Genomic DNA, 57,671 nt, shown 5'->3' with positions numbered 1-57,671 from the left:
CGATGTATTAACTGTTAATATTTTTAAAGATAAAGAAGTATTAAAACCTAAGTTCCTTCAAGAAAAGAAAGGTTTATCAGCATCAGAAAGAGGTACTGCTGTTCATTTTATAATGCAAAAATTAGATTTAGAGAGAATAGCAAATAATGAAGAAATAAGAGATCAAATACAAGAAATGAAAAATAATAACTTACTTTCAGAAGAAGAAGTTAAAGCTGTTGATAAAATTAATTTCTTAAGATTTTTTAAAAGCAATTTAGGAAAAAGAATGTTATCTGCATATAGTGAAGGTAGATTGCTAAGGCGAGAACTTCCTTTTTACACTGAAATTAGTAGCTTAAATGTTGACAGTACATTACCAGAGAAGATTTACGAAAAAGAAAAGGTAAGGCTTCAAGGGATAATAGATTGTATATTTGAAGAAGAAGATGGAATAGTATTATTAGATTATAAAACTGATTATGTAGTAGAGGGAATGGAAGAAGAAATACTAGATAAATATAGAATACAATTGAAGTATTATAAAGAAGCAGTTGAAAAGATAACTGGTAAAAATGTAAAAGAAAGTTATCTATATCTATTTGGATTAGGTAAAGAGGTCTTAATATAGAAATAGATTAAAATAAGAGCATTTTTATTAGGTAAAATGAAGAATTAATAATGAAAAATTAAGGGAAAAATTCTCTAGAATTTTTAAATAAAAATTATCTTCTACTAATGAATTTTAAGTTCTATGGAGGAAAACATCCTCAATTTTTCATTCTTCATTCTACCTTCTTTTTTAAGATTTTGCTTCGCAAAATCTGGTTTTAGCTAATTCCAATAATATATCTTTTGAGTTTAAATTAGGATTTTTTAAAACTCTATCTAAAATATAATTTAAAATATCACCAATTATTTTTCCAGGTTTTAATTCTAAATTAGATATTAAGTCTTCTCCAGTAATATCTAAATCTTTTATAGTTAGAGGTTCATTGTTTTCTAAAATCTGATTAGCTAATTTTTCAGTATAACTTACTTTTTCTAAAAAAATCTTGGGATTATCTAGAGAATTTATATCTGCTCTTTGGAGCTTAAATAATAATGATATATTATTCTTACTAACATCATTCAATAGCTTTTTAACTTCATATTTAGTAGGCATTGTATTTGGGTTTAAAACCAAATGGTGTTCTATTAATTTAGAAACTATTTTTATAGTATTGTTATCAAACCTTAATTTAGAAAGTATTTTTTTACTCATTCTAGCTCCTTCTATACTATGTCCAGGGAAGCCATAAAAACTTCCATCATTGAAAGGAGTTAGTGTATTTAGTTTTCCAACATCATGGAAAAGTGCAGATAACCTCAATAATAAGTTATTTTCAGTATTATTAATAACTCTTAGTGTATGAGTAAATACATTTCTATTATGATTAGTACATTTAGGTGAAAAATCAACTAGAGAATTTATCTCAGGAAGTATTAATTCCAATAATTTAGTATCTTTTAATAGTTCTAAGCCTCTTGAAGGATTAGGAGAAATCAGTATTTTACAAAGTTCATCTCTAATTCTTTCGAAGCTTATATTTTCAATTAGCTTATAATTATCCTTAATTGCATTATAAGTATTTTTCTCAATATCAAATGTTAATTGGCAACTAAATCTTATAGCACGAAGCATTCTTAGTGCATCTTCTTTAAATCTTTTATCAGGATCACCAACACATCTAATTGTCTTATTATTTATGTCATTAATTCCATTAAAGTAATCAATTAAGCCTTTATTCTCATTGTAAGCCAATGCATTTATAGTGAAATCCCTTCTTGATAAATCTTCTTTTATATCAGTAACAAAATCTACTGAAGAGGGGCGCCTATTATCTAAATAAGTTCCTTCAGTTCTAAAAGTAGTAACTTCATAAGGATTACTATTTATAAGAACAGTAATAGTTCCATGCTTTAAACCTGTAGGAATAGTTTTTTCAAATAGGGATATGGTTTCTTCTGGTTTTGCAGAAGTAGTTATATCATAATCCTTAGGTAATGTTCCTAAAATACTATCTCTAACGCAACCTCCTACCATATATGCTTCATAGTTATTTCTATAAAAAGTACTAATAATATAATTAACGTCTTTTGGAATATTTATTTTCATTGTCATCCTACCTTTAAAATTTTATATATAAATAATACCATAAAATGAAATAATTAATAATAAATATAAAGGTTTTAATATGTTATACTTTTAATGCAAGCTGATTTACAGAGGAGGTAGTTATGAAAAATAAAAAATATATGGTATCAATAGTTTCTATCTTAGTAATTATAGTTATTCTCACTTTTAGTTTTTTCATGTATAAGGCTAAAAAAGAAACAAAAGTAATTAATAAAATAGAAACTTTAATATTGAATGGAGATTATGAGGAATCAATAAAATCTATTGATGAAAATAAAGATAGCGAAGTATTAATTTTATATAAAAATATACTTGAAGAATTTTTGAATATAAAGGATGAAAGTAATATTGAGAAATCTAAAGAAAAGGTAAATGGTTTTAAAGATAAATATAATAGTAATCTAAATAATCAAGTTTTTAGTAAATTAAATGAAGAGTTATTGGATATTGAGAAAAAAGTAAAATCTTATTATGATGAAATTGAGAAAGAAAAAGAGTCTGATTCTATAGATAGAGATAGAAGTACTTATAGAACCGATAATATTGCTAAATTAGGAATTGAAGATACTTTAGTTTCTAAATATTCCAGTCAGATAGTAACTGTAGTAAGTAAAGGTAGTTCCTATGGTGAATTAGTATTTTGGGAAAAAGATGCTTCTGGTAATTGGATTTCAGTGGACAAGGTATCGGCTAGATTAGGTCAGAATGGAATGAAGGTTGCTAGTAAAGTTTATGAAATGGACAAATGTACTCCTACTGGGATATATTCTTTAACAGAGGGTTTTGGTATAAATGATAATCCAGGGAGTGGAATTAGATATAGGCAGTTGGATGGTACAGAATATTGGGTAGATGATGAAGGCTCTGAGTTTTATAATACTATGCAGTTTGGAGAGCCTAATGGGAGATGGCTATCAGCAGAAAGACTTATAGATTTTCAAGGATATTATAATTATGCAATAGTTATAGATTATAATAGATGGCCAGTAGTTCCAGGAAAAAGTTCTGCTATATTTTTACATTGTGATACGGGATCATATACATATGGATGTGTTGCTATACCTCAACAAAATTTAATTAATCTTCTTACAAAATTAGATCCAGAGAAGGATCCGGTTATAATAATGGATTTCTCATATGAAGATATTTATAATAATTATTAATATTAATATAAAAGGTGATGTCATACGATGAAAAATTAAGAAAGAGTAATAAAAAAATTAATGAAAAAACTCCCGAAGGAGTTTTGAAAAGAAATTAATTTTATTAATTCTTCATTTTTAATTTTGACTATTTGTGTGACAGCCTTTTTTTTATTTATTAAATAAGTTAATTTATGATAATTTTAGTATCATTAGCAACATTATCGTATAGCCATTTAGCATCTTCAACTGCTAGTCTTATACATCCATGGGATGATGGTTCACCTATAGTATAATCTACAATATTATTTTGACTTTGATCAAAAGGTAATGAATGAAATAAATAATCTCCCATAAACTGAACCCAATATTTAGCTCCTTGCTGGAATTCTTCAGAGTAAAACCATTCCCCCCTATTAGTAACTGAAAAAACACCTTTAGGAGTTTCTTCTCCATCTATTCCAGTGGAACTAGGAAATTCTTTAATAAGACTCCAATTGTTATTAGAACCTTGGTATACATAAGTAATTTGCTTATCTAGATTTAAATAAACGAGATAAGTTGTTTTACTAGCAATTGATAAACTATTTATATTATTAGGAGTTATTTCTTGAAGTATAGCATTTGATGTATACTCAGAATCCTCACCACTATATTCTTCTCTAAACATTGTTATAGAATTTATTTTATTTTCTATTTCGGTGATTTCTTCTTTAGTTAAAAGACTTTCATCATAATTAGATAAAATATTAATTGCTTTAGTGTAATATTTATTAGCAACTAAATCATCTATACTTTCAAGTAAGTATTCTTTATAGTTTGATTTATAGTCTTTAATATAACTTTGTGCTATTTCATAATCTTTAGGAGTAGATTTAGTAATTTTATTAAAATATTCTATGGCTGTATCATAATCCTTAGAATTAAACGCTGATATTCCAAGATTTAAAAAGCTATCTTCGTTATAATTATCAAGAGAGGATTCTGAATTATTAGTTGTACTATCTTGATTATTAGTTGCAATATTTTTATGGCTTTCATCTAATGAAGTTATTAACTTATCTAGTGAAGAATTAAGAACATCATAATCTTTAATTTCGTTTAAAATTTCTAAAGCTTTATTAGAACTAATCTGACTATTAGATAATGCTATACAAACCTTGTTAACTACATCAGTAAAGTAAGAATTTAAATCATTATTAAGTTTATTTTTCTTAATAGTTAAAACTTTATTATTTAATATAGGTTTTGCATCAGAAAAATTATAATTATTAAACTCATTATAAAAATTAGAAGTTAATAATTCATATTGTGAGTTTAAATAAACATTTGCAGTAAATCCTAATAATATTAATAAAACAAAAATAGAAAATAATTTAAAAAAAGAAAATCTATTATGTTTTTTGGATTTATTACTATACATTTTTTGACCTCCTTAAAACTTATACTATAATGATTAACAAAAAAGAGGAAATTTAATCTTAAAAAATTAACTTTTATATAAATTACCGTTTATTTATAAAAATATTTTTATATGTTAGAATATTAATTAAATAGAAAATTCTAAGGAGTTTAGATAATTATGAATGAAAAAATAAACTTTATTAATAAAGTAAGGTTAAGTACGACTAGTATAAGAAAATATAAAGATTTAATTAAGGAAAATATTTCTCAAACTATAATTTATTCCATATTATTATCTCTAGTAGTAGGGGTTATATTGGGGGCTGTAAGTTTTACAGCAATAGGAACTGTACAAAAAACTATGGAAAATGTCATATCATCAGATGAATTTAAATTTACATTAGATAATGGCATACTAAATTTTGAAAATTCTCCTATTACAAGAGAAGAAGGAAGGGCTATGGTCTATATAGATACTAATATATCTTTAGATGATGTAGAAAGTATAAGAAAGATTGTAGTTCATAAAGATTTATCATTTGCAATATTAAGTGATGGAATTTCTTATAGAATAAATGGAGAAGAATATAACTATAAATTTAGTGATTTCCCACTTATGAGTAAGATGAATAATGAAACCTTATTAAAGTCTTTAAATTTAATTGGTATTGCTAAATACATAGCATTTTTAGTAGCTATAATAACAACATATATTAAATTTATATTAAATACACTTATATTATCAATAGTTGGAGTTATATTAAATAAAGTAAATTATTTAAGACTTAGTTATGGTGAGATATTTAAAATTTGTGTTTATGCTACAACTCTACCTACAATTCTAAATTTAATATTGCCAATGGGTTCATTTAGTATATTAATATCAGGAACTTACCTAATATTTGTTATAAAGTATATGAAAAAAGATATAATAGCGTAAAGAAAGTATTGAAAATTCCTAGAAAGTATTTGCTAGGAATTTTTTTTTGTAATTTATTTAAAATTAGTTAGTAGGTAAATAATATTTAGGGAAGAATATACATATATAAATGCAATTAATCTATAAAATAAATAAATAGTAAAGTGATAATATAATAAAAAATAAAAAAATTGGAAAAAACTACAAAAGATGTTGTTGTAAAAAAGTGTATATGATAAACTAATGTTATGGGGTATAGAAATAAAAGCTGAAGCTGTTACGAAAGGAATTTTTATGATGATTATTAACGAATTTATGGAGAGGGAATTATTATCAAACAAAGATAAATTAAATGAATTTTTTTTTAAAAGTGGTAGGAATCTCACGAAAGATGACTTAGTAGGCATCATAACAGAGTTAATTAATAAGAATGCAGAGCAAGAAAATTTTTTGCTTAATATTTCTCATGATTTAAGGAGTCATTTAAATGTTATTCTAAGCGTTATGCAAGTTATGGAATATGGATCTATGTTAATAAGTGATAAGAAAGCTAATGAATACATGAAAATAGTTAAAAGAAATAGTTTAAAGATGCTTAGACTAGTAAATAACTTAATAGATACTACAAAACTAGAAAACCATTACTATGTATTAAACAAAAAAAATATTGATATTATTTCAATGGTAGAAAGTACAATAAACTGTATAGATAAATATGCAAAACAAAAAAATATTCAGCTTATTTTTGATACAAATGAGGAAGAATGTATAATGGGAGTAGACCCAGAAGTTTTAGATAGAATAATTATGAATTTATTATCAAATGCAATAAAATTTTCGTATAGTAATACAAATGTTTATATTGATATGTTTGTTTTTAATGATGAAATAAGGATTTCTGTTAAAGATGAGGGACCAGGAATATCGAAAGAGTATCAAGAAAAAATATTTAATAGATTTTATCAAATGTCAAAGAACAGAGAAAGTGATGCTGCGGGAAGTGGAATAGGGTTAGATTTAGTAAATTACTTAGTACAATCTATGGATGGAGAAATATCATTGAAAAGCAATGAAGGATATGGATGTGAATTTATAATAAATTTTCCTATAACAACCGTTGAGGAAAAAGAGGATTATTGTTTAAATGATGAAGGAAGTAATAAGATTCAAATGTTAGAAGTAGAATTTGCCGACATATATAGCAATTAAAAACATTTTCTATTAATTATAAGTTGCTTGATTTATTTAAGTAGTTATGATAATATAAATATTGTTAAAAATATAATATGCGGTGGTAGCTCAGTTGGATAGAGTAGCTGGCTACGAACCAGTTGGTCGGGGGTTCGAATCCTCTCCGCCGTACCATAGAAAGCCTTGTAAATACTAAGTTTACAGGGTTTTTATTTTGCTTAAAATCAATTAAATTATGAGTTTTGCCTCCTTTTTTACCCCGTATAGCTTTTTAAAATTAAAAAATAAGTAGTTCCTAATATTTTCACTATTTCTTTAAACTTAAAAATCTTTCAACAAAAATATTAATTTTATTTAATATAAATTTTATTCGGAAAAAATTAATTTGAAACTAGAATATAAAACTAAAATATCTAAAAAATATTGATATTATCTTAAAAAGTCGTATAATATTCTGTGGACTATAAAAAATGTTCGTTGGAGGGTTACTTAATGAATAATAATTATGATGTCATTATAGTTGGGGCTGGACCAAGTGGTATTTTTACTGCATATGAGATTTCTAAAACAAGTCCCGAAAAGAAAGTTTTAATTATTGAAAAGGGAAAATCTGTTTATAAGAGATATTGCCCAATACCTAAATTAAATAAGTGTGTAAAGTGTAAACCGTATTGTAATATAACTACTGGATTTGCAGGAGCAGGTGCTTTTTCTGATGCTAAATTATCATTATATGATAAGGATTCAGAAGAAGTATTGGTTGGAGGTAATTTACCAGAGGTAATAGGACATAAAAATACTAAGGATCTGATTGATTATTGTGATCAAATATATTTAGATTTTGGTGGAGAAAAGAACATAGCAGGAATTGAACATAAAGATGAAATAAAGAAAATTAAGGATAAAGCTAAATCAGAAAATATAAATTTAGTAGATATTCCAATTAGGCATTTAGGTACTGAAAAGTCTAGAGAGTTATATGGAAGAATTGAAGATTATTTGATATCAAATGGTGTAGAAATAATATTTGGAACTATTGTTAAAGACTTAATAATTGATAATGGAGAAGCAAAGGGTGTATCTACAGAAAAAGGAGACTATTTTGCAGAAAAGGTAGTAGTTTCAGTAGGAAGAAATGGAGCTGATTTCTTATCGGATTTATGTGATAAATATAATATTGAAAAGGAAGTTGGAGTTGTAGATATCGGAGTAAGATTTGAGATGAAATCGGAAGGGGATATTCAGAAGGTAAATGAACTTATGTATGAGGGAAAATTCATTTCTAATGTAGCGCCTTTTAATGATAAGGTTAGAACCTTCTGTCAAAATCCAGATGGATTCGTTGCTGCAGAGGTTTATGATAATGGAGTTTCATTAGCTAATGGTCATGCTTATAAGGAAAAGAAAAGCATAAACACTAATTTTGCAATTTTATCATCTCATAGATTTACAGAACCATTTAATAAACCAATTGAATATGCAAATAAGATAGCAGAACTTACAAATTTATTATCTAATGGAGATGTAGTAGTTCAAAGATTTGGGGATATACTAAATGGAAAAAGAACTTGGCAAGAAGAACTTGATAATAACTCTGTTGAAGCAACATTAAAAACAGCTATGCCAGGAGATATAACACTAGGAATTCCATATAGAACTATGACTAATATAATTAATTTTATATTAGAGATGGACAAGGTTGTTAAGGGATTTGCCAATCCAGATAACTTACTTTATGGACCAGAAATTAAGTTTTATTCAAACTCAGTAAAGCTTAATGAAAACTTAGAAACTAATATTAAAAATCTTTATGCAATTGGAGATGGAGCAGGGCTTACAAGAGGATTAATGATGGCTTCATGTTCAGGGGTATATCTAGCAAGAAATTTATATAAATAGAAGTATTAGGAGAGATTTATCAAGGTAGATCTCTCCTTTTTGTTAATAAAAAATTATAGTGTAATAGATAATTGTAATAAAGGTGTATTTATAGTTATTAGGATAAATTGATAATTATTTGGATAAATTAAAGATATATTATTTTTAAAGAGGAAAGAATTTATGAAAATAGATATTTTAGTTAACCAATTAGATAGTCATAATGAGGCCAATATACTTGCAACAAAAAGGTTTAATCCTAAGGAAGTAATATTTATATACAATGAAAATGATGAAGTTTTAATGAATTCATTAAAAAAATACTATGAGACATATTTACGTGAAAATATTTTAAAAATGATAGCTATTAATGAAGGAGATTTAAAATCCTTAAGTAAGAGTATTAATGAAAATAAAAATAAAAATATAATAGTAAATTTAACAGGGGGAAGTAGAATAAATTCTCTAGAGTTATTAAATATATGTAAGGATAATTCTATAAAAGCAGTATATATAGATATAAAAAATAAAAAACTATATGAATTTGATAGTAAAATAGAAGTAATTAATGAGGAATATGAAGATTTAGAGTTAGATAAATTATTAAGAGCTAGTGGGGGAGAAGTTATAAATGATTCTACAGAACTCTCAAATAAAAAGGATTTAGTTTTATTAACTAAGAAGATATATAAAAATCTAGCGACTTGGCATAAATACAAACAAAAATTATATGAATCTAATATTTTTATTCATGATGCAGGGAAGCCTAAAGAAATTAAAATAAATTTGAGTTTATTAGAAAATGAAGAAAAAGTATTATTAAATAAAATACTAAAAAATCTAAAAGAAATAAAGGGAATAGAATATTTTAATGAGTCAAGTGAAGAAGTTAAAGTTTATTTTAAAAATGAATATTTGAAGTCTTTTATTTTTAAAAGTGGGACTTGGCTTGAAATTGCAACAAGTAATATTATTAATGAAATTAGGGAAATTGATGAAGTTAAAAGTGGAGTTATGTTTTTATGGAATGATAAAAGTAAGATAGTTAGAAATGAAGTAGATGTAATTGCAATGAAAGACTCTATTCCTATTTGTATTTCATGCAAGGATAGTGATAAATATAATGAGGATGCTTTAAATGAGTTAGATGTTTATAGTAAACAAATTGGAGGGAAAAATACATATAAGATTTTAGTTGCTACCAAAGAGCCTATTAAAGCAGCAGTTAAAGATAGGGCTAAAGAAATGGGGATAAATATTATAATTTTTGATGGAAATGAGGAAAAGTTCAAAAATCAAATAAAATCAATCATTATTAAGAAGTAAATAAGGATTTTCAAAATATGAAAATGTTTACTGAGAATACCAGGTATAATTGAATTGTCAGAAAAATCAAAATAAATATCTGGGGGTTGAGCATATGGGAAAGAAACCTTTAAAAATTGTTACAATAGGTGGAGGATCAAGCTATACACCTGAATTAGTGGAAGGATTAATTAAAAGATACGATGAGATGCCAGTAAGTGATTATTGGTTAGTAGACATTGAGGATGGAAAAGAAAAATTAGAAATAGTTGTAGCATTAGCTAAGAGAATGGTTGAAAAAGCTGGAGTTCCAATGAATATTCATTGGACTTTAGATAGAAGAGAGGCATTAAAAGATGCCGATTTTGTTACTACTCAATTAAGAGTTGGACTATTAAAAGCAAGATGTAAAGACGAAAGAATTCCGTTAAGTCATGGATTTTTAGGACAAGAAACTAATGGAGCTGGAGGATTATTGAAAGCTTTAAGAACAGTTCCAGTAATCTTAGATATAGCTAAAGATATGAAAGAATTATGTCCAGACGCTTGGTTAATTAATTTTACAAATCCAGCAGGTATAGTAACTGAAGCATTATTAAGATATGGTGTTCACAAAAAAGTAGTCGGAGTATGTAATGTTCCAATAGGATTACAATATTCATTTGCAGATATATTAGAAGCAGATAAAGATAAAGTTACTGTGGACTTTGCAGGATTAAATCACATGGTTTATGCAGAAAAAGTTTATTTAGATGGAAATGATGTTACGCAAGAACTTATTAAAAGATTAACAGCACCTGATACTAAGAGTCAAACAATGGCTAATATTAAAGATTTAGATTGGGATATTGCTACAATTAGAGCTTTCGGGATAATACCTTGCCCTTATCACAGGTATTATTATAAGACTAGGGATATGCTTAATGATGAATTAGAAGAATTCAAGAAGGGCGGAACTAGAGCAGAAGTAGTAATGGAACTTGAAAAGAAATTGTTTGAAATGTATAAAGACGTTGATTTAAAAGAAAAACCAGAAGAGCTATCGAAGCGAGGTGGATCTTACTATTCAGACGTTGCGTGTAATGTAATTAATGGAATATATAATGATAAGAATACTATAATTGCTGTAAACACAAGAAATAATGGAACACTAAAGCAATTTGAAAATGATTCAGCAATTGAGGTAAGTTGTTATGTAGGCAAAAATGGTCCAATACCGGTGGAGACTGTTACTGACTTACCTGTATTTGCTCAAGGATTAGTTGGTCAAATTAAGTCTTTTGAAAGATTAGCAGCAGAAGCGGCTTATACTGGAGATTATAACACTGCACTTTTAGCAATGGTTACAAATCCATTAATAGCAGATGATATAAGGGGAAGAAAATTATTAAATGAGATGCTAGTAGCTCATAAAGAATATTTACCACAATTTAAAGATGTTATAGAGAAAATTGAAAAAGTAGAAAGAGGAGAGTTTTAGGTAGATTAATAATTTATAATGAATATAATAACTTATTTATATAAGTTATTTAATAGAAAGAAAAAGAGGATTATTTTAAAACTAATCCTCTTTTTTAGTGTTTTTCATTATTATTTACATAAGTAATAATTAAAGAAAGTACATTATAAATAAATTAATTTAAAAATAAATATATTTAATAAAATTAAATGATTAAATTAATAATTTTAATTTTAATATAATAAATTTTAATTTTATGATTGACAAATATTATAAAAAGGAATAATATGTAATTAACAGGAGGGGATAATGGTATGTATAAAGTAATAACTTCTTGTCCAGTATGTAATAAAAAAATGAAAGTAACTAGGTTAAAATGTTCTTCATGCAAAACTATTATAGAAAACGAATTTGAATTTTCTAAGTTTGATTATTTAACTAAAGAGCAATTAAAATTCATTGAAGTATTTATTATGTGTAGAGGAAGTATTAAAGATGTGGAGAAAGAATTAGGAATTTCATATCCAACAGTAAGAGCAAAGTTAGATGAGGTTATTAATGCTTTAGGATATAAAAGTAATTCAAAGCAATTAAAAACATCAACAAGTGATGTTATTGATGCATTAGAAAAAGGAGAGATATCTCCTCAAGAAGCAATTGAGAGAATGAGAGAATAATAATTAAATTTTGGAGGGAAAGAAAATGAGAGAGGATTTATTAAAGGTATTAACTATGTTATCAGAGGGAAAATTAAATATTGGGAAAAGCGCAGACTTAATTGAGGCAATGTATGTAAAAGAAGAAAAGAGTTTAGAGGTAGTTAAGAATTATGATAAGAGAATGCTTAGGGTACTTGTAGATTCAGCAGATGGTGATAATGTAAAAATTAATTTACCAGTAGTTGTTATAACATCAATATTAAAAGCAACAGGAAAGCTACCTATTAAAAGTGCAGATATGGAAGGGATTGATTTTGAAATGTTAACTGAGTCAATTATTGCTGCATTAGATAATGAAATGATAGGAGATATTATAACTGTTGATTCAAGTAACGGTGACGTTGTTAGAATTATTATTGAATAGGTGAAAAAATGAAGATAGTTATTAAATCAGAAGGGAAAAACCTTAGATTTTATGTTCCTATGTTTGTTATAACTAGTGGTATAAGACTTTCAAAATATATTAGTAAGTATGTTGATTCAGATAAAGGTATGAATGAGGCAATAAAATATGTTGATTATATAGATACAAAGATTTTGTTGACTGCAGTAAAAGAATTAAAGAAGTTCAAAGGGCTTACATTAGTAGAAGTAAAAGAAAGTAATGGGGATTATGTATTAATAAAAATTTAAATATAAAAGGGTAATAATTTTCTAAATTAAACTTTGAAGTAAAATTATTAATTTTGCGATGACTTCGGAGGAATATAGTGTAATAATAATTCATAATTCCGAGGAATTATGAATTATTACATTTATTTCTTTTTTATGAATTATTTTTATATAAATTTCCGTATCGTGCATATATATATTCAATAAGATATGCTAAATCATATCTATGATTTTGAACATATTCATTTGAATCATTTCTAGGTGGTAGATAAATTAAATAGTCACTTCTCTTTAGGTATTCTGGATTCTGCATTTCAGTAATAACAATCACTTTAGCAGGACTTTTTTTGATTTTAGTCCAAAGTCTTTCATGGTAAAGGGGAAATTTACCTGTTGGGGAAATTAATATTGCTAAAGAATTTTTATCTAGCTCACTAGCTATTCTTTCCTGCTCTTGAACATCGTTAGCGTTATATATTATTTTCGATAAATTTACCAACTTTCTTTGAAGGTCCTGAGCCATTAATTGAGAATATTGAGTTCCAAATATACAAACATTATTGCTATTATGAATAAGCTCTACAACACTGTCAATTATTTTTAAATCAACAAAAGATTTAAAGTTTTCAATTTCATTTACAATTTCTAAAGACATATTATTTAAAATATCTTCCCGGGATAATTTATAAGTTATTGATTTTGGTTTCATAAGACCTTCGTTATAGTTATCTATATTAAGTTTCATATTTCTTTTAAATTCTATAAAGCTGGAATATCCAAGCTTATGACAGAATCTTGTTATAGCTGCTGGAGAAGTATAACAAAGGTCAGACAATTTATTAATAGACATATTAGGTATAATTTCAACATTTCTAAGCATAGTAATTGCGATATTATAGTTAATATCATTTTCCTTACTGCTATTTAAAAATATTAAAAGCCTATAGATTAAGTCCCCCATAAATATTCACCTCTATTTAGATATTTTTACTCCTATACTTTCACCCATTAAAACCATAGTTTCAAATCCTAGGTTTGTTTGATTTATTATATCCTCATCAATTTTAACAGTATCTTTCTTTAATAATAATATAGTTGTTGATCCACCAAATTTAAAATAACCTTTTTCTTGACCTTTTATAACTTTAGTATTTGGAGAATAACTTTGAATTATTGTTCCAACGCAAGTAGCACCGACTTCAATTTGAATTACGTCTCCAAAGTTTTCAGACTTAAAAATACTCCATTCTCTTTTGTTTTGACAATATAACTTTGGGATCCTTTCAAGAGCTATTGGGTTTACAGAATAATAATTACCTTTAATAAAGTGATTTTCTAAAGGAGTACCATTATCTATAAAATGGAATCTATGATAATCTGTTGGGCAAAGTCTTAAAACTAGGCAGACACCCCCTTCATATTCCTTAGCTATTTCATTATCGCCAATTAATTCTGATAAGCTATAATGAATTCCCTTAACTTGGATTAATTTATCTGTAGAAATATTTTCATATGCAAATAATCTACCATCGCCTGGAGAAATTAATAAACTACTATCTTTAGCTATTGGCCTAGCATCTTCCTTTAACTCCCTAATAAAAAATTCATTAAAGCTATTAAATTCATTCAAGGCATTTGAACTAATTCCCATATCTATATTAAAATCTTTTATAAAGTTTGAAATTTTTTTCTTACTTAGTGAAGTATCACAATAAGAGCCATAAAGTCTTGAAAATAGTTTTTTCTTTATAAGTAGTTCAGTAAAACTTTTGCCAACAGGAGATTCATAAGACCACTTAATGTAGTTCTCGCCAGCAACCTTTTCTACTTCATATTTTTTTATCCTTCTATTATATACTTGTATCATAAGTTACCTCATCGAAATATTTTTATATAGTATTATATTACCATAAAACAAAAATAAAAATTCTTCAATATATAAAATAGAAATTTACTTTACATATTATAGATTATAAAAGATAATATTTAGTGAAAAAAAGTTTTGGAGGAGGATAAGTCGTTTTAGGATATTTTATAAAATTGATTACTTTGTTGCATACATATACCGGAATTTCTAATAAACATTTAAGACAGGGTAGATCTTTACTAAAGACATAATAACTAAAGATAAATATATGAGTTAAAGTGAATTTTACTTAATAAATAGCATTAAATGTGGAGTTTAAGCTTTAAGTAAAAATATAGTATAAAGATTGACTTTATATAAGAAATATTAAAAACATTATCTTTTATTTATAAATTAAAAGATAGTAATTATTTTAAATGTGGTGTACAATATAATTGTTAATATTATAACAATAAAAGTGGTTTCATTACATTAATTATAGGGGGAAATTTCAATGAAAAATATAACTATCAATGGAAATAAAATTCTAGTAAGTAATGAAGATAACTTAATTAAAGTAGCAAAGGAAAATGGAGTAGATATTCCTGCTTTATGCTTTTTAGAGGATTGTGGCAGCGTTGGACAATGTGGAATTTGTTTAGTAGAAATTGAAGGACAAGAAGATTTAGCTAAGGCTTGTTGTATTATTCCAGAGGATGGAATGGTTATTAATACTAATACTGAAAGAGTTCAAGAAGCTGTTAAAGAAAGAGTTTCAGCTTTATTAGATAAACATGAATTTAAGTGTGGACCTTGTAAAAGAAGGGAAAACTGTGAGTTCCTAAAGCTGGTAATTAAAACTAGAGCTAGAGCTACTAAGCCTTTTGTTGTTGCAGATAAATCAGAATATGTTGATGATAGAAGTAAATCAATTGTTATAGATAGAACAAAATGTGTAACTTGTGGTAGATGTGTTGCAGCATGTAAAATTAAAACTGGAACAGAATCTATAAAGTTTATAGAAGTTAATGGTGAAAGGATAATTGGACCTGAAAATTTAAAATGTTTTGATGATACTAACTGTTTATTATGTGGTCAATGTGTAGCAGCTTGTCCGGTAGATGCTTTATCAGAAAAGTCTCATATGGATAGAGTTAAAGATGCATTAGCAAATGAAGAAAAGCATGTTATTGTTGCCATGGCACCGTCAGTAAGAACAGCAATGGGTGAATTATTTAAAATGGGATATGGGGTAGATGTAACAGGTAAAGTGTATACTGCCTTAAGACAATTAGGATTTGATAAAATATTCGATATAAACTTTGGAGCAGATATGACTATAATGGAAGAGGCAACAGAGTTAGTAGAGAGAATCAAAGCAGGTGGACCATTTCCAATGTTTACATCTTGTTGTCCAGCATGGGTAAGACAAGTAGAAAATTATTATCCAAACCTTTTAGGAAATTTATCAACTGCTAAGTCACCACAACAAATATTTGGAGCAGCTAGTAAAACTTATTATCCTACAACTTTAGATATAGATCCAAAGAATGTATTTACGGTAACTATAATGCCTTGTACTGCTAAGAAATATGAAGCAGATAGACCTGAAATGGAGAATGAAGGACTAAGAAATATAGATGCAGTAATAACTACAAGAGAATTAGCTAAGATGATTAAAGATGCAAAAATTGATTTTGCTAAACTTGAAGATAGTGAAGCAGATCCAGCAATGGGAGAATACACTGGAGCAGGTGCTATATTTGGAGCTACTGGCGGTGTTATGGAAGCTGCTTTAAGAAGTGCAAAAGATTTTGTTGAAGGAAAAGATTTAGAAAATATCGAGTATGAACAAGTAAGAGGACTTGCAGGAATCAAAGAAGCTACAGTAGAAATTGGTGGAGAAAATTATAATGTAGCAGTAATAAACGGATCTTCAAGCTTATTTGACTTTATAAATAGTGGTAAAATTGATGAAAAGAAATATCACTTTATTGAAGTAATGGCTTGTCCAGGTGGATGTGTAAATGGTGGTGGGCAACCTCATGTTAATGCTTTAGATAGATTAAATATGGATATTAGAAGTGTAAGAGCATCGGTACTATATAATCAAGATAAGCATTTAAAGAAGAGAAAATCTCATGAAAATGGTGCATTAAATAAGATGTATGATACTTATATGGGTAAACCAGGTCATGGAAAGGCTCACGAATTACTTCATATGAGTTATAAAAAATAAAATTAAAGTTATAATATAAAAAGTGTGAAAGATTATCTTTCACACTTTTTTAATATGTCCCTCTTAAAAAATAACTACATTTTAATTATATAGTGATTTGGATAAAATTTACATAGTATTTTATAATGTGTTTTTTAAAAACAAGTTAAATTTTAAATATTAAAAATTTTTCTAACAGTAGTATGATATAATTTTTAAGGAATAAATAATGGGAGAGTGAATTTAATGAAGTATTTAGCTTGTGATTTAGACGGAACTTTATTAAAGGAAGATCATACTATTAGTGAAGAAAATTTAGAAGCTATAGTAAGATTTAAAGAAGCCGGAAATAAATTTATAATATCAACAGGAAGAAGTTTGGATTCAATTTATGATTTATTTAAGGATTATCCAGAGATAGAATATGATTATATAGTAGCTTGTAATGGGGCTATAGTACTAGATAAAAATAAGAAGGTAATTTCAAATAATTATATAAATAGCAATATAGCAGAAGGAATTTTCAATGACTTTATAGATGAAAAGGATATTTGTATACACTTTGAGGCGGATGGACAACATTATCTTGTTGAATCTAAAGGAATAGAATGTACAAGCTCCTCATCAAAGGATATAAGTGAAATTTTATTTGATTTTAGAAATAGAATTTCAATAGAAGACTTATTTTCTGAGAAAAGAAAGTATTCATTTATAAGTGTTTTTTCAACTAACAAAGATATAGAAGTAGCAGAAAAGGCAAAAGATTTGTTAATTGAAAATTATGGACATGGTTTAGAGGCTTTTAGAAATCAATATTTTGTAGACATAGCTCCTAAGGATTGTTCTAAGGGAAATGGATTAAGAAAAATATTAGAATTAGATAATATTCATGTAGATAACCTTTATGCTATAGGAGATTCATTCAATGATGTTTCGATGTTTAATTTAACTAAAAATAGCTTTACTTTTCATAATGTAGAAGAGGAGCTTAAGAGTATTGCAAATAACTATGTTTCAAGTGTTGGGGAATGTATAAAAAGCATAATGAAATAATATTGACAATAATAGTATACTATTATAGAATTTTATAAAATGAAGATATTTGAATAAATATATCGCCGGATATATTTATTTGTAGTGTAAGCATTAGAGATTTATACCGTTAGGCCTTGGGTATAAACTATCTAGTGCTTTTTTAGTTCATTAGTGAAATAAAAATATTTTAAATTTAGGGGGATTTATATGGTAGCAAATATAAAAAATAATATTCTAAAAGACTTTGCAAAATATGTATCATTAAATGTAATCAGTATGATTGGAATGTCCTTTTATATACTTGCAGATACATTTTTTATAGCCAATGGCGTAGGAAGTATTGGATTAACTGGATTGAACTTAGTCTTACCATTATGGAGTTTAGTTAGTGGTACTGGATTAATGATTGGAATGGGAGCGGGTATTAGGTATTCTATACAAAGAGGTAAGAATAATGAAAGAGGCGCAAATAGAGTATTTACTCATGCTATAGTAATGGGAATAAGTATTGGTATTATTATAACTATTATAGGCTTATTCTTTTCTTATGATATAGTAAATCTATTAGGAGCAGATGAAATTGTAGCTCCATTGGCAGGAGAGTACTTGAAAACACTTTTATCTTTTTCTTGTATATTTATTTTAAATAATATAATAACAGCCTTCGTTAGAAATGATAATGAGCCTAATTTGGCAATGATTGCAATGATTCTAGGAAGTCTTAGTAATATAGTACTTGATTATGTATTTATTTTTCCCTTTAAACTTGGAATGTTTGGAGCAGCCCTTGCAACGGGAACTACACCAATTTTAAGTTTAATTATATTATCAACTCACTTTATTAGAAAGAAAAACAACTTTAAGCTTACTAAATGTAAATTCAGTTTATCTTATGCAAAGGGGATAATTTCATTAGGAATACCATCATTTATTACTGAATTTTCTTCTGGGATAATAATATTATTATTTAATTTTACTATTTTAAGAATATCAAATAATACTGGAGTTGCAGCTTATGGAATAATAGCAAATTTAGCATTAATAGTAGTCTCTATATTTACTGGAATAGCTCAAGGAATTCAACCTATTATAAGTAAAAATCATGGAAAAGGTGATGCTAAAAATATTAGAGCAATATTTAAGTATGGATTAATAACTTCCATTGTATTAGGTATTGGATGTTATTTCATTGGATTTAGATTTTCAGATGGAATAGTTAACTTATTTAATAGTGATGGAGATAATATATTACAATCTATGGCTGTAGATGGTGTAAAAATATACTTCATAGCATTTATTATTATGGGATTAAACATTGTAACAACATCTTTTTTTGCATCAATTAATAAGGCAAGGGAATCATTTATTATTTCTATATCAAGAGGTTTAGTTGTAGTTGTTCCATTGATATTATTATTACCTAACATATTTGGAATGACAGGGGTTTGGCTCACTATACCATTAGCTGAAGTAGTTACTTTATTAATTAGTGTTATATTATATCTAAAATATAGAAAAGGGATAAGAGTATAGATAGACGATTAAATTTATAATTAATATTAATACAAGAAAGGGGATGTTTAAATTAACAGCCTCTTTCTTATTATGTTACTCCATCTAAATTAATACTTTTTAATACCCATTCATTATTTTCAACAGATAATTTAATAGTATAGAGTTTAGCACCTATTGGACTTTTATAATTAAGAGCCGTAATAATTATTCCATTATCATAAGAGGTATAATCTATGCAATCTATCATTAATATCTCACCATTTAGTTTAATATTTCCTATATTATCAACCAAGCCTATTTCTTTTAGACTAAAAAGAGAAGAATTAACTATAACTTTATCATATTTTCTGAAGTGATTTATCATTTTTTCTCTATCTTCATATGAAGTATCTGAGAAGAAATAAGATTCCATATCTAGTATTATATAATCTACTTCGAAATTTTCAGATTCGTTATACATAGCATCATAAGCTAATATATAAGCATCAATAATTCTAGGAGAGATATTTTCTATATTTTTATTAATAGATACTGTGTTAAATATAAATAAAGATGAAGTTAAAATAGATAATAGTAATTGCATTAGAAATTCTCATTTAATTTTATATTTATAATAGTTTAACCATAAAATTAATAAAAATACCCATATGTAAAATAATGTATATAGTATATAATTATATAGAAGAGGTCTAGGATAAGGAGATAAATTTATGAAGAAAAAAATAATAAAATGGTCTAGAGTAGTATTATTTTTCATAATAATGTGGGGATTGCTACATAGTACTCCACATAGTGCATTAAGAACACGATTATTTCTTGAAGGACATCCTAAGTTGGCATTTACTACAAGTATAGAAGAAATTGAATTAGGATCAGAAAGTGAAAGAGTAAAACTTTATATTTTTAGCCCTAAACCAAAGGATAGAGTGACAGGAAATTCTAAATTAGCATACAAGACAACTAGGATAGGAATTTTTTATATAGTTACATATCATGGAGGAGGCTAATATTTGTTTAGTAAAGGAAGGGATTTAATGAAATCAAGCAAGATTAAATATTTCATTGTCGGAGGCACTATTTTTTGTTCATTAATATCAATAGATGTTTTATTAAAATCAAATGATAACGATAAGAAGAGTAACATTATTATTAATTACAATAGAAATAGCATTACTAATGAAAAAAGTGAAATTAGGATAATCCCTGAAAATAAAAATACAGGAGCAGACTTTATACCTGTTCCAGATATAAACAAATCTATAACTTTAGATGCTTTATAGAGAGATACCTAAAAAAGGTATCTCTTCTTTCATTAAAAGGTGTATAATTATGTTGATATGAAATATTTGGGGGAATTAAGGATGAATATAGAATTTAGAGAAATTGATAGAAGTAATTATAATGAATGTATAGAATTAAAAATAAGCGAGAATCAAAAGAGATTTGTTGCTTCAAATATGTATTCTTTAGTACAAGCAGCTTATGAGCCTAATTTATATCCATTAGGAATTTATAAAGATAATAAGATGGTGGGATTCATCCTGTATGATTTTGATGATGAACTTAATGGCTGGTCGATGAGCAGGTTTATGATAGACGAGAAATATCAAAATCAAGGAATAGGGAAAGTAGCAGTACAGAAGTTTTTAGAGTTCTTTGTAGATAAACATGGACATCTAAAGATTTATACAAGTGCTGAAGTTGATAATATAATTGCAATTAATTTATATGAGAAAAATGGCTTTGAAAAAAGAGAAGTTTTTGAATATGAATTTTCAGGAGTAAAATATAAAGAGATTAGAATGGTTACTCAATTATAATAGGAATATGACTAAAAATAAAAAAAGTCAGCATTGCTGACTTTTTTCTATTTGCCTGTTTTTCCAGAAAATTCTAGATATTCATCGTATGTCATAGTTCTATCTACTATTGAACCATCTTCTTTAATATCTATTATTCTGTTAGCAATAGTTTGAATAAATTGATGGTCGTGAGAAGCAAATAAAACTACGCTCTTATAATCTTTTAAGCCATTATTAACAGCAGTAATAGATTCAAGATCTAAGTGGTTAGTAGGTTGATCTAAGATTAATACATTAGCATTTGTAAGCATCATTCTAGATAACATACATCTAACCTTTTCTCCTCCTGATAATACGCTAGCTTTCTTTAATGCTTCTTCTCCTGAGAATAACATTCTTCCAAGGAATCCTCTTAAGTAAGATTCTGATTGTTCTTCAACAGTCTTTCCAGCATATTGTCTAAGCCAATCAACTAAGCTTAAATCACAACCTTCGAAGAATTCAGTATTATCTTTAGGGAAGTAAGAGTTAGTTATAGTTATTCCCCACTTATATTCTCCGCTATCTGGTTCCATTTCACCGTTTATTATTTTAAATAAAGTTGTTATAGCAATTTCATTGTCTCCAACGAATGCAATCTTATCATCTTTATTAATTCTAAAACTAACATTATCTAAAACTTTAACACCATCAATAGTCTTAGTTAATCCTTCAACAGTTAAAATTTCATTACCAACTTCTCTTTCAGGTTTAAATCCAACGAAAGGATATCTTCTGCTTGATGGTTGAATATCATCTAAAGTAATCTTATCTAATAACTTCTTACGAGAAGTCGCTTGCTTAGATTTAGAAGCATTAGCACTAAATCTTGCGATAAAGTCTTGTAATTCCTTAATTTTTTCTTCTTTCTTCTTGTTTTGATCCTTAGCCATTTGAAGAGCTAATTGGCTTGATTCATACCAGAAGTCATAGTTACCAACGTATAATTTGATTTTTCCAAAGTCAACATCAGCCATTACAGTACAAACTGTATTTAAGAAGTGTCTATCGTGGGATACAACTATTACAGTTCCTTCAAATCTTAAAAGGAAGTCTTCTAACCAGTTAATTGATTGTATATCTAAGTGGTTAGTAGGCTCATCTAGAATTAATATTCCAGGATTTCCAAATAAAGCTTGAGCTAAAAGAACTTTAACCTTTTCAGAACCAGTTAATTCAGACATTTTCTTATAATGCATATCAGTTCCGATACCTAAACCTTGAAGTAAAGAAGATGCATCTGATTCAGCTTCCCAACCATTCATATCAGCAAATTCACCTTCTAATTCAGAGGCTCTTATACCATCTTCATCAGAAAAGTCTGGCTTTGCATATAAAGCATCCTTTTCTTCCATTATTTCATATAATCTTTTATTACCCATAATTACTGTTTGTAAAACTTCATACTCATCATAAGCAAAGTGATCTTGTTTTAAAACAGACATTCTTGTATTAGGGGCTATGCTTACATCACCTGTATTTGGTTCTATTTCTCCAGATAATATTTTTAGGAAAGTACTTTTACCAGCTCCGTTAGCACCTATAACACCATAACAGTTACCAGGAGTAAATTTTATATTTACGTCTTCGAATAGCTTACGGCCACCGAATCTTAAACTTACGTTTGATACAGTTATCACTAAAAACCTACCTCATTTCTAAAATTATTCATTTCGTTATTATATCATAAAGTCAACATAATTTCATTGAAAGTAAAATAATATTTAGAAAATTTAATGGAAACTAAGTAAATTATTTATTTTTAAGATTTTTTTAGTTTGACATTTAAAATTTCAAGTGGTAATATTTATTAAAAAGTAGTATGAGTAGTATTAGGAGAAGAAAAATGGCAGGGAGAATTAACTTTAAAAGTATAAAAGTTAATAAAAATTATTATTATAGCTATTATAGATAGGCTTTGTATTTATAAAATGATTATAGATACAAGCCGTTAGTAAAATTTATGGTTTGTATCTATGATGGTTATAATTATTAGCGATGCCAAGAATTAAGTTAATTAACCACATAGATAATCTATGTGGCATTTTTTATTTAGATAATTAACCACATGGGAAAACCTATGTGGTTTTTATTATATATTAGAAGGAGAGTAGGTTATGAAGAAAAGAGAACATTTTGCAAGTAGTGCAGGATTTATAATATCGTGCATAGGAGCAGCAGTAGGATTGGGAAATATATGGATGTTTCCTTATAGGTTAGGACAAAATGGAGGTGCAGTATTCTTAATTCCATACTTTATATTCGTTTTAGTCTTAGGATATATAGGTCTTATTACTGAATTTACTTTTGGAAGAACAGCAGAAGCTGGATCATTAACAGGAATAAAAAAGTCTTTTGAGAAAAAGAAACTTAAGGGTGGATTATTAGTAGGTGCTATCCCAGCAATAGGATTAGCTGGTGTGTTTATGTTTTATAATGTAGTAGTAGGATGGATAATAAAGTACTTCACTATCAGTGTAACTGGAGAAATGAAAAATATAGATGTAAATACATATTTTAATAATTTTTCAGGAAGTAATGAGAGTATAATATGGAACGCTATTGCAATATTTGTAGCTCTAATTATTGTAGTTATAGGAATAAATAAAGGAATAGAAAAAGCTAATAAGATAATAATGCCAATACTCTTTATAATTTTTTTATTATTAGCAATAAGATCTTTAAGTTTACCAGGATCTATAGAAGGAGTTAAATATTTATTAACTCCTAAATGGGAATACTTATTTAAGATAAATACATGGGTAATGGCCCTTGGACAAGCATTTTTTACTGTATCATTAAATGGATGTGGTATGGTTGTATATGGTAGTTATATAGGAAAGGAAATGGATATACCAAAGGCAGCTATAAGTACAGCAATTTTTGATATTATCTCAGCTTTACTAGCAGCATTTGTAATAATGCCAGCAGTATTTGCGTTTGGGCTAGATCCAATGTCAGGACCACCATTATTATTTATAACTTTACCTACTATATTTAAGTCAATGCCAGCAGGTGGATTAATGTCAATATTATTTTTCTTAAGTGTAATTTTTGCAGCTATAAGCTCATCAATTAATATGCTAGAAGGCCCTGTGGAAGCTTTGATGTCTCAAAGTAAGTTAAGTAGAAAAAAAGCAACTATATTAATAGCTGTAGGATTATTTATTTTATCAATACCTTTGAATTTAAATATGGATTTATTTAATAGCTTTTCTGATTTTATCACAATAGTTATATCTCCATTGGGGGCATTAATAGTTCTTATTGTATTTTATTTTATAAGAGATAAAAAAGAAATTTTAAATGAAATAAATATGGGTGCAAAAAGAAAGGTAGGTAATAAATTTATTATATTTGCTAAGTATGGATTTACATCTATAACTATCTTAGTGATAATTTTAGGAATAATATATGGAGGAATATAAGAATATTTATTATAAAAGTGATAGTTAAACAAGGATAATATAAATAAGGCTGTATCAGAAGGAATATAAATTCAATCTGATACAGCCTTTATATATCTAATAATTTTATATTACATATAAAAAAACACAAATAAAGTGACACAAGCTTCCTAGAATAATAAATATATGGAATATTTCATGAAAACCAAATTGCCCAAATTGAAGCTTTTTAGGCTTAAGTCCATAAATAATTCCACCTACTGTATAAAGTACGCCACCTAAAACTAATAGAGCTAAACTTATAGGGGCTAAAGCTTGTGATAATGGTTTGAGCATAAATATAGCAGCCCAGCCTAGGCCTATATAGAGAGCCGTTTGTAACCATCTTGGACAGTTGAACCAAAGCATTCTAAATAGTATACCAGCTATTGCAATAGAAGCTATAGTTGCAAAGAATACAGTTCCCTTAGAGCCTCCAAGAGCTATTAAACAAAATGGTGCATAAGAGCCAGCTATTAATATAAAAATCATAGAATGATCTAATTTTCTAAGTCTAAAGATAATTTTATCACTTGTTATAACTCCATGATAAGTTGCGGAAACGCTATATAGTAGTATTAAGCTTATACCAAATATTACTATTGAAACAATTGAAATAGTAGATGAGTTAGTTATTATACCTTTTACTAGCATTGCGATTAAAGCAAAAAGTGATAGAATAGCTCCTACTAAGTGAGTTAAACTATTAATTGGTTCTCTAAAATGCTTTTCCAAAATAAACACCTCTTTACATATAGTTTTAAAAACTACGTATTGTTATTTATATATTAATAAAGCATATTTTAAAAGTCAAAGCTCAAAAAAACTCAAATATTTAGAAAAATTTATATATTTAATTAATTTTCTTGAATTATCTAATGATTACTAGTATATTTAAATATAGACACATTAATAAGTAGTTTACAAAACTACATGGAGGAAATTATGGATAAAAATGAATTAATGGAAAAATTCAAAGAATTAAACTTGCAAAATCAACTAACATTAGATGATATGCCAGAGATAGATTTATATATGGATCAAGTTACTCAGCTATTTGATAGTAAGTTTAATGATAGTAAAAGAACAGAAGAAGATAAGGCTTTAACAAAGACTATGGTAAATAATTATGCTAAGGGAAAATTACTAATGTCTATAAAGAATAAAAAGTACAGTAAGGAACATTTAATACTAATGAGCCTTATTTATAATTTAAAAGGAGGACTATCAATAGGGGATATAAAAAATTCATTAAATAAGATAGTTACAACCTTTGAAAATGGAGAAGAATATCCAATTAGAGAATTATATAAATTATATTTAGAGCAATATAGTGAAGATTTAAATTACGTAGAAAAAACTATAGAGGAAAAATCTAATAATATTGAAAAAAGGATATTAGACGAAAATTTAGAAGAGGATCAGGAATTTCAAAAGAACTTTTTATTACTTAGTTCCTTTATTAATATGAGTAATATGTACAGAAGAATGGGTGAGAAGTTAATAGACGAATATTTCAATAAGTTATAAGAGGTGTTAATATGAAGAATTCTATAATTTTAAAAAAAGAACTTCAAAGAATAGATGGAAGAGGATATAAGTCCTATAAGGATTTACAAGGAGAATATGACTTTAAAGATTATATTCTAAGTATTGACTACGTTCAAGGAGACCCATTTGCATCACCTTCAAGATTAAGGATTATTATAAATAAAAATAAGGCTGGATTTCCGGAAGATTTAATAAGTGAGTATTATAAGAAAGTTGCAGTTTCAGACTTTTTAACTAGATTATTTTATTTTAATATAAATAAGTTTAGTGAAAAGATATTTAGTTCGGGAAAAAGTGGATTAATTGCCATAAGTAGATGTCCACAAGAAATATTAGAAAGAACATCAATAATAATAAATAGAGACAATATAGAAGCTAGATTTTATGTTGGTTTTCCAGCAAAGGGTAGAACTGTTTTAGCAAGAGAATTAGAAAAAATTTTATATAATGTTATACCAAGTATAGTTGAAAATACATTAATATATAAAAATATTAATAAAGCTAAAGTAATAGATAGGGTTAAATTAGTTCAAGATCAAGAATATATAAGGTCAGAGATTACTAAGAGAGGGTTAATTGCATTTATAGCAAATGGGTCAATATTACCAAGAGAAAGCGGCGTATCACAAAAGCCATTAAAAAATGCATTACCTTTTAAATCTCCTAAATCATTAGAAGTAGAAATTAATATTCCTAATAGAGGATTAATTAAAGGAATGGGAATTAAAAAGGGGGTAACTTTAATTGTTGGTGGAGGTTATCATGGTAAATCAACTCTTCTAAATGCTTTAGAACTAGGAGTATATAATCATGTTGAAGGTGATGGAAGAGAATTTGTTATTACAGATAATACAGCAGTTAAAGTAAGAGCAGAGGATGGAAGAAGTATTAAAAATACAGATATTTCATTATTTATAGATAATCTTCCTAATGGAAAAGATACTATAAGATTTACTACTGAAAATGCTAGTGGGAGTACATCTCAAGCTGCGAATATAGTAGAGGCTATTGAATCAAAATCAACAGTTTTACTTATAGATGAAGATACATCAGCAACTAACTTTATGATTAGAGATGACTTAATGCAAAGATTAGTTTCTAAGGAAAAGGAACCAATAACTCCTTTTATTGAAATAGTTAGGCCTTTATACAGTCAAAAAGATATTTCAACTATATTAGTTATAGGTAGCTCAGGAGATTACTTCGATGTAGCAGATTGTGTTATACAAATGGATAATTATGAAGCAAAAGATGTTACAAAAGAAGCAAAATCTCTTATGAGGGGTGAAATAAATAAAAGAATAGGAGGAAAAAATACTAAAATAAATATAAATTTCAATAGAAAACTTCAAAAGGGAACTATAGAAAGCACCTATAAGGGTGTAAAAATAAAGACTATGGGGTTAAGTAATATAAATATTAATAATGAGAATATTGATTTAAGAGCAGTAGAGCAAATAGTAGATAATGAGCAACTAAATGCTATTGGATTTATTATGAAATATATAGAAGATAATATGATGGGAAAAGATTTATCTTTAGAGCAGGCTGTAACTGAAGCGTATAAGGAAATAGAAATAAATGGATTAATTTCTATTGATACGATAAAAGGTGGTTCAGGAAGCATGTCATTACCTAGAAAGCAAGAAATTATGGCAGCTTATAATAGATATAGGAATTTAAAGATAAATAAGTAAATTATGATAATATTTTATTTTTTATAAGACTTGAGATAAAAAATATCAAATTAGATTTAAATAGGTTTTAAATGATAATTAGGATAACTTAACAAAATTATTGAATAACAATAAATTGGTTGATATAATAAGTATAATAATGGAAATAAAGTAGTATTATATTAGGGGGATGAGTATGTTAGAGGTGAAACCTTTAGATGATGTGATGAATCATTTTCAATGGATATTTATTGCTTATATAGTCTTATTTATTATAGTATGCATTAATTTTTATAAAGCAATAAAGATCAGAAAGAAATTAATAAATAATAATGCAATTAGAAAATCAATTCAAACTTTAGATTTGATTATTGATATTTTATGTGGATTAGCTATGTATGCAGGACTTATGTTTCAAGGGGTATTAGCAGATAATAATGCCCTAAATTGGACTTATTGGAATGATATACTTATAATACTCTCCATGGTAAGCTTAATTATTTTTATATTAAATGTAATATTAGTAGTTAAAAAAAGAAAAATTGATTATTAGTAAAAAATAATAATGTAAATTACTAATAAAAAGTAGGGATAAATTAATTAAATAATTCGGGTTAATATGATTGTCCTATAGGGTATAAAATATATTCTATAGGACTTTTATTTATAAAAAATTTAAGCTGGAGGTATAATTATGGGTTCATATAATGAGATAATGGATGATCTCCTTATAAAGGAGGTTCAAGAAGGAAGAGTTGTAGGGGCTAATGTTTTAGTTATACATAATGGAAGTGAAATTTATCATAATACTTTTGGTTATTCAGATAAAGAAAAAGGGATAGCTATGAGTAGAGATACTATCTTTAGAATGTATTCTATGACAAAACCAATTACTGCAGTAGCAATAATGATACTTGTGGAAAGAGGAGAGATAGATCTTAATGATTTTGTGAGCAAGTATTTTCCTGAATTCTCAAACCAATTAGTGTATAGCTTGAATGAAGAATTAGAAGATATGAAGAGGGACATTACTATAAATGATTTACTTAATATGACGGCTGGAATTCCTTATCCAGATGAAAATCATGAATCAGGTAGACAAATGGGAAAGCTTTTTAGAAGCTTGATAGAAAGAAGAGAAAAAGGAGATTCACCAGATACTCAGGAATATATAAGAGCTATTGCAAGAGTTCCATTGGTACAGCAACCAGGAGCTAAGTGGGTATATGGTTTATCAGCAGATATTCTAGGAGGAATTATTGAAATTGTAACTAATAAAAAGTTTGGAGAGTTTCTTAAGAAAGAAATATTTAACCCTTTAGAAATGAAGGATACAGCTTTCTTTGTGCCTAAAGATAAATTAAATAGATTTGCACAAAACTATATGTGGAATGAGGAAATGAATACTTTAGTTCCATTCGAAAAAAGTCATTTAGGAGAATATTATGGTGAAGATGTGGCCTATGAATCAGGTGGTGCAGGGCTAGTTTCTACAATTGATGATTATAGCCATTTTGCTATTATGATGATAAATAATGGAGAATATAATGGAAAGAGAATTTTAAAAAGTGAAACTATAGACTTTATGATAAAAGATAAATTAACTAAAGAGCAAAAAGTTGATTTCATTTGGGATGGAATAAAAGGATATGGATATGGGAGTTTAATGCGTATATTAATAAACAAAGAAGAGGCTGAAACTAGCGCAAGCGTTGGAGAATTTGGATGGGATGGATGGACAGGTAATTTTGTGAGTATGGATCCTAAAGAAAAGTTAATATTACTTTATTTTATACAAAGATGTGGTTCAGGTGTTACTCCTATTGTTAGAAATCTTAAAATGGCTACTTATGAATTTATAAAATAATATAAAGTTATAAGGCTGTCGTAAAGAGCAATATCATTAAGTCAAGATATTAAATTAGATTTATACGTAATAGAGTTTAGTATAAAAAATACTAGGCTCTTTTTTTTATTGTAAGAAAAAACTTGAAAAATATATAGAAATTTGAGGCATAGTCTATTAAATATAAAGATTTTAAGGTAGCTATATAAAATTTAAAGTTACTAAAAACAAATTAAACATAAGCTTTCATCAATTATTAAAAATATTGATAGATACGTTAGTGGTCTTATGTCAATATCTTGGACACAAAAAGTCAAACTTTTTTATGCTGCACTTCTAGCTAGTGATTCAAATTGATTCGGATTAATGTAATTAATAGAAAAATGTAGCCTTTTTCTGTTATACAACCCTTCAATATATTTAAATATAGCTATATTAGCCTTTTCGAAGATATGGTGTGTATTTCTATAGATTTCTTCCTTCTTTATTGAAGAATGGAAAGATTCTATGCAAGCATTGTCATATGGACAACCTTTTTACTAAATGATTGTATAATATTAAATTCATTACATAGCTCTTTTAAATTATTACTAGTGTATTGGGAGCTTAAATCTGTATGAAATATTAGTGATTTATTTTTATCAGGATTTTGGATGTAATAGGCATTTTTCAAAGCTTTAACAACTAAATTATTAGTCATTCTTTTACCGAAAGCGTAGCCAATTATTTTTTTAGAATGTAAGTCAAGAACTGAGGCTAAATAGAACTAACCATATTTTATAGTATGAATATATATAATATCTCTACCCATTTTTCTTTGAACTCTCTTTAAGGATATATTAAAGCCTTCTGTACCAAGTATATGATGAATTCTAGGAGATCCATATATTCTTTATTATATTTATATATTCTTATAATAGCTGCTTTTAATTAATTATTTTCTACTTCTCTTGCAGATTTAGTTTTAGTCCGATATTTATAATATGTACTTCTGGCTACGCCTAGAACGATGAACATAGTCTTAATAGCATGTTAGCATATTTACTTTTATTACTATCTATAAATTCTATTACTTCATCTAATTTTTTGTTGCAAATATGCGTATAGCTTTTTTGGCTTTGCTCGCCTTTAGTGTAATAGTTCATTTTCATCTATGTTAATTTCTTTGACATCTTTAATCCAGCCATTAATTGTTGACTCTGCAATGCCATATTCGCTACTTAGCTTTGCTAAGCTTATTCCTGATTTATATAAGTCTACTACCATATTCTTATATTCTTGATTGTATATTCTGCCCTTTCCCATAATGGATACAGCCTCTCTTAACTAAATAATATTTTACTTAGTTCGACTTAATGTGACCACTACTTTATACTAACACCAATCCTGTGTGACAGCCCCTTGAGCTTAACTTAATGACATTGTTTTTTGTAGAGAAGGTCAATCCCGATTCATAATCCAAAGAAAATCAAGTCACGGTATTATTGGAAGTAAAATATATTGATCATTAGGCTAATTTTGACAATTATATAATTATATAATATAATGTTAAGATACTTAACATGTGAGGTGTTTATATGAATAGACAAGAATTAGAAGAATTTAACCAAACTTTTTTAAGTTTTATAAACTCTTATAAAGCTTTAGAGAAAACACAACATTTTAGTTCAATTGATTGTACGCTGAGCATTAGTGAAGTTCACACTGTTGTAGATATTGCCAAAAACCCTGATTCGAATCTGTTGTCATTATCTATAATACAAGGGATTAGTAGAAGTGCAGTTACTCAAATGATTACAAAACTTGAAAAAAAGGAATTAGTTGAGAAGCAATCGTCCTCTAATAAAAAAAATGAATATAAGCTAGTATTAACTGCTAAAGGGAAAGATGTTTTTAAAGAACATCAGTTCCAACAGGATTATATTACAAATGAGATATTGAATGTGCTAAATTCATATCCTAGCGAAGCTATAAGTTATGTTGAAAGTTTGATGGAAGAAATAAAGATTATTTGGGAAAGTCTTCCGTGGCTTTGAAAAAATCAATATTTCATTTTAAAGGAATTAGGAGGAGAAAAATATGAAACCAAATATAAGAATAAAACAAGATTCTTTATTGGCAGATAGCCCATTTCATATTGTGATTGATAACTTAGCTGCTAATAAAATATATACAATAAAGATGATATTAACTAATTATTATTGTATTAATGCACCAATGAATTTAGATTTACAAACACCTTGGTGTGGAGAAGCAGACTTTTTATCTAATAATATGGGAATAATAAATATTGATACAGATTCAGCATTATCTGGTAGTTATACAGGAATTAATGGAATGGGAATGTTTTGGAATTGTAAGCCAAATTATAAAAAGGAAAATTTGAAATCAAAAATTATTAAAAATATTCCTTACAATAAAGAATTTAATATTACAGTTCAAGTTTATTTAAATGAAAAATTAATTGGTTCACATACATTTAAAAGGTATTATCAATTACCGGATATTAATGAAAAAGATATTAAACTAAATAGTGGTCTGGCTAGACTATTTTACTATTCAGATAAAAATCCAAAACCAGCAATTATTGTTTTAAGTGGGAGCGATGGGAGAATCGAAAAAGCTCAAAATATAGCACAAGTATTAGCAGGACATGGATTTACTACAATGGCAATTGCTTATTTCGGGTTAGATTCATTACCATCGAATTTAAATAAAATTCCAATAGAAGTTGTTAAAGAAGCTATTGACTTTTTAAAAAAAGAAGAATGTGTAGATTCAACAAAAATTGGAGTATATGGCCGTTCAAAAGGTGCGGAACTGGCATTAGTATGCGCTAGTTATTATAATGAAATTAAAGCAGTTGTAGCTAATAGTCCGTCATGTGCAGTATTGGAAGGAATTGATGGATGGAAGAATTCTAAAACATCATCATGGACAAAAAATGGTGCAGAGTTGCCATTTACACATTTTAATCTTATGGAGTTTTTTAAAGGTAAATTAAGATGTGAGCAAATAATAAGCTATAAACCTGAAAGTTACATTTCAGTCGAAAATATCAAAGGAAATATTTTATTTATAGGTAGTTCACGCGATGAAATTTGGAATGCCAAAGATTCTATTCTGGCAATGCTTAAGAAGTTGTCAATAAAAAACAATGCTAAAACTCTACTATATAGTAATTGTGGTCATATGCTCAGTATTGCATATCAACCAAATTACCGCTATAGAAAAATTCCTTGGGAAAGAATTATGGTGGATACTAATCATTCTTGGAAAAATACAATTGATTTTCTAAATGATAATTTTAATGATGAAAAACACTAGATAATTTAAGGAGTGTAGTAAGATTTATAAATTATAATGGATTATATGTCATTTTTAGAAGGGTAAAACTCGTTTGAAAATAAGAGAGAATACTTTCCATTTTATTATCCTAAGTGTAATTTAGAAATTATAAAATCATTAAAAATAACAGTAATTAAGGAGCGATATGCAAAGACGTGGGTACAATAATATAATATATAATATCTTCTAATTGTTAACTTTTTATGTTATATGTGAATGTTATGAGAATAGTGAGGAAAGGTATATATTTTAAACTAATTTTATACAGTAAATTTTTGCTGAAGTAGTTAATTTCAAACATCTTTCGAGATTTGCTGAGTACGAAGCATCTTTCTCAGAGGTTGGCTATTATCTTCTAAATAATTTTGCTACTAAAGATAGTTATTCAGCAGATTTTCAGCTTTTTACAATTAATGATATATCTGTTGGTATTAAAAATGATTTATTAAGTGAAGCATTGATAGATTTGCTAGATAAGAAATGGAAAATTATATCATTGTTCTACTTTATGGATATGAGAGATTCAGAAATAGTTGAATTGTTGAAATTGAATCGATATACTATCTATCGGCATAAGACCAGTGGAATAGCGATAATGAAAAAAGTTTATGGATAAATTAGAAGAATTAAAAAACAATATCCACTCATTCCAGTTCATATCATTGCAAAGGCTACTGATGGTAATGCGAAAGTTATTAATCAGATTCCCAATCTTATCGGAAATATATGACAAAATGTTTACTGCATTTAATGAAAGATAAATTTGTAAATAAAATCAATCAAATACGTTAAGATAAGAAAAGAGGTAACGGAACTAATATAATATAAGTATAACGAGAGATTTAGTTAGTGATCTAAGAAGAAATATTTAGCAGGATTTGCAGCAAAGACATTCTTATAGACATAATGATTCTTCCGTACAGTACAAAGTATGAGAGTTATAAGCATCATAATGATTGTACATTGTAGCATCAAAATGTAGGAAAACTCCAACATCAATATGCACTAAAATTCTAAAGTAGATATATTAATCATTGACATTGATCCTCCACATATATAGTTTTATAGCCTTGTAACTAGCCATCATAAATGAGGATATATCTAAAGTTAGGCTATTATATATGTATCTCAATGTAAATGGTGTACTTCGTTTAATATATCAGCCTGCTTTATTTTGAGAAACTAAATTTATCTATTCGTGGAAACAACTATCAACTACAGATAGAGTGCTGTCAGAAAAATGCGATTATATGGTACTGCGGGAGAAAATTGTAGAGGTAAAAAAGATGTTTAGGATAGTATCGATATAATTGGTAAAAAATTGAATATTTGATAAATTTATATAAAGAAAAATGGCTAATTACCTAATGTAAAAAGGTATTCAAAATGTACGTAAATATCTGATGGATATTTTAAAGAAAGATAAATTTGGTGCAAGAAACATAGATAGCATTGAACAGTCTGACTCGAAAGAATAGGCTATTAGAATGAATAAAAATGATTACAGTTGTTAAACTATTGATAAATATAAGCGTTCTTTGAGAACTGCCATACAATATGATTATGTTCGTAAGAATCAATTTGATTTTAAACTAAATACTGTAATTGATGATGATACAGTTCTTAAGATTGTCTTGATAACAGATTAAAGAAGAAAAGCTGTTAGCCTTTTAAAAACAGGTATTAGTAGTGGTTTGAATATTTCCAATTTATATTTTGTACTAACTGTACTAATGCCAGTATTAATCAAAAAGCCTTGTGATATATCATGGAACATGCAAATATGACCATGACATTAAATTATTATGCACATATAACTTGTGATTCAGTTTAGAAGAAGTTAAATGTTTGGAAAAAGAGAAACAAAAAGGAGTAGCTTAGGCGTATGAATGAATTTACTACCTATTTACCACTTTTTACAGGCAAGTCATAATAAAGTAACAAAGAAACAAGAAGTATCTTCCTAAAGAAAAAAATGCCTGAAAGCCTATATAACAAGGCCTTGATGGCATTTTAAAATATTCAAAAATGATAATTGAAAATTAATATTATGTTTATGCTTAATAATTCAATATTTTAATTAAATCCTTTAAGTTTGAAATTTCATATGTAGGTTTTAGTGTAGTTGAGTTTTTAACCTTCTTAAAGTTTGTCCAACAAGTATCTACTCCGAAATTAACTCCGCCTTTGATATCAGAAGTTAAACTATCACCTATCATTAAAACTTTACTTTTATCATTAAAATTTAATCTATTTAGGGTAATTTCAAATATTTCATAATTAGGTTTTGATACTTGTACTTCTTCGGAAATAACAATTGTATCAAAATATTCAGCTATGACAGATTGTCCTATTCTTTTAGATTGAACATCTTTAAGACCATTAGTAATTATAGCTATTCTATAATTTTTACTTAACTCTTTAATTATCTCTAAACTATCTTCATATAAAAATGAAGCATTAGCTAAATGTTTTATGTATGCTTTAGAAAATTCTACTGCATCAAAAGGTACATTTAATTCTTCAGATAATCTTCTAAATCTTTCTACCTTTAATTTCTCCTGAGTTATTAGACCATTTTCAAATTCTAACCAAATACCTGTATTAATTTCTTCATAAATCTTTAAATAATAATTTTCATCATATTCCATATTAAATTCACGAATACTATTTTCAAAAGCTTGCTTTTCAGATTTCTTAAAATCAAATAGTGTTTCATCTGCATCAAATAATAAAATTTCGTATTTCATATATAACCTCCATAGTTGTATCATTATATATAAATATTATAACAGCTTGGAATTAAAATCCATTAAATCATTAAATTAATAAATATGATTATAGATTTATTTTATTGTTATGCAAATCTTTTTTATGTAATTACATAATTTATATTAAAAATAATAGAAATTTTGATTATATTCTTATTTGTTCTATATTAGGTTATAATATTTATGATAAAAATAGAATATAAAAGATTGGGGAATATGATATGGGAAAGGCATATAAAATACAAAAACCTAAGTTTATAGATGAGCTTGAAGAAATAGAAAGAGTAGAAGATGAAGTGCTTAGATGTGAAAAATTACAAAATAAGATAATAGAAAATGTAGAAATAGATTATTTGAATGAAAAAGGGTTAACTATAGATTCTTGTATATTTAGAAATACTACATTTAATGAATGTTCGTTACAAAATATAGATTTATTAGATTCAGTTTTTGAAAATTGTGATTTATCAAATATAGACTTTGGGGGAGGAAGTATTCATAGAGTTGAATTTATTAATTGCAAACTACTTGGAGCAAAATTTGATGACTGTAGTATAAGAGAAGTATTATTTAATAGTTCAATTGGTAAGTATATGAATATTTCTTTTTCAAGACTTAAAAATATTATTATCGATAATTGTAATTTCTCAGAGGGAATTTTTCAACAGGTAAAATTAGATAAAGTTATGTTTAATGAAACAGATTTAACTAATGCTTACTTTAATAAGACAAGTTTAAATAAAATTGATTTTACAACCTGTGATATTACAGGTATAGATGTTGAAATAGAGGATTTAGCAGGAGTGATAGTTAATACTATGCAGGCATTAGATTTAACTAGGCTTATGAAAATAGTAGTAAATAATAATTATTAATTTACAAAAAGGCTACCCATTGAGGCAGCCTTTTGTTAAAATATAAAATTTGCTATAAGAACTATTACAGGTAGTGTAATTATAGTTCTTTCTATAAATATTATTAATAGTTGCTTTAAAGATACAGGAATTTTTGATCCAAGTAGGACTCCACCTACTTCAGACATATATATTAATTGAGAAACCGAAGTACAAGCAACTATAAATTTAGTCATATCACTAGTAATAGAGTTAGCAGCTAAAACTGATGGAAGTAGCATATCTGCAAAACCAACTACTAGAGTTTGTGATGCTGCTACTGCTTCTGGAACTTGAAGTAGGTTTAAATAAGGTATAAATGGTAAACCTAATACTTGAAATACAGAGGTATATTCAGCTATTATTAATGCAATAGTAGCAAGGGCCATAACTACAGGAAGAACTCCAAGCCACATATCTAGAACATTTTTAAATCCATCTATTATAAAATCCTTAATTCCAGGATTTTGTTCAGCTTTTTCTAAAGCTTTTTTATATCCCCAAGAAAATGAATTATATCCTTCTGGAATTGTTTCATCATCTCTGTTTTCTCTATTATTGTAATATGTATTAGGAATATTACGTAAAGGATATATTCTTGGAAGAATAATAGCTGCAACTATTCCAGAAAAGGTTACTGTTAAATAAAAAGGAACAAATAAGTGAGATAATCCAACCGTATCTATTACTATTAGACTAAAGGTTATAGATACAGCTGAGAAAGTTGTACTTATTATAGCAGCTTCTCTTTTGGAGTAAAATCCTTCTTCGTATTGTTTATTAGTTAATATTATTCCTAAGGTTCCATCACCAAGCCAAGAGGTAATACAATCTATTGATGAACGTCCAGGCAATGTAAATACAGGTCTCATAACTTTAGCAAGAACTGCACCAAAGAATTCTAATAATCCAAAGTTAAGTAGTAAAGGTAATAATAAACCAGCAAAAAAGAAAATAGTAAATAAAATTGTAAGTAGATCATTTAAAACAAAAGATCCAGTTGCAGAATTTGTTATAATAGCAGGCCCAAAATTAAATAATGATAGAGTACAAAATACTGCACCTAAAATTCTAGCTATAAACCAAATAGTGCTTACATTAAATAAAGTATTTAAAAACTCATTTTTTATAATAAGGTCCGGTTTTAAAATTTTAGTAATTATACTGCATATTGCAGAAATACAAATAATCAAAGTAATTATAGTTGTTAAATATCCATCCAAAATAGTTGCTAAGAATTTAGACATTAAAGCTACAGGAATAGTAATTTCTTCATTAAATTTAATAGGTACTATAAATAGCAGTATCCCTACTAGTGAGGGAATAATAAAAGTAAGTGATGACTTCAAAGAAAATTTATCATTAGTTAGTTTATTCATTCATTTTGTTCTCCTTTAAATTCAATTATTAATATTTATATAGGGCAATTAATCTTAATACATTTTAAAACTAAAAATCAATAGATTTATAGACAGAAACAACAAAAATTTATTAAAAAATCATATGTTAATATTTTCTTTTAATAAGGATAAACTAAATTTATTAAGTAACTAAAGGAGAGTTTAATTTATGAAAAAGAAAAATGTTTTAATGTATTTAGTTATTTTAAATTTATTTGTACTACTGATAATTTTATTAAGTAAGATATCCCTAGTAGAAAGCTTTATAGACGTAGTTTTTTCAGTAATAGTTATACCAATAATATTTGGAGTATTCTTATTTTATATACTTAAGCCACTAAATAATATATTTGTTAAAAAGAAAATGAAAAAAGGTAGAGCTGCAGCTTTAACATTGTTTATATTTTTCTTTATAAGTACCGGAATAATTAAATATTTTGGAGATTATTTTATTGAGCAATTTTTATATATTAAGTCCATATTTTTTAATATAATAAAGGAAAGAGGCGGAATAGATTATATAAAGGATCTAGTTAGGGGAAATAATTTTAGTACTAATTATTATGATAAATTTTTAGATGAGATACAAAATTATATATTTATATTAGGTATTAATTTAAGAAAGATATTTGATAAAGGAATGCAATTATTTTCAAATGCATTATTAGTTATTTTAATAGTATTCTACTTACTTAAAGATGAGGAAAATATAAAAGAATCCATGGTAAATGTATTTCCTAGGAAATATAAACATAAGATTTATGATATTGTAGAAGAGGGAGATGAAGTATTAGGATTATATATTATTGGTCAAGCAAAAGTGGCTCTTTCTCTGGCAACAATGATGTTTATTGGGTATAAACTAATAGGAATGGCAAGTCCGTTGCTTTTAGCCTCTGTTACATTTATATTGGCTTTTATACCCTTTGTTGGTTTCTTCATATCTTTAATACTTCCTTACATAATTGCAATAGCTTCAGGATGGAATATGATTTTAAAACTAACGGCATTAGTTCTAATAGCTCAAACACTTAAAGGTAGAATAGTTGTGCCGTTAATTATGGGAAAAACAATGAAAATACATCCAATTACAGATATTTTCTTAGTAGTAGGGGCAGCATCTTTAATTGGACCAATTGGAGCTTTTGTTGTAGTACCAATTTACTCATTATTTAAAGTTATTTTTAAACATTTCAATAGAGAAGTAAAAGAAAAGATAAAGGAGTTTAAAGAAGAAAATTAAAAGATTGTGATGTAGAAAAAGTATAGAAAAATATTTATAATTAAACAAAGAACAATAATGGGGGATTAGTAGGAATGAATTATAGAGATAGAATAAAAAAAGCTAATAGAATAGTTGTTAAGGTAGGAACTTCAACATTAACATATGATAATGGAAGTATAAATTTAACTAGAATAGAAAAGTTAACAAGAGTATTAGCAGATGTTATGAATTCTGGAAAAGAAGTTATATTAGTTACTTCAGGAGCTATAGGTGTTGGAGTTTCTAAACTAAAACTCCAAGAGAAACCTAAAACTATAAGAGAAAAGCAAGCTGTTGCAGCAGTAGGACAATGTGAATTAATGCATATATATAGCAAATTTTTCGGTGAGTATAGCCATACTATAGGTCAAGTGCTTTTAACTAGAGATGTAGTTGAAGATGACCATATTAGAAATAATGTCTGCAATACATTTGAAACATTAATTGAAAACGGAATTATTCCTGTTGTTAATGAAAATGATACAGTTTCTATAGATGAAATAGAAAATATAGTTAGATTTGGAGATAATGATAATTTATCAGCGATAGTTTCTAAGTTAGTAAATGCTGATCTTTTAATTATATTATCTGATATAGATGGATTTTATGATTCAGATCCTAGAAAAAATATAAATTCAAAGCTTATAAGAGAAATAACAGAAATTACGCCAGAACTTGAGGAGTGTTGTGGAGGTGCAGGAAGTAATTTAGGTACTGGAGGAATGATAACTAAGTTAACTGCAGCAAGAACAGCAATTGATGCAGGGGTTCATATGGTATTAGCTAATGGAGAAAATCCTAAGATAATACTAAGTATATTAAATGGAGAAGAAATAGGAACTTTATTTGTTTCAAATAAATAGGGAGGATAATTTATGATATTAGATTTAAATGATTTAGGAAGAAATGCTAAAGAGGCTTCCTATGACTTAGCAATAGCAGCAACAACTGAAAAAAACTATGCTTTAGAATCAATGGCTAAGGCTTTATTAAATAATAAACAAGAGATTATAGATGAAAATAAAAAAGACTTAAATCTAGCTATTGAAAAAGGCACTTCAAAAGCTATGTTAGATAGATTATCTTTAAATGAAGATAGAATTGAAGATATGGCTAAAGGATTGATGAAACTTATAGCCTTAGATGATCCTATTGGAGAAGTTGTAGAGATGTGGAAAAGACCTAATGGAATTAAAATAGGGAAGCAAAGAGTTCCAATGGGGGTAATAGGAATAATATATGAAGCTAGGCCTAATGTAACTTGTGATGCAGCAGGGCTTTGTTTAAAAACTGGGAATGCAGTTATTTTAAGAGGTGGAAGTGAAGCTATAAATTCAAATAAAGCTATAGTAAAGGTGTTAAAGGAAGCTGTAAAAGAATCTGGTTTACCTGAATTTTCAATTCAATTAGTTGAAGATACTAGTAGGGAAACAGCTACTAAAATGATGAAACTTAATGAATATATAGATGTGCTAATTCCAAGAGGGGGAGCAGGTTTAATACAAGCTGTAGTGAAAAATGCAACGGTTCCAGTTATTGAAACAGGGGTTGGAAACTGCCACATTTATGTAGATGAAATTTGTGACTTTGAAATGGCTAAGAATATAATAGTAAATTCAAAAACCTCAAGACCAGCAGTATGTAATGCAGCAGAAAAAATGCTTATTAATGAAAATATAGCAAATGAGTTTTTACCAATTATTATTAAAGCATTAAGAGAAAAGGAAGTAGAGGTAAGAGGAGATGAAAAAGTTAAGTCTATAATATCTGATATTATACCTGCTACTGAAGAAGATTGGGGTAAGGAATATTCAGATTATATAATTGCAGCTAAGGTAGTTAAAGATATAAATGAAGCTATTACACATATAAACAAATATGGGACAGGTCATTCAGAAGCTATAGTCACAGATAGCTATAAGAATTCTCAAAAGTTTTTAAATAAAATTGATGCAGCAGCAGTTTATGTTAATGCATCTACAAGATTTACAGATGGAGGAGAATTTGGATTTGGAGCAGAAATAGGAATAAGTACTCAAAAGTTACATGCAAGAGGTCCAATGGGACTTAAGGAGCTTACTACTACTAAATATATAATATATGGAAATGGTCAAATAAGATAATAAAATTCAGGACAGAGATATTTTTGTTTTTATACATATATATCTACTGTCTAAATTTTTGCATTATAAAAACAATCTAAGTTACTATTTCATATATTCGTTAACTAATTCATAGCATCTAGATTTAGTATTATTTGATAAACTTCTAATACGACTTAAGGGGGCTATTGTGCCACCATTAAATTGTTCATATGCATCTTTTGATTTTTTATCTCTGTTTTCGATCCAAGCAAGTTCTTCAATTCTTAATTTATCCATATCTTCTTTTGACAATTGTAACTCTAATTTTTCATAAACTTCATTCAACATATTATCCCATTCAATATATTCCTTATTAGCGGCATCGATCATATCTTGAGTTTTTGGACTAGCATATTTTTCTTTTAAGGATGTGTTTAAATTTTCTTCTAATTGATTTAATTTATCTAAATAAATTTGCTTTGTAGAATATTCATTAGTAATATTATCTTTATTTTCTATACTATCTTCATTTTGATCATCAATAGTAGTTTCTATTTTTTGTGCAGAACTTGATTTATTTTCTTTTTCATTGGTTTGTTCTTCAATTTCATTTATGTTAGTAGCGCAGCCTGTTAAAAACAATGTAAATAGAACTACAATAAAAATTATACTTTTCATAAATTTTCTCATAAATAGACTCCTTTATTTATTATAAACCACAATATATTATAATATATTTTCCAATGTTATACAAATAAGTTTTAAAAAACAAATTTTATTATTCGAATCCCAATACTAATATTAAAAATATAAAATAGCAAATTAAAAACCTTATATGAGTTTTTAATTTGCTATTTTATATGATATATCTTAAGATTTATTTTTTAGTTTGTATGAAGATAATCCTAGGAGTATTAATGATATTCCTAATAGTAATACTATAGTAGTAAGTTCATTTCCTAAAGTTGCACCATAAAGTATATTGCTATTAGAAGCATTTATCCAAGTTGTTGGTACTACCTTAGATATATTTTGTAGTACTGTTGGCATTATATCTCTTGGCCAGAAGCATCCACCTAGCATTGCAAAAGGTAGTATTACAAGTGTACTTACTGTTCCAGATACCCTTAAATCTTTAGCATGTGTAGTAATAAATACTCCAAGAGAAATAGTGAATACGCCAAATATTAGGAATAAGATATAGAGACTTAAAGGAGAATCTCCTAAATTAAATTTAAATATATATTTGAATATTAAAAAGTATAATGTAATTTGTGCAAATGTAATTACTAAAAATGAAAGTAAACTTTGTAATATATATTTAAATCTTGTTATTGGTGTGGTAAATAATCTTGTAAATACGTTCTTTTCCCTATCTTTTAGTATAATATTAGTTGCTGAAGTTGCTGAAAATAATAAATTAAGTACTATAAATGCCATAGCAGTATCTGTCTTGGATTTATTTCCTTCACCCTTATCTACACTTGTGTAGGATAATTTATAAGAACCATCTGAGTAGTACTTAACTGCATCATAAAACTTTTCTTCATCACCATTAGAGTTTTTAGCAAAAGTTTTTAGTATATTTATATAGTTATCTAATGAAGTTTTTATAGCTGTGGAAGTATTTCCTTCCTTTGCCTCATAAGTTTTTATTACAGGATCTTCATCATTAATTAAAGCTTGTGTATATCCCTGAGGAATAACTATTGCATAATCTATTTCATTATTAATTAAATTATCTTGTATAGTATCTTCATCATCAAAGTTAATCTCTGCCTTATCTTTTATATTGTCAATTATGTCTTCTGTAATAGCTGTATTGTCCTTATCTATAATAGTGACCTTTAAAGGGGCAGTGCCATTTGACCCAGAAAAGGCAATAATCATAAAAATTAATGGTAATACTATTAAAAATAGAAGATTTAATTTTTGTCTAAATAATCTTTTTAATGTTGATTTAAATATTGTCATGCTCTTTCACTCCTTCCTATTATATTTGCTCCCAAGAATAATAGAGCAGATATAATCCAAAGGCCTAATATATTTAAAAATACTTCTTTAGAAGCTCCCCCATAAATTGATTTAAACATAGCATTTGAAGCTAGATAGTTAGGTGTTAATTTTGATAAATAACCAAGAACTCCACTAAAGTTTACCTTGACAAATCCTCCGCTCAAAAATGTAAATATAGGAACTATGACATTTAAAAGAGCAAGTCCTATTAGACCTTTCTTTGTTGCCATTACAGCAAATATACCTAGCATGGTAGATAATACTGATAATGAAAATGCTGATAATAATATTGTTGGGATACTATTTGCAAAATTTACTCCAAATGCTAAATTTGAGATTAGTAATAGAATTAAGGCTTGAACCATGATTGTTATAACTACACCAACAGTTTCTCCAATAAATATTTCAGAAAGACTTAAAGGAGTAGATCTAAATCTATTTCCTACTGGGCCATAATAAGATTTATCTATAGCAAAGTTAGCATAAATTGATCCATACATTATTATCATTACGAGCATTGTTATAGAATAATAATCTATAGCAGAAGGTTTTTTACCGGATACTGAAACTGCCTCATCTTGAAGATTATTACCTTGATTTAAGGTAAAATCTCTTGATTGAATCTTAGCTAAAGCCTCCATAGCATTTGCTGAAGATGAATATGTCTCTATTATTCCTTTTACTATAGAGACTCCAAGTTGATTGTATTCAGATCCAATTAACTCAAGCTTACCAGAAAAATTTTCATCATAAATAACTAATGCATCATATTTTCTATTTTCAATTAATTTTTTTCCTTCCTCGATATCATTAATTTTTTCTACTTGAATTATATCTCCAAGTTCATCTAGTGTTATAAAGTTTTCAAAGGCTCTAGCGCCATCGGTTGAACCTTTATCTACATATAATAAATTTACTTTATCAACAGTTCTTGCAGTAAAGTCTTCATTATTTTCAAGTGCATTTCCTAAAATTAATATTAGAAATATTGGTATTAATATCATTATTATAAGGCTTTGTACATCTCTTATTGATTGTAATAGTCTATACTTGACTATAGTTAATATTTTCATAAGGTAATACCTCCTAATCCCTAAGGCTTCTGCCAGTAAGTTGAAGGAATACTTCTTCTAGAGAAGCTATGCTTCCATCTTCATGTTTTACTAAAGCCTTAAGTTCATCATTAGTGCCTCTTGCGATTATTTCTCCATGGTCTATTATGCAAATATCAGAACATATAGCATCTACTTCTTCCATATAGTGAGAAGTATAAATTACAGTAGAGCCTTGTTCATTAAGTTTCTTTATAGTTTCTAAAATATTATTTCTTGATTGAGGGTCAATACCTACTGTTGGCTCATCAAATATTATTAATTTAGGTTTATGAACAATAGCACAAGCTATGTTTAATCTTCTTTTCATTCCACCAGAAAATTTTGGAGGAAAGTCTTTTCGTCTATCCCATAATCCAACAAATTCTAATGTTTCCTTAACTGCTTCTTTAAGTTGTTTTCCTCTTAATCCGTACAATTCTCCAAAAAATTTAACATTTTCTTCAGCTGTTAAATCATCAATTAAAGCTAAATCCTGAGGTACTACACCTAAGTTTTTTTTAATAGATACAGGATCTGATTTTATATTTTTTCCAAATATTTTAACTTCACCAGAGTATTTAGAAAAAAGTCCACTTAAAATACTTATAGTAGTTGTTTTACCAGCCCCATTTGGACCTAGAAATCCAAAACTATCTCCTTCCTTAATGTTTAATTCTTTTATGTCCACAGCTTTAAAATCTTTGTAATTTTTTACTAGATTTTTTATTTCAATTACCATATAAATTCCTCCTATATGAACATTGTTCATTTAAATATAATTTAATATTAATACTACGAGTTATCTTATACAAACTTAACAAATCCTTAAAATACCTAAAAAAGATGTAAATTAATTCAATATGTTTAGATAAGTTCTTATATCTTAAAAATTCATATTAAATGTATTTATTTTAAAATTTAAAATTATAATAAAGTCTTATAGTTTTAACTATGGTTATTTATAGAAAATATAAAATAATAATATTATAATTATAATGAATGATAAGTGTGATTGATAAGGAGTATTATATGAAGAAAAAATATGAAATTAGAAGTAAGTATTTTAATGAACTTAACATAAATGAGATTTATGAAATTGCTAAGGCAAGATATGAGGTTTTTGCATGTGAACAAGAAATAACATGTGAAAATGATTTTGATGATAAAGATAAAGAATGTATGCATTTATTTGCTATAGATAATGAAAATGGAGTGGAGAGAGTAGTTGGATACTGTAGATTACTTCCACCAGGTCTTTCTTATGATGATGCTTCAATAGGAAGAGTACTAGTATTGAAAAAATACAGGGGTAAGGGTCTAGCTAAAGAAATGATGATTAGGGCAATTGATGAGATTGAAAAAAATTATAAAGTGAATAATATAAGTTTATCTGCACAATGTTATATTAAAGAATTATATAAGAGTGTTGGATTTAAAGAAGTTTCAGCGGAATATGAAGAAGCGGGAATACCGCACGTTAAAATGAAATTATGAATATAATGGAGTAGGATGGTTCTATGAATATATTTAAGGTTAGGAAGTGGAGAAAAAGAGGTATGGGAATATTTATATCTTTACTAATAATATTTGCATTAACCATAAGTGTTGCCATTTCAATAGTTAATAGTTATAAAAAGTATATATATAATTTAGAAGATATACCTAATGATAATTATGCCATAATAGTTCTTGGAGCAGGAGTCAGAAATGATGGAACTCCTTCTGATATATTAGCAGATAGGCTTGAAACTTCCTTAGAGGTTTATAAAGCTAATATTGGTAGTGTATTTATTTTAAGTGGCGACCATGGAAGGGAAGAGTATAATGAGGTCAGATCTATGAAGGACTATATTATGAAAGATAATATAGATGAAAAAATAATTTTTATGGATCATGCAGGGTTTAGCACTTATGATAGTATGTATAGAGCAAAAGAGATTTTTAAAGTAGATAAGGCTATCATAGTTACTAATGAATATCACTTGCCTAGAGCATTATATATAGCTAGAAAGTTAGGAATAGAAGCTTATGGTGTAAAATCAGATAAAAGAGGATATCAATTAATGGATAGCTATAAAAAACGTGAGGTTTTAGCTCAATTAAAGGATTTCTTTTATGTGAATATATTAAAACCTGAACCTAAATTTTTAGGTGATTCTATTCCTGTGAATAATTCTGATGGAAGAGTAACGGAAGACGAAAAGTAATTTATAGATAGTTGGAGAAGTGAGAAATTAAAATCTCACTTCTATTTTTATGCTACAAAAAGATTAAATGAAAAATAAATACACGGATATTCATCTTGTGGATAAAGTGTTAATATTCGTATTTTGGGGAGTTGAGATATAAACACTATGAAAAAAAATATAAATATTAAAAAAAACTTGGATTAATATGAGAGAATTTATAAAATAAGAAAAAATATATTGATTTAATACGAATGAAATGATAAGATATCAATGTAACATTCGAATTTTGTGAAACGAGGTAAAAATATGGAAAAGTTTTTTAAACTTAAGGAAAATGGAACTGATGTTAAAACTGAATTGATGGCTGGTTTAACTACATTCCTAACTATGGCATACATTTTATTCGTAAATCCTACTATTTTATCAGCAGCAGGTATGGATAAAAATGCGGTTTTTGTTGCTACTATAATTGCAGCAGCTGCAGGAACATTAATAATGGGCTTAGTTGCTAATGTACCTTTTGCACAAGCACCAGGTATGGGATTAAATGCATTTTTCACATATACAGTAGTATTAGGTCTTGGTTTTACGTGGGAACAAGCTTTAGCAATGGTATTTATTTGCGGTATTATTAATATTATTATTACTACAACTAAGATAAGAAAAATGATTATACAAGCAATTCCTCATTCACTTCAATATGCAATTTCAGGTGGTATAGGTTTATTTATTGCTTTTATAGGTATTAAACAAGCTCAATTTATTAACTTTACAGGTGAAGCAGCAAACCAAATTGCTTCATCAGAAGGTTCATCAATATTTAATAGTGTAACTCTAGCAATAACTGATTTTAAAGATCCAGCGGCTTTATTAGCATTAATTGGATTAGTAATTACACTTATTTTAATGCTTATAAACTTTAAAGGAGCGATTTTAGTAGGTATTCTTTTAACTACGGTTATAGGGATTTTTATGGGAGTAACACAAGTACCAGATTTTTCACAAATTGATTTTGGTATTCCAAGTTTAGCACCAACATTCTTTAAGCTAGATTTTGCAGGATTGTTTAGTGATCCTACTAAGATAGTTTTAGTGTTTACAACTGTATTTGCATTTTCATTATCAGATACTTTCGATACTATAGGAACATTCTTAGGAACAGGTAGAAAAGCAGGAATCTTTGATGATAATGATGAAAAGTTATTTGAAAGTGAAAATAATTTCTCATCAAAATTAGAAAGAGCATTATTTGCAGATGCAACAGCAACATCAATTGGAGCACTTTTAGGTACAAGCAATACAACTACATATGTTGAAAGTGCAGCAGGAATTGGTCAAGGAGGAAGAACTGGACTTACTTCAGTTACAGTAGCTGGATTATTCTTAATATCATTATTCTTATCACCAATAATGGGTATGGTACCATCAGCAGCTACAGCACCAGCGTTGATAGTTGTAGGTGTTCTAATGATGGAATCTTTCAAGAATATTGATTGGGCAGATTTTGAAGTAGCTATGCCAGCATTTTTCATAGTAACATTTATGCCTTTTACTGGAAGTATATCAAACGGGGTAGCAGCTGGATTTATAACATACTGCTTAACTAAATTAGTTAAGAAAGAAGCAAAAGAAGTTCACCCAATAATGTATATAGTTAGTGCATTATTCTTACTAAGCTTCATAATCAATGCAATATAGTATATTTTAAATATAAAAATAATTTTGGGGATAAATAATAATTGAATTTAACTGGTGAAATATCATCCTAATAAATATGATATTTCACCAGTTTTTATTTTTTAAAATATTTATATTTTAAATACATTATGATATATTAAAAATTAAAGTTTAATATCTAAATATAAATGGAGGATTTTTTTATGGGTAAACCGTATGGTAGGAGTTGTGTGTTAATAACAGGAGCTACTACTGGTATAGGATATGAATTAGCAAAGCTATATGCAAAAGATGAAAATAACTTGATTTTAGTTGCAAGAGACGAGGAGAGATTAAAAGAGGTAAAAGACGAGTTAGAATTTTATAATATTAAAGTTTATACTATTGCCTTGGATTTATCTGAGGATAACTCTTGTGAAAAAGTATTAGATTTTGTGAATAAAAAAAATCTGTCTGTGGATATTTTAATTAATAATGCGGGTATGGGTTCCTTTGGATATTTAAGTGAAATAGAAATGGAAAGTGAACTTAAATTAATTGATGTAAATATAAGAGCTGTAACGGAGCTAACTAAAATATTTTTACCAAGCATGATAGAACATGGTGAAGGAGCAATAATGAATGTTGCGTCAACAGCAGCTTTTTGTGCTGGACCTAAAATGGCCACTTATTATGCTTCTAAATCTTATGTACTTAATTTTACAGAAGCTTTATATGAAGAGTTAAAAGGAAGTGAAATAAAAGTAAGTTGTTTATGTCCAGGACCTGTAAAAACTAACTTTCAAGAAAAGTCAGGAATAAAGAAGAAGGAATCAGCTAAAAAGGCATTAATGACACCTAGAGATGTAGCAAAAGTTGCTTATAAGGATTTTAAAAAGGGGAAACTAATAATAATTCCTGGATTTAAAAATAAGCTAATTATAACATTAAATAAATTAGTACCTAGAAGTTTGTCTAGAAAGATAATATTAATGATGAACGAAGGATAGGTGATATTAGTGGAAGAAAATATAAAAGATGAAATTATAGAACTATATGAGACCTTAGTAGATAATGGGGTTACTTTTTACTATGGAAGTGAATCAATACCAACAGGAGAAGTGACTAAATTTGACCTATTAAATGATGAAATAATTGAGATTGAGTTAGATGGGTTTGAAATATATGAAATTAATATTGATGATTTTATAGAACATCATTCTAAAGAAGGAGCTAATTATCATACTTGGCCTGATTGTAGAAAGTTTGATAACAAACTTATTGAAATGAAAAATGGAGAATGAAAAATGTAAAATTAAGGAAGGGATTCAGCTTAGAGCTGAATCCCTTTAATTTTTATAATAATTCACCGAGGTGAATTATATCCACAATTCTTCATTTTTCATTTCTAGTTTCTAAAAATGACTTCTTCTTTAGAGAACATGAATTTAGCAAATATAATTGAAGCAACTATATACACTATATGCCATCCAACTACTATAGCTATATGTTTAATGTCAAATATTCCAACAGTAAATTCCTTCATTAAGCAAATTGCATTAGTTATAGGAATATTAAAGAATGATGGGTTTATACCTTTTGCATCCATCATATATGGTAAGAATGATAGTATCATAGTTGGCATTGTAATAGCAGCTAAATATGAGTTAGCTTCTTTAGTTGACCTTGCATATATACTTACTGAAATTTGTAGTGCAGATAATGTTACTAGCACTAAACAACCTATTACTAACATACCTAATATAGTTGCTGGTGATAAATTGAACTGAATGTCTCCTTCTCCAAAGGTCATAAATTTTTGCATTGAAAATACCATTGCAGCTAAGTTAGCTATTAGAGCTATAAAGGAAATTGTGCATAATGCTGTTATCTTACCCCAAAGTAACGAAGATCTTTTTGCTGAAGTTGAAAGTAATGGCTCAAAAGTAAATCTTTCTTTTTCTCCTGCTCCAAGATCAGCAGCCATACCAACTGTTGAAGAAACCATAAGTATTACTATAAGTGTTGGTATCATAGTAAGAAGCATAGACGCAGCACCATTTACATCTTCACTATCTAAATTTATTCCAGATTGAATATTAACTTCAAATGGCTTTAATATTGAAGGGTCAATGCCGTTTGCTGATAATCTTTGTTCTACGATTGTATTTTTATAGTTTTCATAAATTTCACTCACCATACTACTAGCAATCATTGATTTATTAGATTCTTCATCTATTAATAAATCAATAGTATCATTTTTACCAGCAGCTATATTTTCATCAAAGTTTTCTGGAATATTAATAATAAGTTGAATATCTCCATTTTTTAAGGCTTCAGTAGGAGAGTCTACTTCAGGAAGCTTAATATTTTCTAATGAGGTGATTACCTTTGCCATATTAGAATCAGTATCGCCTTCTATATAAATATTAATTTCTTTTTCAACATCAGTTTGAGCTTTTTCTATTGATGATGACATAAATTTAAACATTAAAGGATAAATAAGAATTGGTAGTATTAAAGTAAATACTAATGTCTTTTTATCTCTTACAATATCTATAAGTTCCTTCTTTAAAATAGTTAAAAAGTTACTCATTAGTATTACCTCCTATAAGTCCTAAGAATGTTTCTTCTAGGTCATCATTATTATATTTTTCTTTTAAATGAGATAGAGTACAATCCTCTAATAGCTTACCTTTATTAATAATAACGACCCTATCACATAATTTTTCAACTTCTTTCATAGAATGGCTTGAAAATAATATAATTTTATTTTCTTTTTTACATTGAAGTATGAAGTCTTGTACAATTCTTGCAGCACTTACATCTAATCCAGTAGTTGGTTCATCAAAAAGCATCACGGAAGGATTATGGACTATTGATCTAGCAATAGAAATTTTTTGTTTCATCCCTCTGGAGTATTTACCAACAGGTTTATTAATATAATCTTCCATTTCAAAGCTTTTAGCTAATGAGTCTATTCTTTCGTCTGCTTCTTTTTTATTCATTCCATAAAGGTTAGCAAAATATCTGATATTCTCTCTTCCACTAAGTCTATCATATAGACCTACATCACCACCAAAAAGAATTCCTATTTCTTTTCTTACTCTTTCAGGGTTTGATTTTACATCGATATCATTAACTTTAATATCACCGTCGGATATTTCAAGCATGGTAGATATCATTCTAAGTGTTGTTGTTTTACCTGCACCATTTTCGCCAAGTAGCCCAACTATCTCGCCTTTATTTACTGAAAAAGATAAGTTATCAACTACTTTTGCTTTTTTAAATTGTTTACTAACATTATTAAGTTTAAGCATGGATTTACCTCCCTTTTTATTAATAGTAAAATTTATTGTTTTAAGAGTTATTATATACTATATTATAACATTGAAAAATGAAATATCAATAGAATTTATAAAAAATACCAATTAATTCTAATTATATAATAAATTAATACTCAAAATATTTCTATTACTGTAAGTCATTATATAAATGACTTAAGTAACTATTTAATAATAATTATAGGATATTTTTACAAAAAAAGCATTTAATACACAAGGGTGTATAAAAATTTATAATTATTGAATATTTATTCATAAAGGCGTGTAATTATAAATAAATATGATGTATTATATATATAAGTATATAATTTAAGATTTATCTACTATCCTAAGTATTTATATCAGTTAAGTTTATTTGAAAATGTAAAATAGATAATACAATAAATATTATTATAATAATATTTATTGTATAATTATTAATATAAAATTTCTTGACATATATATGGATAAAATATAAAATATTATCAAAAGGATAAATAATTATCAAAAAGATAATTCATAAGTTAAAAAGTACACTTTAAATTGGTCCTGTGAGGCCAGAAAGGGAGTATATGATTATGTTATATTTATATTCACAAGATAATTGCATAGCTATGTCAGTAGAGACATTTTCTAGTACTGATATTATATATAAAAGGATAGTAAGGAGAGAACTGTAATTTCGTTGTCTCCTTAGTATCCTTTTTATTTTAGTAAGATAAGCTTTTATGAAGTGTATTTTTAGCTATATATATTTAATTTTTAGGAGGGCTAAATATGAGAGCAAAGCTGATATTAGAAAATGGCATGATTTTTGAGGGTAAAGCCTTTGGATACTTAAAAGATAGTATTGGAGAGGTAGTATTCACTACAGGAATGACAGGTTATCAAGAAGTTTTAACAGATCCATCATATTATGGACAAATAGTTACTATGACTTACCCCCTTATAGGTAATTATGGAATAAATTTAGAGGATATGGAATCAAAAGCACCAAAGGTTAAGGGGTTCATAGTAAGAGAAAAATGTAATTTTCCAAATAACTTTAGATGTGAAATGGACCTTGAAAGTTATTTAAAGCAAAATAAGATAATAGGTTTAGAAGGAATAGATACAAGAGCATTAACTAAGATATTAAGAAATCATGGAACAATGAAGGGAATGATTTCTTTAGAAGATATTACTTTAGAAGATGTAAAGGAAAGAGTTGAAGGCTTTTCAAACAAGGATGCAGTTAGTATAGTAAGTACAAAAGAAAAGTACACTATAGATGGTGAAGGAAAGCACGTAGCAATAATTGATTTTGGAATAAAAGAAAATATAATTAGAAACTTTAAAAAGAGAGGCTGTAAATTAACAGTATTCCCGATGAGTGCAACTGCAGAAGAGGTTTTAGAGATAAATCCAGATTTAATATTTTTATCAAATGGACCTGGGGATCCAGAAGACCTAGGGGATGTAATAGAAAATATAAAGAAGTTAGTAGGAAAGAAACCTTTAGTAGGTATATGTTTAGGACATCAACTTTTAGCATTAACTTTAGGTGGAAAAACTACTAAGTTGAAATTTGGACACAGAGGATGTAATCATCCAGTTAAAGACTTAGAAGAAAATAAAGTCCATATTACATCACAAAATCACGGATATGTAGTTGAAACATTACCAGAGGATGTTGTAGTAACTCACGTTAATATTAATGATGGAACTATTGAGGGAATGAAGCATACAAAACTTCCAATATTCTCAGTTCAATTCCATCCAGAAGCTGCAGCAGGACCAAAGGATAGCGAATATATATTTGATAAATTTATGAAGTATGCACTATAGGAGGGATTAGGATATGCCATTAAATAAAGATATTAAAAAAGTTTTAGTTATAGGATCAGGTCCAATAGTTATAGGTCAAGCTGCAGAGTTTGATTATTCAGGAACTCAAGCTTGCCAAGCTTTAAAAGAAGAAGGAGTAGAAGTAGTATTAGTTAATTCAAATCCAGCAACTATTATGACTGACGCGGAAGTTGCTGATAAGATTTATATAGAGCCATTAACAGTAGAATTTTTAGAAAAAGTTATTGAAAAAGAAAGACCAGATAGTATGATTACAGGAATGGGTGGTCAAACAGGTCTTAATTTAGCAGTAGATTTATATGAAGCAGGAATTTTAGATAAGTACAATGTAAAAGTAATTGGTACATCTATTCAATCTATTAAAGAAGGAGAAGATAGAGAACTTTTCAGAGATATGATGAATAGAATTAACGAGCCAGTTATTCAAAGTGAAATAATAACTGAAATGGAAGCTGGAATTAGATATGCAGAGCAAATAGGATATCCAGTAATAGTTAGACCAGCTTATACACTAGGAGGAACTGGTGGTGGAATAGCTAATAATGAAGCAGAGCTTAGGGAAATATTAGCATCAGGATTACAATTAAGCACAATTGGACAAGTACTTTTAGAAAAATCAGTTAAAGGCTGGAAAGAAATAGAGTACGAAGTAATGAGAGATTCTTATGGAAACTGTATAACTGTATGTAACATGGAAAATATAGATCCAGTTGGTATCCACACAGGTGATAGTATAGTTGTAGCACCATCACAAACTTTATCTGATAAGGAATATCAGATGCTTAGAACTTCAGCTATAAATATAATAAATGCTGTAGGAATTGAAGGTGGATGTAATGTACAATTTGCTTTAAATCCAAATTCATTTGAATATGCAGTAATAGAAATTAATCCAAGGGTTTCAAGATCATCAGCTTTAGCGTCTAAGGCTACAGGATATCCAATTGCTAAGCTTGCTGCAAAAATAGCTTTAGGATATGGATTAGATGAAATTAAGAATGCAGTTACTCAAAAGACATATGCTTGTTTTGAGCCAACATTAGATTATGTAGTAGTTAAGATTCCAAAGTGGCCATTTGATAAGTTCTTTACAGCTGATAGAGCTTTAGGAACTAAGATGATGGCAACAGGAGAAATAATGGCTATAGGAGCAAACCTAGAAGCTGCACTATTAAAGGGTATAAGAAGTTTAGAAATAGGAAAATACTCTTTAGATCATCCGAAGTTTAAGGAATTAAGTATTCAAGAATTAAAATCAATAGTAGTTAAACCAGATGATGAAAGATTATTTGCTTTAGCTGAAATGATTAGAAGAGATTATAGAATAGAAAGTATTGCTAAGATAACTGGAATAGATATATTCTTCTTAGAAAAGTTCAAATGGATAATTCATGAAGAAACTAGATTAAAGTTAAGCAAAATAGAAGATTTAGATAAAGAATGGTTATTAAACTTAAAGAAAAAAGGATTCTCAGATAAGGCTATAGCAGATATGCTAAGAGTTAGTCCAGAAGATGTTTATAGACTAAGATCTATATGGAATATTAAGCCTGCATATAAGATGGTTGATACTTGTGGAGGAGAATTTGAAGCGTTATCACCATATTACTACTCAACTTATGAGCAATATGACGAAGTAGAAGTATCAGATAATAAGAAGGTAATAGTTATAGGTTCAGGTCCAATTAGAATAGGACAAGGTATTGAATTTGACTATGCTTCAGTTCACTGTGTAAAATCATTAAAGAAAATGGGAATTGAAACTATAATAGTAAATAACAATCCAGAAACAGTAAGTACAGACTTTAATATTTCTGATAAATTATATTTTGAACCACTAACAGAAGAAGATGTATTAAATATAATTGAAAAAGAAAATCCATATGGAGTTATACTTCAATTTGGTGGTCAAACAGCTATTAAGCTTGCAAACTTCTTAAAAGAAAAAGGAATTAAGACTTTAGGAACTACAGCAGATCAAATTGATATGGCTGAGGATAGAGAAAAGTTTGATGAATTATTAGAGAACTTAGGAATAGATAGACCAAAAGGTAAGGGTGTTTGGACTATGGAAGAAGGATTAGAAGAGGCTAGGAGATTAGGATTCCCAGTATTAGTAAGACCTTCATATGTTCTAGGTGGTCAAGGAATGGAAATTACTCATGATGAGGAAGAATTAAAATATTACCTAAAGAATGCGTTTGCAAAGGATAAAAAGAACCCAATATTAGTAGATAAATACTTAATGGGTAGAGAAATAGAAGTAGATGCCATATCAGATGGAGAAGAAATATTAATTCCAGGAGTTATGGAGCATTTAGAAAGAGCTGGGGTTCACTCAGGAGACTCAGTTACAATGTATCCAAGTCAAAACATTAGTAAAGAAATTAAAGATAAAGTTTTAGATTATACTAAGAAATTAGCAGTTGCTATAGGAATAAAGGGAATGATAAACATTCAATTTATTGAGTTTGAAGGGGAGCTGTATATAATAGAGGTTAATCCAAGAGCTTCAAGAACTGTTCCTTATATAAGTAAGGTAAGTAAGGTTCCAATAGTAGACTTAGCTACGAAAGTAATGCTTGGACACAAGCTAAAAGATTTAGGTTATGGAGTAGATATATACAAAGAACCAGATTTAGTATCTGTTAAAGTTCCAGTATTCTCAACTCAAAAGCTTCCTAAGGTTGAAGTATCTTTAGGACCTGAAATGAAATCTACAGGAGAAGTACTAGGAGTAGGAAGAAATATTAAAGAAGCTTTATACAAAGGCTTTGTAGCAGGAAGTATGTATCCTTCAAATAAAAAGGGTAAGATATTAGCAACTATCAAAAACCATGATAAGAAAGAATTCTTACCAATAGCTAAGATGTTAGCAGAAGTTGGGTATAAATTTGTTGCAACTGAAGGAACTGCAAATCTTTTAAGAGAAGCTAATATAGAAGTAGAAGTAGAAGTAGTAAGAAAATTACACGAAGAAAAGCCAAATATATTAGATGTAATAAAGAATAAAGAAGTTGATTTAGTAGTTAATACGCCAACTAAGGGAAATGACTCTAATAGAGATGGATTTATAATAAGAAGAGCTGCTGTAGAGAGAAATATAGGAGTAATAACAGCTTTAGATACTTTAAGAGCAATAGCAGAAGTTAAGGTTCAAGGAATAGAAGAGAAGGATTTAGAAGTATTTGATATAACAGAATAGAGAAATAGCTTATATAGGGGATAAGAAAATTACTGATTTATAAAAAAAGGAGTTCAGGTAAGTATCTGAGCTCCTTTTTTATATAGTACATTAAAAAAAGTTATATAATCCATGAAATATTATTGATGGGGTTAAAGATTTAGAGGAAGTATATAATTTGCCTAGAAGATAACCTAATAAAAGAGGTAATAATGAAGTCTTTAAGTTATAAGTTCCATAATGAGCTAGCATAAATATAATTGATTGGGCAATGTTAGCTTCAACATCACTTAATTTATAATACTTTAAAGCAAAAAAAGAAAGCCCTCTAAAAATAATTATGTAAATAAAATTTACTAAAAGCATTGACTTTGAACGTGTGTTCGGTTAATATAATTATAGAACTTATGTTTGGTTGGAGGGGTCATAATGAATAATGATATTTTTGTAAAATTGAATTATAAAACAATTGGTGAATTTAAGAGTTTAATAATAGATAGACAACATAGAGATTATAATAATAATAAATATATGATTTGCACAGGAAAATATGATAAGAATGGTTGGACGTTTATATTTAAAGCAAATAGCTTAAAGGAAGCAGAAGATTTTATTAATCAAAATTCAATAAAAAGAAAAAGTATAATTAGTAAAAAAAGAATAATTGAAGACAACATAACACTAATAAATAGTGATAAAATACATATTCCAGCTTGGATATAAATAAGGGCTCAGATTACTCTGAGCCTTTATTTTGCTTTAACGAGAGTGTAAAATAGTCTGTGTAAACTTCAGAAAATGATATAATAAATTATCAATTATGGAGGGAACACAGACTAT

General features: G+C 27.4%; 51 protein-coding genes, 1 tRNA gene and 1 pseudogene (1 of these 53 running past the window's edge). 36 read left to right on the top strand and 17 right to left on the bottom strand.

Going from position 1 to position 57,671, the window contains the following annotated elements:
• Positions 1 to 610, top strand: partial view of a helicase-exonuclease AddAB subunit AddA gene (gene addA, locus ACQPVP_RS13675; RefSeq protein WP_430850828.1) — the final stretch only. It extends 3,155 nt beyond the left edge of the window; only the last 610 of its 3,765 coding nucleotides appear in the window; the start codon falls outside the window, past its left edge; its stop codon occupies positions 608 to 610.
• Positions 611 to 781: 171 nt separating this feature from the next.
• On the opposite strand, the gene ACQPVP_RS13670 is transcribed toward addA, so the two are convergent.
• Positions 782 to 2,137, bottom strand: coding sequence for a CCA tRNA nucleotidyltransferase (locus tag ACQPVP_RS13670; protein WP_430850826.1), 1,356 nt, complete (start codon positions 2,135 to 2,137; stop codon positions 782 to 784).
• A 122-nt stretch (positions 2,138 to 2,259) separates the two neighbouring features.
• Here ACQPVP_RS13670 and ACQPVP_RS13665 point away from each other — a divergent pair, with 122 nt between their 5' ends.
• Positions 2,260 to 3,321 carry a L,D-transpeptidase family protein gene (locus ACQPVP_RS13665; protein ID WP_430850824.1) on the top strand — a complete coding sequence of 354 codons (1,062 nt, stop codon included), beginning with the start codon at positions 2,260 to 2,262 and terminating at the stop codon, positions 3,319 to 3,321.
• A 166-nt stretch (positions 3,322 to 3,487) separates the two neighbouring features.
• Here the strand turns inward: ACQPVP_RS13665 and ACQPVP_RS13660 are convergent, their stop codons facing one another.
• Complete coding sequence (locus tag ACQPVP_RS13660) at positions 3,488 to 4,723, bottom strand: L,D-transpeptidase family protein (RefSeq protein ID WP_430850822.1); 1,236 nt, start codon at positions 4,721 to 4,723, stop codon at positions 3,488 to 3,490.
• Positions 4,724 to 4,882: 159 nt separating this feature from the next.
• Between ACQPVP_RS13660 and ACQPVP_RS13655 the strand changes: the two genes are divergently transcribed.
• From ACQPVP_RS13655 to ACQPVP_RS13615, 9 genes are all read left to right on the top strand, one after another.
• Positions 4,883 to 5,644, top strand: coding sequence for a DUF1189 family protein (locus ACQPVP_RS13655; RefSeq protein WP_430850820.1), 762 nt, complete (start codon positions 4,883 to 4,885; stop codon positions 5,642 to 5,644).
• Between the two features lie 276 nt (positions 5,645 to 5,920).
• Positions 5,921 to 6,832: a sensor histidine kinase gene (locus ACQPVP_RS13650; RefSeq protein WP_430850818.1), complete on the top strand. Its 912-nt coding sequence runs from the start codon at positions 5,921 to 5,923 to the stop codon at positions 6,830 to 6,832.
• Positions 6,833 to 6,911: 79 nt separating this feature from the next.
• Positions 6,912 to 6,988, top strand: a tRNA-Arg gene (locus ACQPVP_RS13645).
• Between the two features lie 318 nt (positions 6,989 to 7,306).
• Positions 7,307 to 8,713, top strand: a complete 1,407-nt coding sequence (locus tag ACQPVP_RS13640; RefSeq protein WP_430850816.1) for an NAD(P)/FAD-dependent oxidoreductase — start codon at positions 7,307 to 7,309, stop codon at positions 8,711 to 8,713.
• Between the two features lie 162 nt (positions 8,714 to 8,875).
• Positions 8,876 to 10,018, top strand: coding sequence for a Card1-like endonuclease domain-containing protein (locus tag ACQPVP_RS13635; protein ID WP_430850814.1), 1,143 nt, complete (start codon positions 8,876 to 8,878; stop codon positions 10,016 to 10,018).
• Positions 10,019 to 10,112: 94 nt separating this feature from the next.
• Entirely contained in the window at positions 10,113 to 11,477 is a 1,365-nt protein-coding gene (locus tag ACQPVP_RS13630; RefSeq protein ID WP_430850812.1) for a 6-phospho-beta-glucosidase, read from the top strand.
• 293 nt (positions 11,478 to 11,770) lie between these two features.
• Positions 11,771 to 12,133: a DUF2089 domain-containing protein gene (locus ACQPVP_RS13625; RefSeq protein WP_430850810.1), complete on the top strand. Its 363-nt coding sequence runs from the start codon at positions 11,771 to 11,773 to the stop codon at positions 12,131 to 12,133.
• Between the two features lie 25 nt (positions 12,134 to 12,158).
• Positions 12,159 to 12,539 carry an SHOCT-like domain-containing protein gene (locus tag ACQPVP_RS13620; RefSeq protein ID WP_430850808.1) on the top strand — a complete coding sequence of 127 codons (381 nt, stop codon included), beginning with the start codon at positions 12,159 to 12,161 and terminating at the stop codon, positions 12,537 to 12,539.
• Between the two features lie 8 nt (positions 12,540 to 12,547).
• Positions 12,548 to 12,808, top strand: a complete 261-nt coding sequence (locus ACQPVP_RS13615) for a hypothetical protein (protein WP_430850807.1) — start codon at positions 12,548 to 12,550, stop codon at positions 12,806 to 12,808.
• A gap of 133 nt (positions 12,809 to 12,941) precedes the next feature.
• On the opposite strand, the gene ACQPVP_RS13610 is transcribed toward ACQPVP_RS13615, so the two are convergent.
• Both ACQPVP_RS13610 and ACQPVP_RS13605 read right to left on the bottom strand, forming a co-directional pair.
• The gene (locus ACQPVP_RS13610) at positions 12,942 to 13,748 is read right to left on the bottom strand and encodes a MurR/RpiR family transcriptional regulator (RefSeq protein WP_430850805.1); all 807 of its coding nucleotides are present in this window, start codon (positions 13,746 to 13,748) and stop codon (positions 12,942 to 12,944) included.
• Positions 13,749 to 13,760: 12 nt separating this feature from the next.
• Positions 13,761 to 14,654, bottom strand: coding sequence for a phosphatidylserine decarboxylase (locus ACQPVP_RS13605; RefSeq protein WP_430850803.1), 894 nt, complete (start codon positions 14,652 to 14,654; stop codon positions 13,761 to 13,763).
• A 493-nt stretch (positions 14,655 to 15,147) separates the two neighbouring features.
• Here ACQPVP_RS13605 and ACQPVP_RS13600 point away from each other — a divergent pair, with 493 nt between their 5' ends.
• From ACQPVP_RS13600 to ACQPVP_RS13590, 3 genes are all read left to right on the top strand, one after another.
• Positions 15,148 to 16,872: a ferredoxin hydrogenase gene (locus ACQPVP_RS13600; RefSeq protein WP_430850801.1), complete on the top strand. Its 1,725-nt coding sequence runs from the start codon at positions 15,148 to 15,150 to the stop codon at positions 16,870 to 16,872.
• Between the two features lie 225 nt (positions 16,873 to 17,097).
• Positions 17,098 to 17,904 carry an HAD family hydrolase gene (locus tag ACQPVP_RS13595; RefSeq protein ID WP_430850800.1) on the top strand — a complete coding sequence of 269 codons (807 nt, stop codon included), beginning with the start codon at positions 17,098 to 17,100 and terminating at the stop codon, positions 17,902 to 17,904.
• 189 nt (positions 17,905 to 18,093) lie between these two features.
• Positions 18,094 to 19,419 (top strand): MATE family efflux transporter, encoded by a 1,326-nt coding sequence (locus tag ACQPVP_RS13590; protein ID WP_430850799.1) that lies wholly within the window; start codon positions 18,094 to 18,096, stop codon positions 19,417 to 19,419.
• A gap of 70 nt (positions 19,420 to 19,489) precedes the next feature.
• Here the strand turns inward: ACQPVP_RS13590 and ACQPVP_RS13585 are convergent, their stop codons facing one another.
• Entirely contained in the window at positions 19,490 to 19,984 is a 495-nt protein-coding gene (locus ACQPVP_RS13585) for a hypothetical protein (RefSeq protein ID WP_430850798.1), read from the bottom strand.
• A 127-nt stretch (positions 19,985 to 20,111) separates the two neighbouring features.
• Between ACQPVP_RS13585 and ACQPVP_RS13580 the strand changes: the two genes are divergently transcribed.
• The 3 genes from ACQPVP_RS13580 (at position 20,112) to ACQPVP_RS13570 (ending at position 21,221) form a co-directional block, all read left to right on the top strand.
• A complete protein-coding gene (locus ACQPVP_RS13580) occupies positions 20,112 to 20,408 on the top strand; it encodes a hypothetical protein (protein ID WP_430850796.1) in 297 nt (98 codons plus the stop codon).
• A 3-nt stretch (positions 20,409 to 20,411) separates the two neighbouring features.
• Positions 20,412 to 20,681: a hypothetical protein gene (locus tag ACQPVP_RS13575; RefSeq protein ID WP_430850794.1), complete on the top strand. Its 270-nt coding sequence runs from the start codon at positions 20,412 to 20,414 to the stop codon at positions 20,679 to 20,681.
• A gap of 81 nt (positions 20,682 to 20,762) precedes the next feature.
• Positions 20,763 to 21,221, top strand: coding sequence for a GNAT family N-acetyltransferase (locus ACQPVP_RS13570; RefSeq protein WP_430850792.1), 459 nt, complete (start codon positions 20,763 to 20,765; stop codon positions 21,219 to 21,221).
• Positions 21,222 to 21,268: 47 nt separating this feature from the next.
• Here the strand turns inward: ACQPVP_RS13570 and ACQPVP_RS13565 are convergent, their stop codons facing one another.
• Positions 21,269 to 22,882, bottom strand: coding sequence for an ABC-F family ATP-binding cassette domain-containing protein (locus ACQPVP_RS13565; protein WP_430850790.1), 1,614 nt, complete (start codon positions 22,880 to 22,882; stop codon positions 21,269 to 21,271).
• A 477-nt stretch (positions 22,883 to 23,359) separates the two neighbouring features.
• Between ACQPVP_RS13565 and ACQPVP_RS13560 the strand changes: the two genes are divergently transcribed.
• On the top strand, positions 23,360 to 24,670 hold the full coding sequence (locus ACQPVP_RS13560) for a sodium-dependent transporter (protein WP_430850788.1): 1,311 nt from the start codon (positions 23,360 to 23,362) through the stop codon (positions 24,668 to 24,670).
• A 105-nt stretch (positions 24,671 to 24,775) separates the two neighbouring features.
• On the opposite strand, the gene trhA is transcribed toward ACQPVP_RS13560, so the two are convergent.
• Positions 24,776 to 25,423 (bottom strand): PAQR family membrane homeostasis protein TrhA, encoded by a 648-nt coding sequence (gene trhA, locus ACQPVP_RS13555; protein ID WP_430850786.1) that lies wholly within the window; start codon positions 25,421 to 25,423, stop codon positions 24,776 to 24,778.
• 210 nt (positions 25,424 to 25,633) lie between these two features.
• On the opposite strand from trhA, the gene ACQPVP_RS13550 reads away from it, so the two are divergent.
• The 4 genes from ACQPVP_RS13550 to ACQPVP_RS13535 all read left to right on the top strand — a co-directional run bounded on the left by ACQPVP_RS13550 (position 25,634) and on the right by ACQPVP_RS13535 (position 29,782).
• Positions 25,634 to 26,218 carry a DUF1836 domain-containing protein gene (locus tag ACQPVP_RS13550; RefSeq protein ID WP_430850784.1) on the top strand — a complete coding sequence of 195 codons (585 nt, stop codon included), beginning with the start codon at positions 25,634 to 25,636 and terminating at the stop codon, positions 26,216 to 26,218.
• An 11-nt stretch (positions 26,219 to 26,229) separates the two neighbouring features.
• Positions 26,230 to 27,936, top strand: a complete 1,707-nt coding sequence (locus ACQPVP_RS13545) for an ABC-ATPase domain-containing protein (RefSeq protein ID WP_430850782.1) — start codon at positions 26,230 to 26,232, stop codon at positions 27,934 to 27,936.
• Positions 27,937 to 28,111: 175 nt separating this feature from the next.
• A complete protein-coding gene (locus ACQPVP_RS13540; RefSeq protein ID WP_430850780.1) occupies positions 28,112 to 28,468 on the top strand; it encodes a hypothetical protein in 357 nt (118 codons plus the stop codon).
• Positions 28,469 to 28,609: 141 nt separating this feature from the next.
• Positions 28,610 to 29,782 (top strand): serine hydrolase domain-containing protein, encoded by a 1,173-nt coding sequence (locus ACQPVP_RS13535; protein WP_430850778.1) that lies wholly within the window; start codon positions 28,610 to 28,612, stop codon positions 29,780 to 29,782.
• Positions 29,783 to 30,084: 302 nt separating this feature from the next.
• Here the strand turns inward: ACQPVP_RS13535 and ACQPVP_RS13530 are convergent.
• Positions 30,085 to 31,027 (bottom strand): annotated as a pseudogene (locus ACQPVP_RS13530) (IS3 family transposase).
• 311 nt (positions 31,028 to 31,338) lie between these two features.
• On the opposite strand from ACQPVP_RS13530, the gene ACQPVP_RS13525 reads away from it, so the two are divergent.
• Entirely contained in the window at positions 31,339 to 31,797 is a 459-nt protein-coding gene (locus ACQPVP_RS13525) for a MarR family transcriptional regulator (protein WP_430850776.1), read from the top strand.
• Positions 31,798 to 31,840: 43 nt separating this feature from the next.
• Positions 31,841 to 33,088 (top strand): acyl-CoA thioester hydrolase/BAAT C-terminal domain-containing protein, encoded by a 1,248-nt coding sequence (locus ACQPVP_RS13520; protein ID WP_430850774.1) that lies wholly within the window; start codon positions 31,841 to 31,843, stop codon positions 33,086 to 33,088.
• Positions 33,089 to 35,169: 2,081 nt separating this feature from the next.
• On the opposite strand, the gene ACQPVP_RS13515 is transcribed toward ACQPVP_RS13520, so the two are convergent.
• Positions 35,170 to 35,859 (bottom strand): YjjG family noncanonical pyrimidine nucleotidase, encoded by a 690-nt coding sequence (locus tag ACQPVP_RS13515; RefSeq protein ID WP_430850772.1) that lies wholly within the window; start codon positions 35,857 to 35,859, stop codon positions 35,170 to 35,172.
• A 242-nt stretch (positions 35,860 to 36,101) separates the two neighbouring features.
• Here ACQPVP_RS13515 and ACQPVP_RS13510 point away from each other — a divergent pair, with 242 nt between their 5' ends.
• Positions 36,102 to 36,755 (top strand): pentapeptide repeat-containing protein, encoded by a 654-nt coding sequence (locus ACQPVP_RS13510; RefSeq protein WP_430850770.1) that lies wholly within the window; start codon positions 36,102 to 36,104, stop codon positions 36,753 to 36,755.
• A gap of 35 nt (positions 36,756 to 36,790) precedes the next feature.
• Here the strand turns inward: ACQPVP_RS13510 and ACQPVP_RS13505 are convergent, their stop codons facing one another.
• A complete protein-coding gene (locus ACQPVP_RS13505; RefSeq protein WP_430850768.1) occupies positions 36,791 to 38,152 on the bottom strand; it encodes a YjiH family protein in 1,362 nt (453 codons plus the stop codon).
• A 190-nt stretch (positions 38,153 to 38,342) separates the two neighbouring features.
• Here ACQPVP_RS13505 and ACQPVP_RS13500 point away from each other — a divergent pair, with 190 nt between their 5' ends.
• The 3 genes from ACQPVP_RS13500 to ACQPVP_RS13490 all read left to right on the top strand — a co-directional run bounded on the left by ACQPVP_RS13500 (position 38,343) and on the right by ACQPVP_RS13490 (position 41,560).
• Positions 38,343 to 39,416, top strand: coding sequence for an AI-2E family transporter (locus tag ACQPVP_RS13500; RefSeq protein ID WP_430850766.1), 1,074 nt, complete (start codon positions 38,343 to 38,345; stop codon positions 39,414 to 39,416).
• 74 nt (positions 39,417 to 39,490) lie between these two features.
• The gene (gene proB, locus ACQPVP_RS13495) at positions 39,491 to 40,300 is read left to right on the top strand and encodes a glutamate 5-kinase (RefSeq protein WP_430850764.1); all 810 of its coding nucleotides are present in this window, start codon (positions 39,491 to 39,493) and stop codon (positions 40,298 to 40,300) included.
• A gap of 12 nt (positions 40,301 to 40,312) precedes the next feature.
• Positions 40,313 to 41,560 carry a glutamate-5-semialdehyde dehydrogenase gene (locus tag ACQPVP_RS13490; RefSeq protein WP_430850762.1) on the top strand — a complete coding sequence of 416 codons (1,248 nt, stop codon included), beginning with the start codon at positions 40,313 to 40,315 and terminating at the stop codon, positions 41,558 to 41,560.
• Between the two features lie 84 nt (positions 41,561 to 41,644).
• Here ACQPVP_RS13490 and ACQPVP_RS13485 read toward each other — a convergent pair whose 3' ends face one another.
• From ACQPVP_RS13485 to ACQPVP_RS13470, 4 genes are all read right to left on the bottom strand, one after another.
• Positions 41,645 to 42,211 carry a lysozyme inhibitor LprI family protein gene (locus tag ACQPVP_RS13485; protein WP_430850760.1) on the bottom strand — a complete coding sequence of 189 codons (567 nt, stop codon included), beginning with the start codon at positions 42,209 to 42,211 and terminating at the stop codon, positions 41,645 to 41,647.
• 180 nt (positions 42,212 to 42,391) lie between these two features.
• Positions 42,392 to 43,495 carry an ABC transporter permease gene (locus tag ACQPVP_RS13480; RefSeq protein WP_430850759.1) on the bottom strand — a complete coding sequence of 368 codons (1,104 nt, stop codon included), beginning with the start codon at positions 43,493 to 43,495 and terminating at the stop codon, positions 42,392 to 42,394.
• Entirely contained in the window at positions 43,492 to 44,610 is a 1,119-nt protein-coding gene (locus ACQPVP_RS13475; protein WP_430850757.1) for an ABC transporter permease, read from the bottom strand. The genes ACQPVP_RS13480 and ACQPVP_RS13475 overlap by 4 nt, the downstream gene beginning before the upstream one ends.
• A gap of 13 nt (positions 44,611 to 44,623) precedes the next feature.
• The gene (locus ACQPVP_RS13470; protein WP_430850755.1) at positions 44,624 to 45,370 is read right to left on the bottom strand and encodes an ABC transporter ATP-binding protein; all 747 of its coding nucleotides are present in this window, start codon (positions 45,368 to 45,370) and stop codon (positions 44,624 to 44,626) included.
• 290 nt (positions 45,371 to 45,660) lie between these two features.
• On the opposite strand from ACQPVP_RS13470, the gene ACQPVP_RS13465 reads away from it, so the two are divergent.
• The 5 genes from ACQPVP_RS13465 (at position 45,661) to ACQPVP_RS13445 (ending at position 49,780) form a co-directional block, all read left to right on the top strand.
• On the top strand, positions 45,661 to 46,125 hold the full coding sequence (locus tag ACQPVP_RS13465) for a GNAT family N-acetyltransferase (RefSeq protein WP_430850753.1): 465 nt from the start codon (positions 45,661 to 45,663) through the stop codon (positions 46,123 to 46,125).
• Positions 46,126 to 46,148: 23 nt separating this feature from the next.
• A complete protein-coding gene (locus tag ACQPVP_RS13460) occupies positions 46,149 to 46,838 on the top strand; it encodes a SanA/YdcF family protein (RefSeq protein WP_430850751.1) in 690 nt (229 codons plus the stop codon).
• Between the two features lie 288 nt (positions 46,839 to 47,126).
• Positions 47,127 to 48,518, top strand: a complete 1,392-nt coding sequence (locus ACQPVP_RS13455; RefSeq protein WP_430850749.1) for an NCS2 family permease — start codon at positions 47,127 to 47,129, stop codon at positions 48,516 to 48,518.
• Between the two features lie 182 nt (positions 48,519 to 48,700).
• Positions 48,701 to 49,486, top strand: a complete 786-nt coding sequence (locus tag ACQPVP_RS13450; RefSeq protein WP_430850747.1) for an SDR family NAD(P)-dependent oxidoreductase — start codon at positions 48,701 to 48,703, stop codon at positions 49,484 to 49,486.
• A 9-nt stretch (positions 49,487 to 49,495) separates the two neighbouring features.
• On the top strand, positions 49,496 to 49,780 hold the full coding sequence (locus ACQPVP_RS13445; RefSeq protein WP_430850745.1) for a hypothetical protein: 285 nt from the start codon (positions 49,496 to 49,498) through the stop codon (positions 49,778 to 49,780).
• 104 nt (positions 49,781 to 49,884) lie between these two features.
• Here the strand turns inward: ACQPVP_RS13445 and ACQPVP_RS13440 are convergent, their stop codons facing one another.
• A complete protein-coding gene (locus ACQPVP_RS13440; protein ID WP_430850743.1) occupies positions 49,885 to 51,072 on the bottom strand; it encodes an ABC transporter permease in 1,188 nt (395 codons plus the stop codon).
• Entirely contained in the window at positions 51,065 to 51,796 is a 732-nt protein-coding gene (locus ACQPVP_RS13435) for an ATP-binding cassette domain-containing protein (RefSeq protein ID WP_430850741.1), read from the bottom strand. Before ACQPVP_RS13435 ends, ACQPVP_RS13440 begins: the two co-directional genes overlap by 8 nt.
• A gap of 780 nt (positions 51,797 to 52,576) precedes the next feature.
• Here ACQPVP_RS13435 and ACQPVP_RS13430 point away from each other — a divergent pair.
• On the top strand, positions 52,577 to 53,626 hold the full coding sequence (locus ACQPVP_RS13430) for a carbamoyl phosphate synthase small subunit (protein ID WP_430850739.1): 1,050 nt from the start codon (positions 52,577 to 52,579) through the stop codon (positions 53,624 to 53,626).
• 13 nt (positions 53,627 to 53,639) lie between these two features.
• Positions 53,640 to 56,852, top strand: a complete 3,213-nt coding sequence (gene carB, locus ACQPVP_RS13425) for a carbamoyl-phosphate synthase large subunit (protein WP_430850737.1) — start codon at positions 53,640 to 53,642, stop codon at positions 56,850 to 56,852.
• A 90-nt stretch (positions 56,853 to 56,942) separates the two neighbouring features.
• On the opposite strand, the gene ACQPVP_RS13420 is transcribed toward carB, so the two are convergent.
• On the bottom strand, positions 56,943 to 57,197 hold the full coding sequence (locus ACQPVP_RS13420; protein WP_430850735.1) for a CPBP family glutamic-type intramembrane protease: 255 nt from the start codon (positions 57,195 to 57,197) through the stop codon (positions 56,943 to 56,945).
• A 63-nt stretch (positions 57,198 to 57,260) separates the two neighbouring features.
• Here ACQPVP_RS13420 and ACQPVP_RS13415 point away from each other — a divergent pair, with 63 nt between their 5' ends.
• The gene (locus tag ACQPVP_RS13415) at positions 57,261 to 57,554 is read left to right on the top strand and encodes a hypothetical protein (RefSeq protein WP_430850733.1); all 294 of its coding nucleotides are present in this window, start codon (positions 57,261 to 57,263) and stop codon (positions 57,552 to 57,554) included.
• Positions 57,555 to 57,671: the final 117 nt, after the last annotated feature.

The sequence above is a fragment of the Clostridium nigeriense genome (assembly GCF_050585265.1).
GTDB classification, from domain to species: Bacteria; Bacillota; Clostridia; order Clostridiales; family Clostridiaceae; genus Clostridium; species Clostridium nigeriense_B.
The sequence above is the reverse complement of the archived record's forward strand: the minus strand, read 5'-3'. Positions and strand labels throughout refer to the sequence as shown.

Coding starts and splice junctions, on each gene's coding strand:
- ACQPVP_RS13590 (WP_430850799.1), top strand. CDS start 18,094: ATGGTAGCAAATATAAAAAATAATATTCTAAAAGACTTTGCAAAATAT.
- ACQPVP_RS13570 (WP_430850792.1), top strand. CDS start 20,763: ATGAATATAGAATTTAGAGAAATTGATAGAAGTAATTATAATGAATGT.
- ACQPVP_RS13470 (WP_430850755.1), bottom strand. CDS start 45,370: ATGGTAATTGAAATAAAAAATCTAGTAAAAAATTACAAAGATTTTAAA.
- ACQPVP_RS13535 (WP_430850778.1), top strand. CDS start 28,610: ATGGGTTCATATAATGAGATAATGGATGATCTCCTTATAAAGGAGGTT.
- ACQPVP_RS13605 (WP_430850803.1), bottom strand. CDS start 14,654: ATGATACAAGTATATAATAGAAGGATAAAAAAATATGAAGTAGAAAAG.
- ACQPVP_RS13510 (WP_430850770.1), top strand. CDS start 36,102: ATGGGAAAGGCATATAAAATACAAAAACCTAAGTTTATAGATGAGCTT.
- ACQPVP_RS13615 (WP_430850807.1), top strand. CDS start 12,548: ATGAAGATAGTTATTAAATCAGAAGGGAAAAACCTTAGATTTTATGTT.
- ACQPVP_RS13525 (WP_430850776.1), top strand. CDS start 31,339: ATGAATAGACAAGAATTAGAAGAATTTAACCAAACTTTTTTAAGTTTT.
- ACQPVP_RS13580 (WP_430850796.1), top strand. CDS start 20,112: ATGAAGAAAAAAATAATAAAATGGTCTAGAGTAGTATTATTTTTCATA.
- ACQPVP_RS13430 (WP_430850739.1), top strand. CDS start 52,577: ATGAGAGCAAAGCTGATATTAGAAAATGGCATGATTTTTGAGGGTAAA.
- ACQPVP_RS13660 (WP_430850822.1), bottom strand. CDS start 4,723: ATGTATAGTAATAAATCCAAAAAACATAATAGATTTTCTTTTTTTAAA.
- ACQPVP_RS13665 (WP_430850824.1), top strand. CDS start 2,260: ATGAAAAATAAAAAATATATGGTATCAATAGTTTCTATCTTAGTAATT.
- ACQPVP_RS13450 (WP_430850747.1), top strand. CDS start 48,701: ATGGGTAAACCGTATGGTAGGAGTTGTGTGTTAATAACAGGAGCTACT.
- ACQPVP_RS13595 (WP_430850800.1), top strand. CDS start 17,098: ATGAAGTATTTAGCTTGTGATTTAGACGGAACTTTATTAAAGGAAGAT.
- ACQPVP_RS13550 (WP_430850784.1), top strand. CDS start 25,634: ATGGATAAAAATGAATTAATGGAAAAATTCAAAGAATTAAACTTGCAA.
- ACQPVP_RS13610 (WP_430850805.1), bottom strand. CDS start 13,748: ATGGGGGACTTAATCTATAGGCTTTTAATATTTTTAAATAGCAGTAAG.
- ACQPVP_RS13440 (WP_430850743.1), bottom strand. CDS start 51,072: ATGAGTAACTTTTTAACTATTTTAAAGAAGGAACTTATAGATATTGTA.
- ACQPVP_RS13455 (WP_430850749.1), top strand. CDS start 47,127: ATGGAAAAGTTTTTTAAACTTAAGGAAAATGGAACTGATGTTAAAACT.
- ACQPVP_RS13620 (WP_430850808.1), top strand. CDS start 12,159: ATGAGAGAGGATTTATTAAAGGTATTAACTATGTTATCAGAGGGAAAA.
- ACQPVP_RS13540 (WP_430850780.1), top strand. CDS start 28,112: ATGTTAGAGGTGAAACCTTTAGATGATGTGATGAATCATTTTCAATGG.
- ACQPVP_RS13630 (WP_430850812.1), top strand. CDS start 10,113: ATGGGAAAGAAACCTTTAAAAATTGTTACAATAGGTGGAGGATCAAGC.
- ACQPVP_RS13560 (WP_430850788.1), top strand. CDS start 23,360: ATGAAGAAAAGAGAACATTTTGCAAGTAGTGCAGGATTTATAATATCG.
- ACQPVP_RS13460 (WP_430850751.1), top strand. CDS start 46,149: ATGAATATATTTAAGGTTAGGAAGTGGAGAAAAAGAGGTATGGGAATA.
- ACQPVP_RS13625 (WP_430850810.1), top strand. CDS start 11,771: ATGTATAAAGTAATAACTTCTTGTCCAGTATGTAATAAAAAAATGAAA.
- ACQPVP_RS13635 (WP_430850814.1), top strand. CDS start 8,876: ATGAAAATAGATATTTTAGTTAACCAATTAGATAGTCATAATGAGGCC.
- ACQPVP_RS13475 (WP_430850757.1), bottom strand. CDS start 44,610: ATGAAAATATTAACTATAGTCAAGTATAGACTATTACAATCAATAAGA.
- ACQPVP_RS13640 (WP_430850816.1), top strand. CDS start 7,307: ATGAATAATAATTATGATGTCATTATAGTTGGGGCTGGACCAAGTGGT.
- ACQPVP_RS13515 (WP_430850772.1), bottom strand. CDS start 35,859: ATGAAATACGAAATTTTATTATTTGATGCAGATGAAACACTATTTGAT.
- ACQPVP_RS13465 (WP_430850753.1), top strand. CDS start 45,661: ATGAAGAAAAAATATGAAATTAGAAGTAAGTATTTTAATGAACTTAAC.
- proB (WP_430850764.1), top strand. CDS start 39,491: ATGAATTATAGAGATAGAATAAAAAAAGCTAATAGAATAGTTGTTAAG.
- ACQPVP_RS13415 (WP_430850733.1), top strand. CDS start 57,261: ATGAATAATGATATTTTTGTAAAATTGAATTATAAAACAATTGGTGAA.
- ACQPVP_RS13500 (WP_430850766.1), top strand. CDS start 38,343: ATGAAAAAGAAAAATGTTTTAATGTATTTAGTTATTTTAAATTTATTT.
- ACQPVP_RS13435 (WP_430850741.1), bottom strand. CDS start 51,796: ATGCTTAAACTTAATAATGTTAGTAAACAATTTAAAAAAGCAAAAGTA.
- ACQPVP_RS13545 (WP_430850782.1), top strand. CDS start 26,230: ATGAAGAATTCTATAATTTTAAAAAAAGAACTTCAAAGAATAGATGGA.
- ACQPVP_RS13420 (WP_430850735.1), bottom strand. CDS start 57,197: ATGCTTTTAGTAAATTTTATTTACATAATTATTTTTAGAGGGCTTTCT.
- ACQPVP_RS13490 (WP_430850762.1), top strand. CDS start 40,313: ATGATATTAGATTTAAATGATTTAGGAAGAAATGCTAAAGAGGCTTCC.
- ACQPVP_RS13520 (WP_430850774.1), top strand. CDS start 31,841: ATGAAACCAAATATAAGAATAAAACAAGATTCTTTATTGGCAGATAGC.
- ACQPVP_RS13480 (WP_430850759.1), bottom strand. CDS start 43,495: ATGACAATATTTAAATCAACATTAAAAAGATTATTTAGACAAAAATTA.
- ACQPVP_RS13505 (WP_430850768.1), bottom strand. CDS start 38,152: ATGAATAAACTAACTAATGATAAATTTTCTTTGAAGTCATCACTTACT.
- ACQPVP_RS13585 (WP_430850798.1), bottom strand. CDS start 19,984: ATGCAATTACTATTATCTATTTTAACTTCATCTTTATTTATATTTAAC.
- ACQPVP_RS13600 (WP_430850801.1), top strand. CDS start 15,148: ATGAAAAATATAACTATCAATGGAAATAAAATTCTAGTAAGTAATGAA.
- ACQPVP_RS13655 (WP_430850820.1), top strand. CDS start 4,883: ATGAATGAAAAAATAAACTTTATTAATAAAGTAAGGTTAAGTACGACT.
- ACQPVP_RS13485 (WP_430850760.1), bottom strand. CDS start 42,211: ATGAGAAAATTTATGAAAAGTATAATTTTTATTGTAGTTCTATTTACA.
- ACQPVP_RS13650 (WP_430850818.1), top strand. CDS start 5,921: ATGATTATTAACGAATTTATGGAGAGGGAATTATTATCAAACAAAGAT.
- ACQPVP_RS13670 (WP_430850826.1), bottom strand. CDS start 2,137: ATGAAAATAAATATTCCAAAAGACGTTAATTATATTATTAGTACTTTT.
- carB (WP_430850737.1), top strand. CDS start 53,640: ATGCCATTAAATAAAGATATTAAAAAAGTTTTAGTTATAGGATCAGGT.